This is a genomic window from Pseudomonas sp. Irchel s3b6 (assembly GCF_900187415.1).
Classification (GTDB): domain Bacteria; phylum Pseudomonadota; class Gammaproteobacteria; order Pseudomonadales; family Pseudomonadaceae; genus Aquipseudomonas.
In genome coordinates, this window is sequence record NZ_FYDM01000007.1 from 56,014 (window position 1) to 111,905 (window position 55,892).

Here is a 55,892-nt window from a genome sequence, read left to right on the forward strand (position 1 = left end):
CAGCTTAGTTGCTCTTTGTTTCCTTGCTGTCCGAGGCGGCACTTTGCAGGGCTTTTCTTGCTTGCTGCTTGCGCAGGGCTTGCCAGCGCGCCACAACGCCCTTGGGCGCCCAGATCTGTGGTTCGGAGGCTTCGAAATTGTCCGCCAGTTCGCGTTCGGCGACCGTTGCCTTGGCCAGCTTGAACGCTTGCTCCAGGTCGTCGCTTCGGTTCAGGGCCTGGGCGAACAGGGCATCGCCGAAGTAAGTGAAGTCCGCTTCCTCCGAGCAACCGAAGGACACCCGGTCGGCGCGGGAGGCGGTCATGATCAGGGTGCGTTCGTCTTTGAGCGCCGGGATAAAACCGCCGGAATAGCAGGCGGAAATCACGATGATCTTGTCGCGGTTTTTCAGCGGGGCCAGCACGCTGGCCAACTCATCGGCCGGCAGGTCGGCCAGCTCCATGCGAGGCTGGTCGAGTACCAGTTCGTGCTCTTGAGTGCCATGGCTGGTCAGGTAGATGAACAGCACGTCTTCCGGGCCGCTGCGTTCGGCCAGGGTCAGGGCGGCGCGGCGCAGGTTCTCGCGGGTGGCCATCGGCCGGTCACCGAGGTGCTCGCGATGATTGACCAGGCGGATCTGGCCGTAGGCGCCGAAGCGGCTGGCGAGCATGTTGCTGACGTAATCGGATTCGCGCAGGAACACGCTCTGCTTGCCATCGCCGCCCAGTGTCAGGCTGTACAGCTCGATCGCAGGTGATGAGGCTGGCACATTGGCCAGTGCCGCTTCGAGCAGCCGTCCTTGCGCGAGCAGCCCCAGTTCGAGGGTATCAGGCAGCAGTTTGCCATCGGCATCGCGTACGCGTTGACCGTTGATCCACTCACCGCTTTGCACCGTGCCATCGGTCAGCACCAGGGTGCCATGCCCCTGATAACTGTCATTGCCGAACTGACCGATGTAAAAACTGCCGTCGGCCAGGTTCAGGCGACCCTGCCCGGTGAAGCGCCAGTCGCTGAAGTGGCCGATATAGTGGCTGTTGTCAGCGCCGATCAACTCGCCCTTGCCATTGAGGGCGCCTTCCTTGAACTGGCCGATCCAGACATCGCCGTCGGCGTTTTCGTAGCGACCCTTGCCATGTAGCTGATTCTGTTTGAAACCGCCGGCATAGGCGTCGCCTTCAGCGCTGCTGAAGGTGCCGTTGCCGTCCAGCTGGCCATCGACGAAATGCCCACTGAACTGATTGCCGCTGGCATCGCTGCGCTGGCCTTCGCCATTGGGTTTGCCATGGGCGAATTGGCCCTGGTACTGGCTGCCATCTTCGAGCTCCAGGCGTCCGAGGCCGAAATACTGATCGGCCTTGAACTCGCCGCGGTACGTCATGCCGCTTTCCTTGAGCGTGCCCTCGCCCTCGCGTCGACCCAGTTTGAAACCGCCGGTGTAGCTGCTGTCCTGGGTGATCAGCGTGCCCTGGCCATGGAACAGGCCCTGGTGGAAGCCGCCACGATAGACCTCGCCATTGCTGCCGTGCCATTCGCCCTGACCATGCCACTGGCCCTTGTCGAACTGGCCGGCATACCAGCTGCCGTTCGGGTAGTCGATGCGACCCTCGCCTTGCAGCAAGCCATTGACCAGATCGCCCCGATACCGACCACCATCGGGCAGCCGTGCGTCAGGCGGCAACAGCGATTCGCCGTCGCCACATGCGGTGAGCAACAGGGTCAGTGCAAGAGGTGCAAGTGAGCGCATAGCAGGATCCGGGCAATTAGGCGACCGAGTATGCCGCAGCTATGTGTCTGATATATAGAGACGCGGTGCGAAACAGCTACAGCCGCCTCGCACCTGACAAGGGTTACACGAACGCCAGCGACAGCGATTCAGCGACGTATGCCGGTTTTTCCTGGCCTTCGATTTCCAGCGTGGCGATGGCCTTGAGCAGCCACTGGCCGGGTTTCTTCTCGGTCACTTCTCCCAGCTCGACCTTGAGGCGAACCCTGGAATTGACTTTCACCGGTTGGATGAAGCGCACGCTGTCCAGGCCGTAGTTGACTAACATCTTCGCGCCTTGCGGCAGGATGAGGATGTCTTCCATCAGTTTCGGAATCAGTGACAGCGACAGGAATCCGTGGGCAATCGTGCCGCCAAACGGGGTTTGTGCTGCCTTGACCGGATCAACGTGGATGAACTGAAAATCGCCTGTGGCTTCAGCGAACAGGTTGATGCGTTCCTGATCGATGGTGAGCCATTCGGAACGTCCGAGTTCCTTGCCGACATAATCATTGAGCTCTGCAACTGGAACATAGGGCATTGAGACTCTCCTTGAGTTCATCACTTTTATAATTTTTGAGTGGGGGCCGGGGCCCGAACAACCACTTTAGATCATCATGGCGGTTTGTTCCGGTCAAGCTTCCATACCTTTGGCGAATACCCATGCATAGCAGATGCCATGCTTATAATGTCCGGCCCGCTTGTGGGGGGACAAGTTTTGCTGGAGATGTCGAATGTTGCTTCGCGGCCTGACCTGGCTGGTGCTGTTTCAGTTGCTCGGTACCGCCATCAACCATCTGTTTGTGCCGGTGTTGCCGGGGCCGATCGTCGGTCTGCTGCTGTTGCTGGTGTTCTTGATCATTCGCGGTGAAGTGGGCGAGCCGTTGAGTCTGGCGGCGGGCAGTCTGCTGCGTTATCTGCCATTGCTGCTGGTGCCACCGGCAGTGGGTGTGATGGTGTATGCCGCCGATATCGCCGCCGATTTCTGGGCCATCGTCGGCGCGCTGGTCCTGTCGCTGCTGTTGTCCATGGCCTTTGCCGGTGTGTTGATGCAACGCATGGTCAAGCGTCAGGCGCAACGGGAGGACAGGCCATGATGGTGGATTGGCAAGGTGCATTGGCGGCGGTCATTCATCATCCGTTGTTCGGCATCGGGATTACCCTGGGGGCCTATCAACTGGTGCTGGCGGCATTCGAGAAAACCCGCCGGATCTTTCTGCAGCCGGTGCTGGTCTCGATGCTGCTGGTGATCGGCGTGCTGCTCGCCTGTGGGTTGACCTACGCCGAGTACCGTAAAAGTACGGAAATCCTCAGCATCCTGCTGGGACCGGCGACCGTCGCGCTGGCGGTACCGCTCTATCTCAATCTGCGGCGGATTCGCCAACTGTTCTGGCCAGTGTTTACTACGCTGGTGATAGGTGGCGTGGTCGCCACCGGCATGGGGGTGTTACTGGGCTGGTGGTTTGGCGCCGAGCACATGATCCTGATGACCATGGCGCCGAAGTCGGTGACCTCGCCGATCGCGATGCTGGTGGCCGAGCAGATTGGGGGTGTGGCGGCGTTGGCCGCGGTGTTCGTATTGATTACCGGGGTGATTGGGGCGATTTTCGGTCCGGCCCTGCTGACCCGGCTGGGTGTCCATGGACCCGAGGCGCGTGGCATGGCGTTGGGCATGACCGCCCATGCGGTAGGCACTTCGGTGGCCTTGCAGGAAAGTGAAGAGTGCGGTGCATTTGCCGCGTTGGCGATGAGCCTGATGGGCGTGGCCACGGCAGTGCTCCTGCCGTTGGCGGTGTCGATGGTGGTTTAAGGAAATCTTTATGAGTCTGGCGCTTTTCCCTCTGAACACGGTGCTGTTCCCTGGTTGCACCCTCGATTTGCAGATTTTCGAGGCGCGCTACCTGGACATGATTGGCCGCTGCATGAAACAGGGCGAAGGCTTTGGCGTGGTGTGCATCCTGGAGGGCGAGGAAGTCGGTGCTGCCGCCAGCGGCTGTGCGGTTTTCGGATGCGAGGCACGGATCACCGATTTCACCCAGCAGGACAACGGTTTGCTGGGGATTCGTGTGCAGGGCGGGCGACGCTTTCATGTGCTGGGGGCCGACATCCGTCAGGATCAGTTGATCGTCGCAGACGTCGAGTGGCTGGAAGAAGCGCCGGAACAATCGTTGCAGGATGACGATGCCGATTTGATTGCCTTGCTCAAGGCATTGGCTGAACACCCGATGGTCGAGGCCCTGAATATGGGCGGCGAGGTCTCAGGCCGGCAATCGCTGGCCAATCAGTTGGCCTATCTGCTGCCGTTCTCGGAGCTGGACAAGATTGACTTGCTGCAACTCGACGACCCGCAGCAACGCCTGGATGCGATTCAGGCATTGCTGGACAAGTTGCAGGGAGAGTTGTTTGTCTGATGTTTTGTCAGTAGGCATACCGCTCTATCGCATGGGGTAAATGCCACAACGCGAAGAATCCGAACAATGCCACCATCGTTGGCAATACCAGCCACCAGGCTTTTGCCGGCATCGCCTCCAGTGGTGCCTGGCGTTGACTCAACCACAGGCTGGCGGCGCAGACACAGGCCGCTAGCATGGCGCCAGCCAGCACATCGGTCGGCCAGTGCGCCCCCAGATAAACGCGCGACAAGGCAATCGTCAGGGCTGGCAAGCAGCCGAGCAGTAGCCAGGTCAGGCGCATCCGCTGCGGTTGGCCGCGACCGGCCAACACGGCCAGGGTCAGGAACAGCGCAAACGAGCCGGAGGCGTGGCCGCTGGGCATGCTGTAGCTGGTCAGCGGGTCGCTCAGCACTTCCGGGCGCACGCGGGCGAACAGGTGCTTGGTGCCAGTGTTGGCCAGCGCGGTGATCAGCAGGGTGGCACCGGCGAAGATCATGTGTCGCCATTGTCGAGTGACCAACAGCAGGATCGTCAGCGCTGCGCTGATCACCAGCATGTGCTTGAACTCACCGAGCTGGGTGAACATCACCGCCAGTTCATCCAGCAAAGGGCTGCGATGTTCCTGGACCAGTGTCATCAAGCCCTGGTCGAAGGCCGTGAGGTGCGAGTAGCCGATAAACAGTCCGCCCAGTATCACCAGGCTAAGGCCGGAAATCAGCAGGGTGGCCCGGCGATGGCTGCGCAAGCTGCTGTTGATGCTCAGGCCGATCAATACCGCAATGCTGCCGACCACCAGCCCGGCCTGTGGCCAGAATCCTTCGGGCAATGGCAGGCGAATGGCGGCTCCGGTGGCCCAACCCGGCAGCAGGTAAGCCACTGCCCAGCCCGCGCCAGCGAGCAGGCTCACCGCAAAAAAGCGCGGGAAGGGCATGTCGAACATTCCGGCTACCATGGGCAGCATCGGCCGTAATGGCCCGATAAAACGCCCGACCAGCAGGCTGGCGATCCCGTAGCGCTGGAAATAGGCTTCGGCGCTGCCGATCCATTCGGGGTGGTGGCGTAGCCCGGGCAGGCGTCGGATGTTCTGGTGGAAGTGCCGCCCCAGGAAGTACGACACCACGTCACCCAGCATGCCGCCGAGAAAACCCAGCAGCAGGGTTTCGCCCAATGACAGGGCGCCACTGCCGGCCAGTACCGCCACGGCAAACAGCAGCACGGTGCCGGGTACGATCAGGCCGGCAATCGCCAGGCACTCGACACAGGCGACGATGAATACCGCAGCCGCCAGCCATTGCGGGTTTGCCGTCAACCAGACGGTCAGGCTATCGAGCCAAGGGCCCATAGAGACACTCCATTATTTTTCGTTGTCCGCAGGGCGGTGGTTCAGATCAGCAAATAGTCGCGGCCTTCGACCTGGCCCCGGCGCAGAGGGTTCCGCGTGCAGTAGGGGGCATAGGCACTGTCGACGAAGCGATACATCAGGTGTTCGTCACGGCCATGGGGGATGCCCAGGCGTGTGGTCTGAATAACACGATTGGGCGGCCTGCCGATGTCTTCGACAAACAGCACTTCATGGTCGAAGCGCTTGGCATCCCAGTTCGGTACCTTCAACCCCAGTGCCTTGCACAGCAGCGTCTGGCCGGCGCAGAGCTTTTGCGATGCGCGTGGCCGGCCATTGGTATCGGGGTTGTTGAGTAGCATCTGGGCCAGGCTTGCCGGCCCGGATACGTCATCGACCCAAGGGTAGGCCGACTTGATCAGTACCGCATTGCCCGGCCCGTGCGCGCTGAAGTTCAATGAGTCACCGCCCCGGGCGTAGTACATATAGATGTGACCTCCATCCAGAAACAAAGCCTTACGCTTTTCTGTGTAGCCGAGGGAGGCGTGGCTGCCTTTTTCATCACAGTAATAGGCTTCGGTCTCGATAATGCGCGCCGAAAGCCACAGATCGCCGACCCGATGACGGATCACTTTGCCCAGCAGCTCACAGGCCAGCAGTTGGGCGTCGCGGTTGAAAAAGCTGTCGGGCAGGGCTTTTGGCAGCTTCGGAGTGCTCGGCTTGGGCATGGGGGCAGCGTTATAGAGACCAAATATGACGTTATGATAACAACGACGGCCTTAATCGAGGCTGAATGCTGTCTATTTTGACCATCCGCCCGTCACCGCTGTTAGTAGGAGAGCGCGGCAGCTATAATCTTCCGTTTCCTCTTTGCCAAGACCACACCAGACCATGACTGAGTCCGTTCTTGACTACATGACCCGATTGGGTCGCGCTGCCCGCGACGCTTCCCGCGTGATCGGCCGTGCCAGTACCGGGCAGAAAAACCGTGCCCTGCTGGCGGCTGCCAGCGCGCTGGATGCCGCTCGCGACGAGTTGACCGCCGCCAATGAACTTGACCTGGCCGCTGGCCGGGCCAATGGGCTTGAGCCGGCCATGCTCGAACGTCTGGCCCTGACCCCGGCACGCATCGATGGCATGATCGTCGGTTTGCGTCAGGTGGCGGCGTTGCCCGACCCGGTAGGCTCGATCCGCGACATGAGTTATCGGCCGTCAGGTATCCAGGTCGGCAAGATGCGCGTGCCCCTGGGTGTGGTGGGAATCATCTATGAGTCGCGGCCGAACGTGACCATCGATGCCGCGAGCCTGTGCCTGAAGTCGGGTAACGCGACCATCCTGCGCGGTGGTTCCGAGGCGATTCACTCCAACCGTGCCATTGCCGCCTGCATTCAGCGCGGCCTGGCCGAGGCCGGCTTGCCGGCGGCCGTGGTGCAAGTGGTCGAAACCACCGACCGCGCCGCCGTTGGCGCGCTGATCACCATGCCCGAGTACGTCGACGTGATCGTGCCGCGCGGCGGCAAGGGCCTGATCGAACGCGTCAGCCGCGATGCCCGCGTGCCGGTGATCAAGCACCTGGACGGCATCTGCCATGTCTACGTCAGTGCTCACGCCGAGCTGGCGAAGGCCCAGCGCATTGCGTTCAATGCCAAGACGTACCGCTACGGCATCTGCGGCGCCATGGAAACCCTGCTGGTCGACCAGGCGGTCGCCAAGGACTTCCTGCCGGCCATGGCTGCCCAGTTCCGCGAAAAAGGCGTTGAACTGCGTGGCTGCGAGCGTACCCGCGGCATCATCGACGCCGTGGCGGCGACCGAGGAAGACTGGAACACCGAATACCTGGCGCCGATTTTGTCGATCCTGGTGGTCGATGGCCTGGACCAGGCGATTGAACACATCAACCATTACGGCTCGCACCACACCGACTCGATCGTCAGCGAACACCAGGGCGAGGCCCGGCGTTTCGTGGCCGAAGTCGATTCGGCGTCGGTGATGATCAACACGCCAACCTGCTTTGCCGATGGATTCGAATACGGATTGGGTGCCGAGATTGGCATTTCTACTGATAAGCTGCACGCCCGCGGCCCGGTGGGGCTCGAAGGTCTGACCTGCGAGAAGTACATTGTGGTCGGTGATGGCCAGTTGCGCGGTCAGGAGTCGGTCTGACTTGGGCGACCTCGGCAAAAGCGCCGCTGCGACTGCCCTCGAACCTCGGCCTCGGCGCATTGGTGTCTTGGGCGGGACCTTCGATCCGGTGCACGTTGGCCATTTGCGCGGTGCGCTGGAAGTGGCCGAGTCATTGACGCTCGATGAGGTGCGCCTGACGCCCAGCGCCAGGCCGCCACATCGGGATACGCCGCAGGTATCGGCGCTTGACCGTCTGGCGATGGTCGAATGCGCGGTAGTTGGGGTTGCACCGTTGAAGGTGGACGACCGCGAGCTCAAGCGCGACAAACCGTCCTACACTATCGACACCCTGGAGCTGATGCGCGCGGAACTCGCCGCTGACGACCAGTTGTTTCTGCTTTTGGGCTGGGACGCATTTTGCGGCCTGCCCACTTGGCACCGCTGGGAAGAGTTGCTCCAGCATTGCCACATCCTGGTGCTGCAACGCCCGGATGCCGACAGCGAACCGCCGGATGCCTTGCGCAACCTGCTGGCAGCGCGCTCGGTGAGCGACCCGCTGGCCCTTGATGGGCCGAGTGGACAGATTGCATTCGTCTGGCAGACACCGCTCGCGGTATCCGCCACCCAGATCCGTCAACTGCTGGCCAGCGGTAAGTCGGTACGTTTCCTGGTGCCCGACGCGGTCCTGGCCTACATCGATGCGCACGGGCTTTACCGTGCGTCGAACTGAATAGGAGTGCTTCAAGGCACGTGGCAACAACGTGTATTGAAGCGCCCGAACATACGAGCAAAACGAGTTTTATATGACTGACAAAGACGTAACTAAAGTAAAGCGCAAAGGCACGTTCAAGAGCGCCCCGCTGCCAGTAGAGGCTGCCACCGGCCCGGCGCTTGCCGGCGAAGCGCTGGTCAAGGTCTCCGTGGCGGCCCTGGAAGACGTCAAGGCCCAGGACATCCTGGTGATCGACGTTCGTGAAAAGCAGAGCATCACTGACTACATGATCATCGCGACAGGTACTTCCAACCGTCAGATCGGCGCGATGCTGGACAAAGTCCGCGAAGCGGTCAAAGCCCAGGGCGTCAAGCCGCTGGGTGAAGAAGGCAAGGGCGACAGCGACTGGGTGCTGCTGGACATGGATGATGTCATCGTGCACATGATGACCTCCAATGCCCGCCAGTTCTACGACCTGGAGCGTCTGTGGGAAGGTGCCGAGCAGAGCCGTGCCGCCGATGGCAAGCACCACAGCCCTGAAGTCGGCCACGAGCACTTCACCAAGCTCAACAAAGACCAGCAATAAGGGCTCGCTGTGCGACTGCGACTGATCGCCGTCGGTTCACGCATGCCCAAGTGGGTGGAAGAAGGCTGGCATGAGTATGCCAAGCGTCTTCCTTCCGAGCTGGCGCTTGAACTGGTGGAAATACCGCTCAATACCCGTGGCAAGAATGCTGACGTGGCGCGTTTCATTCGCCAGGAAGGCGAAGCCATGCTGGCCAAGGTCGGCCCCAACGAGCGCATCGTCACCCTCGAAGTCCATGGCAAGCCGTGGAGCACGGAGCAGTTGGCCGTGGAACTCGATCGCTGGCGGCTGGACTCACGCACGGTCAACTTCATGGTCGGCGGCCCCGAGGGGCTGGCGCCGGAAGTGTGCGCGCGGGCGGATCAGCGCTGGTCGTTGTCGCCACTGACCTTGCCGCACCCGCTGGTGCGGATCCTGATCGGTGAACAGCTGTATCGTGCCTGGACAGTCTTGTCCGGCCACCCTTACCACAAGTAGTTCTACGCGCTCATGTCTCAGCCGATCCGCATCAAGGACCACGAAAAAGACGCCCGTCTGGTGCGTAGTCGCGTCGTGTTCGGCGCCATTGCGGTCGTGGTGCTGATCTGCGTGCTGATCGCGCGGTTGTATTACTTGCAGGTGATTCAATACGAGTACCACTCGACCCTGTCGGAAAACAACCGTGTCCACGTTCAGCCGATTCCGCCGACCCGCGGCTTGATCTTCGACCGTAATGGCGTGGTGATTGCCGATAACCGGCCCAGCTTCAGCCTGAGCATGACGCGCGAACGCTCCGGCGATTGGCAGCAAGTACTCGATGTAATCGTCGAAGTGCTGCAGCTGACACCCGAAGACCGGGCGATTTTCGAAAAGCGCATGCGCCAGGGGCGCCGGCCTTTCGAACCGGTGCCGATCCTGTTCGAACTGACGGAAGAGCAGATTGCCCGCATTGCGGTCAATCAGTTCCGCTTGCCAGGCGTTGAAGTGGTTGCGCAGTTGGTGCGTCACTACCCGCAGGGGGCGCATTTCGCGCACTCGGTCGGGTACATGGGGCGGATCAACGAAAAAGAACTCAAGACCCTCGACCCGGTGAACTACAGCGGTACCCATCACATCGGCAAAACCGGTATCGAGCGCTTCTACGAGCCTCAACTGCACGGGCAGGTCGGCTACGAAGAGGTCGAGACCAACGCCCGTGGCCGTGTGTTGCGGGTGCTCAAGCGTACCGATCCGATTCCCGGCAAGGACATCATCCTGAGCCTGGACATCAAGCTGCAGGAAGCCGCCGAGGCGGCACTGGGCGGGCGTCGTGGCGCGGTGGTGGCACTGGATCCGAACACCGGCGAAGTGCTGGCGATGGTCAGTCAGCCCAGTTTCGACCCGAACCTGTTCGTGACCGGCATCAGTTTCAAGGCCTACGCCGAGCTGCGTGATTCCATCGACCGGCCGTTGTTCAACCGCGTGCTGCGCGGCTTGTACCCACCGGGTTCGACCATCAAGCCGGCCGTGGCGATTGCCGGGCTGGACGCCGGCGTGGTGAGCGCCTCGTCCCGGGTTTACGACCCGGGCTACTACCAGCTGCCCAATTACGATCACAAGTACCGCAACTGGAACCGTTCGGGTGATGGCTATGTGGATCTGGACACGGCGATCATGCGGTCCAATGACACCTATTTCTATGACCTGGCCCACAAGCTGGGGATTGATCGGTTGTCGGCGTACATGAACAAGTTCGGTATTGGCCAGAAGGTCTCACTGGACATGTTCGAAGAGTCGCCAGGCCTGATGCCGTCCCGCGAGTGGAAGCGCGCCACCCGTCGCCAGGCCTGGTTCCCGGGCGAAACCCTGATTCTGGGGATCGGCCAGGGCTACATGCAGTCGACTCCGTTGCAACTGGCGCAAGCCACGGCACTGGTGGCGAGCAAGGGCAAATGGATCCGTCCGCACCTGGCCAAGACCATCGAGGGCGAGAAGCCGGTGGATGAAAACCCGATCCCGGACATCATCCTGCGCGATCCAGCGGACTGGACCCGGGTCAATCACGGTATGCAGCAAGTGATGCACGGCGCCCGTGGTACGGCGCGTAAAGCGGCCATCGGTTCGCAGTACCGGATCGCAGGCAAGTCGGGTACCGCCCAGGTGGTGGCGATCAAGCAAGGCGAGAAGTACGACCGCTCCAAGGTCCAGGAACGCCACCGTGACCACGCCTTGTTCGTCGGCTTTGCCCCGGCCGACAACCCGAAAATTGTGGTGTCGGTGATGGTCGAGAACGGTGAGTCCGGCTCTGGCGTCGCGGCACCGGTGGTGCGACAGGTCATGGACGCCTGGCTCCTGGACCAGGACGGCCGGCTCAAACCTGAGTTCGCCAGCCCTATCAGCGCGGAGGCTACGGCCCGTGAAGAGTAATTTTGATCGCATCCTCTCCAGTGAAGATGTGATGCGTCGTCGCGCGACACTGCTGCAACGCCTGCATATCGACGGCCCGTTGCTGATCCTGCTGTTGATCCTCGCCGCCGGCAGCCTGTTCGTGCTGTATTCGGCCAGCGGCAAGAGCTGGGACCTGCTGGCCAAGCAAGCCACGTCCTTCGGCATTGGCCTGGTGTCGATGATCGTGATCGCCCAGTTCGAGCCGCGGTTCATGGCACGCTGGGTGCCACTGGGCTATGTGGTCGGCGTTGTGTTGCTGCTGGTGGTGGACATCATGGGCCACAACGCCATGGGGGCAACGCGCTGGATCAACATTCCCGGGGTGATTCGCTTCCAGCCCTCGGAATTCATGAAAATCATCATGCCGGCGACCATTGCCTGGTACCTGGCCAAGCGCAGCTTGCCGCCGCAACTCAAGCACGTTGGTATCAGTCTGCTGCTGATCGGCGTGCCGTTCATCCTGATCGTGCGTCAGCCGGACCTCGGGACCTCGCTCCTGATCCTTGCCGGCGGTGCTTTTGTGCTGTTCATGGGCGGGCTGCGCTGGCGCTGGATTGTCAGTGTGCTGGCCGCGGCGGTACCCGTGGCGATTGCCATGTGGTTCTTCGTCATGCACGACTACCAGAAGCAGCGCGTGTTGACCTTCCTCGACCCGGAAAGCGATCCGCTGGGCACCGGCTGGAACATCATTCAGTCCAAGGCCGCCATCGGTTCCGGTGGCGTATTCGGCAAAGGCTGGCTGCTGGGCACCCAGTCGCACCTGGACTTCCTGCCGGAAAGCCACACCGACTTCATCATCGCGGTAATGGGCGAGGAGTTCGGCCTGGTGGGCATCTGTGCCTTGTTGCTGGTTTATCTGTTGTTGATTGGCCGTGGGCTGGTGATTACCGCCCAGGCGCAGACATTGTTTGGCAAATTGCTGGCCGGTGCGCTGACGATGACGTTTTTTGTTTACGTTTTCGTCAACATCGGTATGGTCAGTGGCCTGTTGCCAGTGGTGGGGGTGCCGTTGCCGTTCATTAGCTACGGCGGAACTTCGCTGGTAACGCTGCTGTCAGCGTTTGGGGTTTTGATGTCGATCCATACCCATCGTAAGTGGATCGCGCAAGTTTGAATAAGGTGAAGATTTCAATGCAAGTAATGCGTGGCTGGGCGACTCGATACGCACCCTGGGTCGGCCTGGTAAGCATCCTTGGCACGGCGCCGCAGGCGCTGGCCGGCGAATATGAAGGCTCGCCCCAGGTGGCCGAATTTGTCGGTGAAATGACCCGCGACTACGGCTTCGCCGGAGAGCAGTTGATGGGCGTGTTCCGTGAGGCGCAGCGCAAGCAGTCGATTCTCGACGCGATCTCACGGCCCGCCGAGCGGGTCAAGCAATGGAAAGAATATCGCCCGATGTTCCTCACGGATGCGCGAATTGCCCGCGGCGTGGACTTCTGGCGTCAGCATGAGGCCGTTCTGGCCCGTGCCGAGCAGGAATACGGTGTGCCGGCCCAGGTGATCGTCTCGATCATCGGTGTCGAGACCTTTTTTGGTCGTAATACCGGCAACTATCGGGTGATCGACGCCTTGTCGACCCTGGGTTTCGACTACCCTCCACGTGCCGAGTTCTTCCGCAAGGAGTTGCGTGAATTCCTGCTGCTGGCCCGGGAAGAGCAGGTCGACCCGCTGACGCTCAAGGGGTCGTACGCCGGCGCCATGGGGCTGCCACAATTCATGCCGAGCAGTTTCCGCGCCTATGCGGTGGATTTCGACGGCGATGGCCACATTAATATCTGGACCAACGCCGACGACGCCATCGGCAGCGTTGCCAGCTACTTCAAACGCCACGGCTGGGAAGCCGGGCAGCCGGTGGTCAGCCGCGCCGAAGTGCGTGGCGATCAGGTTGACGAAGGTTTGACCGTTGGCATTGAGCCGGTGAAAACCGTCGGGGAGTTGCGAGCCCTGGGCTGGTCGAGTCATGATGCGCTGCGCGACGATATGCCGGTCACCGCGTTTCGTCTGGAAGGCGACAATGGCCCGGAATACTGGATGGGCTTGAAGAATTTCTACGCGATCACGCGTTATAACCGCAGCGTGATGTACGCCATGGCCGTACATCAGTTGTCTGAGCAGTTGGTCCAAGCACGGGGCGTCAAGTAATGCTGGCATCGCCAATCCGCACACCCTTGAAGCTGGTGGCTTTTGCTGCGTTGTCGATGCTCGTGGCCAGTTGTTCGACGAGTCGCGCGCCGCAACCCAAGGCTCCGGCCGCGGCACGCCCCGCGCCGGGCCTGGACATCAACCGCGCCCACAAAGACGGCGCGCCGTGGTGGGATGTGGACGTTTCACGCATTCCCGACGCGACACCGACCCTGCACACCGGCGCCTACAAGGCCAACCCTTACACGGTACTGGGCAAGACGTACTACCCGATGCCCGAGTCCAAGCGCTATGTCGCCACGGGCACGGCGTCCTGGTACGGCACCAAGTTCCATGGCCAGAACACGGCCAACGGCGAGGTGTATGACCTGTACGGCATGAGTGCGGCCCACAAGACGCTGCCGCTGCCCGCCTATGTACGCGTCACCAACCTGGACAACCATCGTACGGTGATCCTGCGGGTCAACGATCGCGGGCCGTTCTACTCCGATCGCATCATCGACTTGTCCTATGCGGCGGCGAAGAAGCTCGGTTATGCCGAAACCGGCACGGCGCGGGTCAAGGTCGAGGGCATCGATCCTCAGGAGTGGTGGGCGGCCAAGGGCCAGCCGGCGCCGCTGATGCTCAAGGAGCCACAAATCGCGCAGAATAGCGCCCCGGTCATCACCGCTTCCGCCGGCAAGGTTGAACAATGGACGCCGCCGCCGCAGCAACACGCGGCCGCCGTGATACCGGTGCAGCTTGAAACAAAGAAAAACGCTTCGCTAGCAGCCTCTGGCCAGTATCTGCAGGTGGGCGCGTTCGCCAACCCGGACGCTGCAGAGCTCCTGAGATCGAAGTTGAGCTCGATGGTGAGCGCTCCGGTGTTCATCAGCTCCATCGTGCGTAATCAACAGACGCTGCATCGGGTTCGCCTGGGGCCAATCGCCTCCCAGGGTGAAGTTGCCCAAGTGCAAAACAGTGTGCGCCTGGCCAATCTCGGTTCGCCGAGCCTGGTGACGGCCGAGTAAGCAATGCTTGATTCAAGGTTCACTTGCGGTGTGAGGGGTGAACCTGGTTGTTGGCTCGTTGTAGAACAAGAACCCGGCAAGGGTCGCAGAGTGAACAACTGAACACGCGACAATCCTCAGGCCTTGTGCGGTGAAGGTTGTCAGATTAGTTTTGCCCGCAAGGGCAAGTTTCCATTAGCGATTTCGAGAGACGGATGAACATCACCACCTTTGCCAAACGCCTGTTCCTGCTAGTCCCGCTGCTCCTCTCACCGGCCGCCTTCGCGGTCGAGATGATGCCGTCGCCACCGCAATTGGCCGCCAAAGCCTATGTGCTGATGGACGCCAGCAGCGGCAACGTGCTTGTCGAGAACAACGGTGACCAGCGTCTGCCGCCCGCCAGCCTGACCAAGCTGATGACCGCGTACATCGCGACGCTGGAAATCCGTCGTGGCCAGATCGGTGAAAACGATCCGGTGACCGTCAGCGAAAACGCCTGGCGTACCGGCGGTTCGCGGATGTTCATCAAGGTCGGCTCCCAGGTCACTGTCAGCGACCTGCTGCACGGCATCATCATCCAGTCGGGCAACGACGCCAGTGTTGCGCTCGCCGAGCACATCGCCGGCAGCGAAGACGCCTTCGCCGACATGATGAACAAAACCGTTGGCGACCTGGGTATGACCAACAGCCACTTCATGAATCCGACCGGCCTGCCAAACCCTGAGCACTACTCGTCGGCTCACGACATGGCTACACTGGCTCGCGCGATCATTCACGAAGATCCGGCTCACTACGCGATCTACTCGCAGAAAGAGTTCTTCTGGAACGGTATCAAGCAACCGAACCGCAACCTGCTGCTGTGGCGTGACAAGACCGTCGACGGTCTGAAAACCGGTCACACCGACGAAGCGGGCTACTGCATGGTGTCCTCGGCGGTACGTGATGGCATGCGCCTGATCGCCGTGGTGTTCGGTACCAACAGTGAAACCGCTCGTGCGGCCGAAACCCAGAAGCTGCTGACCTACGGTTTCCGCTTCTTCGAAACCCAGACCTTCTACCAGAAAGGCGCCGAGCTGGCTCAGGCTCCTGTCTGGAAGGGCACCACCAACCAGGTCAAGGCCGGCCTGGCACAAGACCTGACCATGACCCTGCCAAAAGGCCAGCTGAAAAAGCTCGCTGCCAGCATGACCATGAATCCACAACTGATCGCGCCGATCGCCAAAGGCGACGTGATTGGTAAAGTCGAAGTCAAACTGGACGACAAGGTGGTGCACAGCGCTGACCTGATCGCGCTGGACGGGGTCGACGAAGGTGGTATCTTCCGCCGCATGTGGGATAGCATCCGTCTATTCTTCTACGGCTTGTTCAACTGATTAGTGTGGACCTGCATGGCCCCGCTCCCATCCGGAGCGGGGCCATGTCCGTTGCCACGGCTTACGAGGCCGTTACGCCATGACAGATACCGAAGTAAAGGCGCCAAAGATCGAATTCCCTTGCGAGGATTACCCGATTAAGGTGATCGGCGATACCGGTGTGGGCTTCAAGGACAAGATCATCGCGATCCTGGAGAAGCACGCCACCGTAGACCACAAGACCCTGGCCGAGCGCCAGAGTACCAATGGCAAGTACACCACCATCCAGTTGCACATTATCGCGACCGGCCAGGAACAGCTCTACGACATCAACAGCGAGTTGCGCGCGACCGGTTTCGTGCACATGGTGCTGTGATGTCCGAACCGCTGGGCTTTCGCGAGCTCGGCCAGCTGGCTTACGAGCCGGTCTGGCATGCCATGCAACGTTTTACCAATGAGCGTGGCAGCGAGCGGGCCGATGAAATCTGGCTGGTCGAGCACCCGCCGGTGTTCACCCAGGGGCAGGCCGGCAAGGCTGAACACCTGTTGCTGCCCGGCAATATTCCGGTGGTGCAGGTCGACCGGGGTGGCCAGGTGACCTACCACGGTCCGGGCCAACTGGTGGCTTATTTGCTGCTGGATGTACGCAAGCTGGGGTTCGGTGTGCGTGACCTGGTCAGCCGGATGGAGCAGTGCCTGATCGAACTGCTGGCCAGCTACGGCGTCACCGCCGTGGCCAAGGCCGATGCGCCGGGCGTCTACGTCAACGGTGCGAAAATCGCTTCTCTGGGACTGCGGATCCGCCACGGTTGCTCCTTTCATGGCCTGGCCCTGAACGTGGATATGGACCTTGAGCCGTTCCGACGGATTAACCCCTGTGGCTACGCTGGGCTGGCAATGACCCAGCTGCGTGACCATGCAGGGCCGATTGAATTTGCCGAGGTAAGTGCCCGGCTGCGCGCGCAGCTCGTCAAACACCTCGACTATGCTGAGCAGACGACCCTAACGGGCGGAATCGACTGATATGACTACTGATGCAGTGCAAACCATGATCCCGACGCTCGATGTCACCGAGCGTCCGGCCCCGCGTGCCAAGGTTGAAGCCGGCGTCAAGCTGCGCGGCGCCGAGAAGGTTGCACGTATCCCGGTGAAGATCATTCCGACCACGGAACTGCCGAAAAAGCCTGACTGGATTCGCGTGCGCATCCCGGTGTCCCCGGAAGTCGACCGGATCAAGGCCTTGCTGCGCAAACACAAGCTGCACAGCGTCTGCGAAGAAGCGTCCTGCCCGAACCTGGGCGAGTGCTTCTCCGGTGGTACCGCAACCTTCATGATCATGGGTGACATCTGCACCCGCCGTTGCCCGTTCTGCGACGTCGGCCACGGCCGTCCGAAGCCACTGGACGTCAACGAACCGGAAAGCCTGGCCATCGCCATTGCTGACCTGCGCCTGAAGTACGTGGTGATCACCTCGGTGGACCGCGACGACCTGCGTGACGGCGGCGCCCAGCACTTCGCCGACTGCATCCGCGAAATCCGCAAGCTGTCGCCGAACGTGCAGCTCGAGACCCTGGTGCCGGATTACCGCGGCCGCATGGACATCGCGCTGGAAATTACCGCCGCCGAGCCGCCGGATGTGTTCAACCACAACCTGGAAACCGTGCCACGCCTGTACAAGGCGGCGCGTCCGGGTTCGGACTATCAGTGGTCGCTGACCCTGCTGCAACGCTTCAAGCAGATGATGCCGCACATCCCGACCAAATCCGGGCTGATGCTGGGCCTGGGCGAGACCGACGAGGAAGTCATCGAAGTCATGAAGCGCATGCGCGAGCACGACATCGACATGCTGACCCTGGGCCAGTACCTGCAACCGTCCCGCAGCCACTTGCCGGTGCAGCGTTTCGTGCACCCTGACACCTTCGCCTGGTTCGCCGAGGAAGGGTACAAGATGGGCTTCAAGAACGTCGCGTCCGGCCCGCTGGTACGCTCTTCGTACCACGCCGACGAGCAGGCGAAGCTGGTCAAGGCCGAGCTGATGTCGTCCTGATCCGGTACGCCCGCAAGACCTGAAAAGTCTTGCGGGCGTTCTTTGTTGTGCTGCCCGCTGCCACACCAGCCTGTTCCCGCAACCTGCGGGGTGGTTGAACCTCTTCTGTTTGTCCCCGTTCCTGACTACTGTGTGTGCAAGCCGTCACGCAGGGAGAATCACGGATGACCACTCGCTCCACCCTCATCATTAGCGAACACACCCCCGTCCCGGCATTGCCGGCTGAAGGGCGCATTGGCGTCATTGCACCGGCGGGTCCGGCGGCACTGGAGGCCGAGAAGGCGCTGCAGTGGATGCGGATGCGGGGCTACTCGCTGCGGATCTTCCCCGGTGTCCTGGAAAAGGATGGTTACCTGGCCGGCAGCGATGAGGTCCGCCTGAAGGACCTGCATGACGCATTTACCGATCCGGCCATCGACGCCATCCTCTGTCTGCGTGGGGGATACGGCAGCCCTCGCTTGCTTGACCGTATCGACTATGAGCTGCTGCGGCGCCATGCCAAGCCGTTCGTCGGCTATAGCGACATAACGGCATTGCACCTGGCGATCAGCCGCTACTCGGGGTTTGTCACGTTTCACGGGCCGATGCTCAACGCGGACCTGTTGGGGGACAAGCAGCAACCGACCGAGGCATCGTTGTTCAGCCTGCTCAGAGGGCAACTGAAAGCCGGCAGTCTGTTGGCGCACCCGGTGGCCTACCCGTTGACGACTATCGAGCCTGGCATCGCTCACGGGCGTTTGCAGGGCGGGAATCTGTCGATGATCGCCGCCACCCTGGGGACGCCGTTCGAAATCGATGCCGACGGGATCATTCTGTTCATCGAGGACATCAACGAGCCGCTGTATCGCATCGACCGACTGCTGACCCACTTGCGACTGGCCGGAAAATTAAATCGGTTGCGCGGAGTGTTGGCGGGGGATGTGGCCGGCGTGGACAGCGAGGCGCTGGCGCAGTTACTCAAGCAGACCTTCGCGCCGTTCGGTATTCCGGTGCTGGCCGGCTGGCGCAGCGGGCACTGCGACCCGAACCTGACCTTGCCGATGGGAGCGTTGGTAACGCTGGATGCGGGGAGCAAGACGTTGGTGCTGGAGCAGGATGTGGTGATAAGACCTTAAGGCGGCATCGCCTGCTACCTGATTGTTCTCACGCTCTGCGTGGGAACACAGCCCGTGACGCTCTGCGTCACATCCAGAGCGGACGCTGAGCGTCCATTGAGGCATTCCCACGCCGAGCGTGGGAACGATCAAAGCCGGCTCGTACGCGATTAGCGGTTACGCAAACTATCCAGCAGCTTGCGCGTCGGATAGCCGTCCGCCGGCCAGCCAAATGACTGCTGGGCTGCGCGAATGGCTTTGCGGGTGTTGGCGCCGATGATGCCGTCGGGGTTGCCGGCGTCATACTGGTTGGCGCTGAGCAGGGTCTGCAACTCAATGCGCTCGGTGCGACTCAACGGCAGATCATCCTTGGGCCATTCGCCGTTGATCCGGCCAGCGTCGCTGAAGCGTTCCGACAACAGGTTCACCGCCAGTGCGTAGGACGACGAATTGTTGTACTTGAGCACCGCACGGAAGTTGTCGAGGATCAGGAAGGCCGGGCCGCGATAGCCGGCGGGCAGCAGCAGGGCGGCGGACAGCTGCTCGGAGCCTGCGGGTACGCTGGCGCCATTGGGCAGCTTGACGCCCAGTTGGGTCCATTCGGCGACACTTTTGCGGATGGCGCCGTCGGCCAGCGCGTAATTGAAGGTGCTCGGCACTGTGACTTCAAAGCCCCATGGCTGGCCTTTCTGCCAGCCGGAGCTTTGCAAGTAATGAGCGGTCGAGGCCAGCGCGTCGGCCGGGCTGTTCCAGATGTCGCGACGACCATCGCCATCGAAGTCCACGGCGTGCGTGTTGTAGGTGGTCGGGATGAACTGGGTCTGGCCCATGGCGCCGGCCCAGGAGCCGAGCATCTTCTCGGGGGCGATATCACCCTGTTGCAGAATCTGCAGTGCCGCCAGCAATTGCGCGTGGGCAAATCCCGGACGCCGGCCTTCGTAGGCCAGGGTCGCCAGCGAGCGAATCACCGACTTGTCGCCCTGGAAGCTGCCGAAGTTGCTTTCCATTCCCCAGACGGCCACCAGGACCTGGCGGTCGACGCCATAGCGCTGTTCGATGGCGCTCAGGGTGTCGGCATACTGGCTGAGCAGTGCCTGGCCTTTACGCACGCGCAGTGCGGATAGAGCGCCGTCGAGGTATTCCCACACCGGGCGAGCGAACTCAGGCTGGCTGCGGTCGGCACGGATAACGCTCATGTCCGGCGTGACGCCGGCAAAGGCGCGGTCGAACAGGGACGGGTTGATACCGGCGGCGAGGGCGTCCTTGCGGAACGCGGCCTGCCATTGCTCAAACGTCTGGCTGGGTTGGATCTCGAGGTTTTCTGTCGGTACGACGGGCGCAATGACGGCCGGGGCGGTTGTAACCGGGGCAGTCTGAAGCGGTTGGGCGTCGGCGGCGGTCGGTTTTTCCGCGCAGGCAACAAGCAGAACAAGGCTGGAAGCCGCAATCAGTTGGCGCAGGTGCCAACGACGGGAAATACAAAAGGGCATGCACAGGTCCAGAGAAAACGAATCAGGTGTCGACCTTATCATGACCGGAGGGCTGGAGGGGCCTCACCTTTCAAGCGGCCAGAAAGCAAGAAGCCTCCCAGCTTTTAGACTGGAAGGCTTCGCGGCGGTAGCTGCCTTTGCCCTTGGCCGGTTGTTCCTGACGGCTGCGGAACAGTGGCTGGGCGACGATGGACTTGGCCTTGTTGGGCCGCTTGTTTCTGCTCATGGGCGATACTCTCGCTGGTTGGGTTTTTGCGGGGCAAATCATCGGCCGAAGAGGCGCTTCTGTCCAGTCCCCGCGTTCAGGGGTTGAGCGCGGTCCCTGTGGCGAGCGGACTCGCCCTAATGCCGGTCAGTCAAGGAGATGAGGTCGAATGTGTAGGAGCGAGCGTGCTCGCGATGAACTCAAGAGCAACGCGTTTAATCAGAAAGCACGCGTTATCGTTAACGTCCATCGCGAGCACTCGAGCGTCGACCGGCTACTCCTACTCAGGTCGGCGTTCGTTGCCCGCGTTCGGCTGCGAAGCCGCCGCAGAGACGTTGAATGCGGTCCGTCAGAGGAAATAAAGTTGTCGGATCTGGGGTCGCTTCGCAACCCAGCGGGAGCAAGCGCCCTCGCCACAGAAGCGTTACTCGGCGGGCAAGCTCAGGCGCTGGCCGGCCATCAACAGCGACAGACGGCTGAGGCTCATCCACGGCGAGCCGGCGGCCTGGCCCTTGATCTGTGCGTCGATGCGTTGCGCTTCGAGCAGCAGTTGCGCCCAGCGCGGTGCCGAGTAGCGTTGCAGGGCCTTGCTCATCAGCGGCTTGCGCTTGTCCCAGACCGGCGGTCGGGCCTGGCTGAACGCTTTGTCCAGCGGTACGCCCTGGCTGTATTGCAGCGACAGGTTGGCCAGCAGGCGCAGTTCCCGGGCCAGGGCCCAGAGGATGACCGGCGGCTCCACGCCTTCGCCGCGCAAGCCTTCAAGCATGCGCAGTGCATGGGCGGCTTCACCGTTGAGGATCGCATCGGTGAGCCCGAATACATCGAAACGCGCACTGTCGGCCACGGCCGCCTGCACGGTTTCTACCGTGATCTGGCCACCTTCGGCCATTAACTTGAGCTTTTCGATTTCCTGGGCGGCGGCCAACAGGTTGCCTTCCACCCTGGCAGCGATCAGTTCAACGGCATCCTGGCTGGCGGACAGCCCGGCCTGGGACAGGCGCTGGCGAATCCACTGCGGCAGCTGGCTGGCATCGACCGGCCAGATTTGCACGAACTGGGTCTGCGCACCTTCGACCAGCGCCTTGCCCCATTTGGTTTTCTGCGCGCTGCCGTCAAGCTTGGGCAGGCTGATCAGCAGCAGCGTATCTTCTGCCGGTCGCGAGCAGTATTCCATCAGTGCCGCTGCGCCCTTGTCACCCGGCTTGCCGGACGGCAGGCGCAGTTCCAGCAGGCGCTTTTCGGCGAACAGGGACATGCTGGCACCTGCTTGCAGCAGGGTGCCCCAGTCGAAACTGGCGTCGGCGCTGAATACCTGGCGCTCGTCAAAACCTTGCTGGCGGGCAGCAGAGCGGATGGCGTCGGCGGCTTCCTGGCACAACAGCGGGTCATCGCCGCTGATGATGTACACCGGAGCGAGGGCACCTTGCAGGTGTTTGCCGAGTTGGGCGGGGGCGAGTTTCATAAGGCGGGGCAAACGGGGCGCAACAGCGCCCCGTAAGACTTACTCGGCAGGTACTTGCAGAGGCGACTGACGCGGGGTGTTCGCCTCGGCTTTCTGGGCCGCTTCCAGCGCCTGGGCTTCTGCCTTGGCACGTGCATCGGCGGATTGTTGCAGCTGATCCAGTTGAGCAGGGCTCAGTTGCTGCAGGCGCAACATCATGCGTTGCACCAGATCGCGGCGCATTTCCTTCTGGGCTTCATCGGCTTCCTGAACGGAACCGGTGATGTTGCTGCCATCGTGCATGACGACTTTCTGCACTTGCAGCTTGTCGCTGATCAGCGACAGGTTGTTCTGGCCAACGATTTGGTAGTCCAGCACGGTGGTCAGTTCGTTCTCTGCGGCACGGCCGGCACCGGAATAGCTCAGGACGCGCTGGGATGTCTGTTCATTGGTGAACACCAGTTTGTAAGGTGCGCCGGCAGCCACGTGGACGCCACTGCTTTGCAATACTTGACGCATCATCACCACGGTATCGCCATAGGCGTTACGGGCGCTCAGGTCGAGTTCCTTGATCGCCAGTTCGGTGGTGCCGGTGCCACGCAGCTGGAAACCGCAGGCGCTCAACAGGACCGCGAGGCCCATCACCAGCAGGTTGCGCTTGATCATCTTGTTGCTCCCCTTGAAACCGTGAGGGCCGACAGCGCGGCCCGAAAGGTTTTATACGGCGCCAGGCGAACCTGGCGCCTGATCCAATTAGCTGGCGACGATGTTGACCAGTTTCCCGGGCACCACGATCACTTTACGAATCGTCAGGCCGTCGACAAAGCGCAGCACGTTCTCGTTGGCCCGTGCGGCAGCTTCGACTTCTTCGCGCGTCGCGCTGGCCGGCATCTCGATCTGGCCACGCAGCTTGCCGTTGACCTGGATGACCAGTTGCAGGCTGTCCTGGACCAGGGCGGTCTCGTCCAGCACCGGCCAGCCGGCGTCGATCACTGGATTGGCGTGACCCAGGCGATGCCACAGCTCATGGCTGATGTGCGGCGTGATCGGAGCCAGCAGCAGAGTCACGGTTTCCAGACCTTCGTGAATCAGTGCGCGATCCTGGTCGGTGCCTTGCGCGGCTTTTTCCAGTACGTTCATCAGCGTCATCACCTGGGCGATGGCGGTGTTGAACTTGTGGTTCTGGCCGACGTCCTGGCTGGCCTGCTTGATGGCCAGGTGGATCGAGCGACGAACGGCTTTCTGCTCGTCGTTCAGGCTGGCGTCGTCCAGTTTCCCCGGCAGGCCCTGAGTGACGTGGGCTTGAGCCAGGCGCCAGACGCGCTTGAGGAAACGGTGCGAACCCTCTACGCCGGAGTCGGACCATTCCGCGCTCATGTCAGGTGGCGAAGCGAACATCATGAACAGGCGGCAGGTGTCTGCGCCGAACTGGTCGATCATCGACTGTGGGTCGACGCCGTTGTTCTTCGACTTGGCCATCTTCTCGGTGCCGCCGATTTCCACCGGCAAGCCGTCAGCTTTCAGCTTGGCGCTGATAACCTTGGCTTTGCTGTCACGCTCAAGCTCGACGTCTGCCGGGTTGAACCAGGTGTAAGCGCCATTGGCTTCGCGGCGATAGTAAGTCTCGGCGATCACCATGCCCTGGGTCAGCAGGTTTTTGAACGGCTCGTTGGAGCTCACGAGGCCTTCGTCGCGCATCAGCTTGTGGAAGAAGCGCGCGTAGAGCAGGTGAAGAATCGCGTGTTCGATACCGCCGATGTACTGATCCACCGGTAGCCAGTGGTCGGCCGCCGATTTTTCCACCAGGCCGCCTTCAAAGTGCGGCGAGGCGTAGCGGGCGTAGTACCACGAGGACTCGACGAAGGTGTCCATGGTGTCGGTTTCACGCTTGGCAGGCTGGCCACATTTAGGGCAGCTGCACTCGTAGAACTCGGGCATGCGCGCCAGTGGCGAACCGGCGCCGTCGGGTACGACGTCTTCCGGCAGCACGACAGGCAGTTGATCTTCCGGTACCGGCACGTCACCGCAGGTGTTGCAGTGGATGATCGGGATCGGGCAGCCCCAGTAACGCTGGCGGCTGATGCCCCAGTCGCGCAGGCGGAACTGGGTACGCGAGGCGCCCAGTTCTTTCTTGATCAGCGCGACTTCGATGGCGTCGAAGGCACCCGCGAAGTCGAGGCCGTCGAAGTCGCCGGAATTGATCAGCGTGCCGTGCTCGCCGTAGGCGTCTTGCCATGGCGCCGGGTTGCTGTCACCGGAGCTGGTGCGTACTACCGATTTGACCGGCAGGTTGTACTTGTGGGCGAACTCGAAATCGCGCTCGTCGTGAGCAGGCACCGCCATGACCGCGCCATCGCCGTAGTGCATCAGCACGTAGTTGGCGACCCACACCGGCAGTTTTTCACCGGTCAGCGGGTGTTCGACGAACAGCGACGTCGGCAGGCCTTTTTTCTCCTGGGTCGCCATGTCGGCTTCGGCGACGCTACCGCCCTTGCATTCAGCGATGAACGCTTGCAGCTCAGGGTTGTTCTGCGCTGCCAGGGTGGCCAGGTGGTGCTCGGCGGCCACGGCGACGTAGGTCGCGCCCATCAGGGTGTCCGGACGGGTGGTGAAGACTTTCAGTGCGCCGGTTTCGCCGATCGACTCGACGTTGTACGGGAACTGCACTTCCATGCCGCGGGATTTGCCGATCCAGTTGCGCTGCATGGTCTTGACCTGTTCAGGCCAGCCAGTCAGTTCGTCGAGGCTCTCCAGCAGCTCATCCGCGTAGGCGGTGATCTTGAAGTAGTACATTGGGATTTCGCGCTTTTCGATCAGCGCGCCGGAACGCCAGCCGCGGCCGTCGATCACTTGCTCGTTGGCCAGGACGGTCTGGTCGACCGGGTCCCAGTTCACGGTGCCGCTTTTTTTGTAAATCACACCTTTTTCGAACAGGCGGGTGAACAGCCATTGTTCCCAACGGTAGTAATCCGGCTTGCAGGTGGTCACTTCACGCGACCAGTCCACCGCCAGGCCCAGGCTGCGCAGCTGGGATTTCATGTAGGCAATGTTCTCGTAGGTCCACTTGGCGGGCGCTACGTTGTTCTTCATCGCGGCGTTTTCCGCCGGCATGCCGAAGGCGTCCCAACCCATGGGTTGCAGAACGTTCTTGCCTTGCATGCGCTGGTAGCGGGAGATCACGTCGCCAATGGTGTAGTTGCGCACGTGCCCCATGTGTAGCTTGCCGCTGGGGTAAGGGAACATCGACAGGCAATAGTAAGTTTCCTTGCCTGGCTGTTCACTGACTTCAAAGGACTTTTGCTCATCCCAGAATGACTGGGCAGCATTTTCGATTTCGCGGGGCTGATAGTGTTCGTGCATGGCTACTTTTGAACTGAATAGGGGTGGCCTAATCCTCTTCAATGCAACGCTGGACGTAGATTGCGCCAAATATGGCGTTTTCGATGCCCAGCCGAGCTGGAAGTGGAGTTACAGGAAGCGCCGTAGCATACATGACCGTGCTCGGCCTAGGGAAACTTGATTGTGCAGCGCCGCCCACGCGTGGGGCCGTTGGTCGCGGCGCACGGACGGTTTGCCCAGTGAAGCTAAGCTCTAGTTGGGGAGTGAGTCTTATCTTCAATGAGGTGAGGGATGGTTGAGTCGCAAACAAAAGTCACGAAACCCGAGTTGTACGAAAAGCTGATAGATCGTCTGGGGGTGGCCCTGGATGCAGCAAAAACAGCTGGGCGGTTGCGCGATGAGCGCCCTCTGGAACTGGAGCTTCGCGGGTTGAGCCGCGCAGAGTTCGAACTGATCAAGGCTTATCTGGACCGTAGTGAACGCGAGGCGCATGGCGTCTTGTCAGAAGTAGTGAAGCACAACGATGCCCCTCGTTCGGCCAAAGTCATATGGTTGAAAGACAAGGTGCCTGGCAGTGGCGCGGTAAAGGTCCGGTCCCTGCGAGTCAAGTAAGTGTACAGGCGCGTGTTTGTCGCCCATACGGGCACATGAAGTCACCGGTGATGGCTTTTTGATGAAAAGGCCAGCCACCTTAGTTGTCGCTTTGCTTCAACCCACTTAGGCTTCGGGCATCTTTCGGAGATGCTCGATGCCTTTTCGCTATTTTGTCAAACAACTACTGTTGCCCCCCGGCATTCTCTTGCTGTTGCTCCTGCTTGCCTGGTGGTTGCGCCGGTCAAGGCCGCGCCTGGCAGGGCTGTGCTTCGCCCTAGGGCTGGGCGGGTTCTGGTTGATGAGCTTGCCGGTAGTCGTGCAGTGGGGCGCCAGGGCACTTGAGCGCGAACCGCCCCTGGCCCGCAGCGAATGGGCGACCCTGGCCGAGCGTGCCGATGTGATTGTGGTGTTGGGCGCAGGGCGCGAGCGCGGTGACCAGGCCTGGGGCAGCGATCAGCCCACCGGGGTGGTTCTGGAACGTGAGCGTTATGCAGCGCGCCTGGCCAAGGCTTCGGGGCTGCCGGTGCTGACCAGCGGCGGTCTGCATTACGGCACTCCGCCCACCGAAGCCAAGCTCATGGCCGATTCGCTGCAGGATGATTTTGGGGTGACGGTTCGCTGGCAGGAGGGTCGCAGTCGCACGACCTGGGAGAACGCACAGTTCACTGCCGAGTTGCTGCAACCCACGGGCTTGAAGCGGGTGGTGCTGGTGACGCAGGCCTGGCATATGCCGCGCAGTGTCTGGAGCTTCGAAGCGGCGGGATTGACGGTGGTGCCGGCGCCCGTGGGCTTTATGGGGACCGGCAACGGTGAGCCCTTTGGCGGCTGGCTACCGACGGTCAAGTCGGTCTGGCGGTCGGGGCAGTTGGTGAACGAGGCGGTGGGGCAGATGGGTTATTTGGTGTTTTACCGATAGTTGAGTCGACACTGCCCTCTGTGGCGAGGGAGCAAGCTCCCTCGCCACAACAGCCTTTACACCGTCTTGGCGATCCGGCTTGCCAGCAGTGCCCAGCCAAACAGCAGTGCGCAGACAATGATCAGCGGCCATGAGCGCCATTGCAGGTAAGGCGTCAGGTTCTGCATCGGTACCACTTCACCATAGAGAATGCCGCGCTCGAATTGCGGAATCTGCACGGTGATCTTGCCAAACGGGTCAATCAGCCCGGTCACGCCGTTGTTGGTGGAGCGAATCATCCAGCGGCCGGCCTCCAGTGCCCGCATCTGCGCCATTTGCAGGTGTTGCAGGGGGCCAATGGAGGTGCCGAACCAGGTGTCGTTGCTGATGGTCAGCAGCAGGTCACTGCGCGCTGACAGACTGGCGGCAAATTCCGGATACACCACTTCGTAGCAGATGAACGGTGCAATCTGGTAACCCTTGGCTTGCAGCATCGGCTGATCGGCCGGGCCACGGGCGAAGTCCGACATCGGCAGGTCGAAGAAGGCGATCAGCCCGCGCAGCACTTCCTGCAGCGGTACGTATTCGCCAAACGGCACCAGTTTTTGCTTGAGGTAGGTGCCTTCACCCTCGCCGACTACGGTAATGCCGTTATAGAAGCGTTTCTCTTGATGTACTTGCTGACGGATCGGCACGCCGGTGATCAGGGCCGAGTTTCGATCGGCGGCGAAGTTGCCCATCATGTTCAGGTAGCCCTCGGCGGACTCCTTGAGCACGGGCACCGCGGTTTCCGGCCAGATCAGCAGGTCGACGCGCTTGGAACTCAGGCTCATGTCACGGTACAGCGCCAGCTGCGAGTTGAGCTGCGTCGGGTCCCATTTCATGCTTTGTTCGATATTGCCCTGAATCGCCGCAACGCTCAGCGGGTCGCCCGACGGGCTGGTCCAGGCATGTCCCTTGAGCGACAGTCCAACGACCCACGGCGCGGCCAGTAACAGCAGGCCGGCGACGATAAAACCTATGCGGCCGGCCTTGATCAGGCGCGGCAGGTTGTACAGCAGCGCGGCGCTGAGGGCGATACCGAAGGAGATCAGCCAGATGCCACCCAGCGGTGCCAGGCCGGTCAGCGGGCCGTCGAGTTGACTGTAGCCGGAATAGAGCCAGGGGAAGCCGGTGAGGAACCAGCCCCGGAACGCTTCCTGGCCGACCCACAACGCGGCGAAGGCCAGGGCGTCGGCCAGCGGTGCTTCGTTGCGGCGCAGCCAGCGTGCCCAGACCCAGGCGGGCAGGGCGAAGAACCAGGCAATCGCTGCGGTGAACGCCAGCATCAGCAGGCCGGCCAGCAGCATGGAAGCGCCGCCAAAGTGGTGGATGCTGTAGTAGATCCAGCTGGTGCCGGCGCCAAACAGACCAAAACCGAAGCACCAGCCGCGGCCCAAGGCCTGGCGGGGTGTCAGTTCACGCAAGCCTGCATAAAAGAACCCGACCGCCAGCAACGCCAGCGGCCAGATATCGAATGGCGCCAGCGCCAGGGTGGTGATAGCACCGGCCGCCACGGCCAGCAGGTTACCGGGCCAGCCGGGGCGGGTCATACGATGCATTTCAGTCCTTAGAATTACCGAGCGATAGGTGTCAGGCGCAGCAAGTGGATACGACGGCTATCGGCATTGAGGATGCGAAAGCGATAAGCGCCGATTTCAGTGATTTCATTGCGCTTGGGCAAGTGCCCGAACGCGCTCATCACCAGGCCGCCGACGGTGTCGAACTCATCGTCGGAGAACTCACTGTCGAAGAACTCGTTGAAGTTCTCGATCGGGGTCAGGGCCTTGATCAGGAAGTCACCACTGGGCAGCGGCTTGATGTAGCTGTCCTCTTCGACGTCGTGCTCGTCCTCGATGTCGCCGACGATCTGTTCCAGCACGTCTTCAATGGTCACCAGACCTGCGACACCGCCGTATTCGTCGATGACGATGGCCATGTGGTTATGGTTGGCGCGGAATTCGCGCAGCAGCACGTTCAGGCGCTTGGACTCGGGCACGAAGGTGGCCGGCCGCAGCAGGTCCTTGATGTTGAAGCTGTCGCCGTTCTCCTTGAGGATCAACGGCAGCAAGTCCTTGGCCAGCAGCACGCCCATCACGTCGTCGTGGCTTTCGCCAATCACTGGGTAACGGGAGTGGGCTGAGTCGAGCACGGCGGGCAGGAACTCGCGGGGTGTCTGGGTCGCCTTGATGCTGATCATCTGCGAGCGAGGGACCATGATGTCCCGTACTTGCAGGTCAGCCACCTGGATGGCGCCTTCGACGATGGCCAGCGCTTCGCTGTCCAGCAACTTGTTCTGGTGGGCATCGCGCAGGAGTTCAAGCAGCTCCTGACGGTTTTTCGGCTCATGGGCAAAAGCTTGGGTGAGTTTACCCAGCCAGGACTTTTGCCCGTTGCTCGATCGATCTTCGCTCATAGCGATTACTCTGAATCCTTTGTTGTAACGATAGGGGATGTTTCGGTTTCGTCGTCCGCATAAGGGTCCGGATGACCCAGTTCTGCAAGCAACGTTCGTTCCAGCGCTTCCATTTCTTCGGCTTCGTCATCATCTATATGGTCGTAACCCAGTAGATGCAAGCAGCCATGAATCACCAGATGTGCCCAATGGGCCTTCAATTCCTTGCCTTGCTCGGCCGCTTCGCGCTCGACCACGGCCACGCAGATCACCAGATCGCCCAGTAACGGGATGTCGAGGAACTCGTCGGGCACATCGGCCGGGAACGACAGGACGTTGGTGGCGTAATCTTTTTGACGCCAGGTGTGATTGAGTTCACGCCCTTCCGCTTCGTCGACCAGGCGAATGGTCATTTCTGAGTCGGCGCTGCGCTGGCGCAGGGCCAGCTCGCACCATTGGCGGAATTCGGCTTCGCTTGGGGCAGGCGCCTGGGTTGCCCGTTGCAGGTCAAGCTCAAGCATCGCGGTGGCTGTCCTTCGGGTTTTGTGCAGCGGCATGGTTTTCAAAGCGCTCATAGGCTTCGACGATGCGCTGAACCAGCGGATGACGCACGACGTCTTTGGGCTTGAAGTGAGTAAAGCTGATACCTGGCACGTCCTTCAGCACTTCGGTCACATGTATGAGTCCGGACTTGGTGCCTTTGGGCAGGTCGATCTGGGTGACGTCACCGGTAATGACCGCCGTCGAACCAAAGCCGATCCGGGTCAGGAACATTTTCATCTGCTCGACGGTGGTGTTCTGGCTTTCGTCGAGGATGATGAAGCTGTTGTTCAGCGTGCGGCCGCGCATGTAGGCCAGCGGCGCGACTTCGATCACCTGGCGTTCGATCAGTTTGGCCACCAGTTCAAAGCCGAGCATTTCGTACAGTGCGTCATAGAGCGGGCGCAGATACGGGTCGATCTTCTGCGACAGGTCGCCGGGCAGGAAGCCGAGTTTCTCGCCAGCCTCGACCGCCGGGCGTACCAGCAGGATGCGGCGGATCTGCTCGCGTTCCAGCGCATCGACCGCACAGGCTACGGCCAGGTAAGTCTTGCCGGTACCGGCCGGGCCGATGCCGAAGTTGATGTCGTTGGCCAAGACTTCCTTCACGTAGCGCTGCTGGTTCAAGCCACGAGGGCGAATCATGCCTTTTTTGGTGCGCAGCGCGACGGCGGGTTCGGCGGGCGAGTGATTGTTCAGCTCTTCCACGGCCGACTCCTGCAGGAACAGGTGGACCATGTCCGGCGACAGCTCGCTACCCTTGGTTTCACGGTAGAGCCGGCGCAACAGGTGTTCCGCGGAGGTGGTGTGTTTGAGCTCGCCGATCAGTTCGAACTGATTGCCGCGATTGCGGATCACGATCGCCAGGCGCTGTTCGATCAAGCGCAGATGCTCGTCGAATTGCCCGCACAGATTGGCAAAGCGATGAGCCTCAAAGGGCTCGAGTATGAAACGATGGGGTTCTATGGGTGCGTTCAAGGTTGTTTTTAGCCGCCCTTGGGCAATGGAGATGAAATCAAGGATAACGCCAGAGGGCTGGGTGCGAAAGCTCTTATACGGAGCAATGTAGCCGGCGATGATTCTGTAGGAGCGAGCTTGCTCGCGAAGGACTCGAGAGCACCACGCTCATTCAGGATGCAAGCGTCATCGTTGACGATCATCGCGAGCTCGCTCGCTCCTACAGCAGTGAACCGCGCAGCGAGTGCGGCTGTGCGGCGTCGATGTGGACGTCCGCGAACTGGCCGATCAGGGTTGGAGTGTCGCAGCGGAAGTTGACGATTCGATTATTCTCGGTGCGGCCTTGCAGCTCGCCGGGGTCTTTTTTCGAGTAATCGGTCACCAGGATTCGCTGGACCGAGCCGACCATTTGTCGGCTGATCTCGAAGCCTTGCTGGTTCAAGCGATGTTGCAGGGCATTCAAGCGCTCTTTTTTCAGTTCTTCCGGCGTTTCGTCGGCCAGATCGGCGGCCGGAGTGCCCGGGCGCTGGCTGTAGACAAAGGAGTAGGAGAAGTCGAAACCGACGTCTTCGATCAGCTTCATGGTTTGCTCGAAGTCTTTTTCGGTCTCGCCGGGGAAACCGACGATGAAGTCCGAGCTGATGCAGATGCCGGGTACGGCGGCCCGCAGCTTGCGCAGCTTGGACTTGTACTCGAGCGCGGTATGGTTGCGCTTCATGGCGGTGAGAATCCGGTCCGAACCCGATTGCACTGGCAAGTGCAGGTGCTTGACCAGCTCGGGTACTTCGGCGTGGGCCTGGATCAGGCTGTCGGAGAACTCCAGTGGGTGCGAGGTGGTGTAGCGAATGCGGTCGATACCCTCGACGGCGGCCACCACCCGGATCAGTTCGGCCAGGTCCGCCAGGCGACCATCGTGAGTGGTGCCGCGATAGCCATTGACGTTCTGCCCCAGCAGGGTGACCTCGCGCACGCCATGCTCGGCCAGGTGGATGATCTCGGCGATCACGTCGTCGAACGGCCGGCTGACTTCTTCGCCCCGGGTGTACGGCACCACGCAGAAGGTGCAGTACTTGCTGCAGCCTTCCATCACCGATACGTAGGCACTTGGGCCATCGATGCGCGGTTCGGGCAGGTGGTCGAACTTTTCGATTTCCGGGAACGAGACGTCGACTTGCGGCAATTTGGTGATGCGCGCGGCGTCGATCATTTCCGGCAAGCGGTGCAGGGTCTGCGGGCCAAAGACCACGTCGACATAGGGTGCGCGGTCGCGAATGGCCGCCCCTTCCTGGCTGGCCACGCAACCGCCGACCGCAATCACCAGGTCCGGGTTGGCGAGCTTCAGTTCGCGCCAGCGGCCCAACTGGGAGTAAACCCGGTCCTGGGCGCGCTCGCGGATCGAGCAGGTGTTGAGCAGAATCACGTCCGCATCTTCAGCGCGAGCGGTCACTTCCAAGGCCTGATGTTCGCCCAGCAGATCGACCATGCGCGAGCTGTCGTACTCGTTCATCTGGCAACCGTGGGTTTCGATGTAAAGCTTCTTGGCCATGGAGGGAGTCATCACGTGATTCAAAGAACCGCGCATTATAGGGAACAAGTCCCCAGGTTCCTACCATCGTGCGTCCAGCGGCTATGCTATAGTTCGCGCCCTCATTTTTATCCCTCGATGTGTTACCCGCCCACCATGACCAAACGTGAAGCTCCAATCTACAAGGTGATTTTCCTCAACCAGGGCCAGGTGTTCGAAATGTACGCCAAGCAGATCTATCAAAGTGATCTGTGGGGCTTCCTGGAAGTGGAAGAGTTCGTCTTTGGCGAGCGCACGCAAGTGGTCGTCGATCCGAGCGAGGAAAAGCTCAAGGCTCAGTTCGAAGGCGTGGTGCGCAGTTTTGTACCGATGCATTCGATTGTGCGCATCGACGAAGTCGAGCGCCTGGGCACCCCGAAAATCAGCGAAGCCCGTGGCTCGGTTGGCAATGTCATGCCGTTTCCGATGCCAATGCCTGAAAAGTAAGCGGGTTGCCTCTGTCAGTGATCGTTCCCACGCAGAGCGTGGGAGCTAGCGGACGGCAGGGGAAGTCAGGGCAGTGGCGCGAAAGGCGTGCGCCCATCTGCGCTTTGCAGTTCCATCAGGTATTTACGGAAAATTTGCCCCAGCACCTGGGTGGCCACTTCCAGTTCATCGCGCTGCATGTGTTCGGCGACTTCGTCGGCGGTGTCCAGCGCATCTTCCGCACCGTTGACCGCTGCCATTTTCAGCACGATATACGCCTGGATGTTATTGGCCGGTACGCCTTCGCCCCGGAAGAACATGGTGCCAAGTTTGAATTGCGCCTGGGCATGGCCTTGCAGCGAGGCCTTTTCGAAGTAGCTCAGGGCTTGATTGAGATCGCGCGGCGCGCTTTTGCCTTCGTAGTAGAACTCGCCCAACTCGTATTGCGCTTCCGCATCCCCGGCATCCGACGCTTTCTGGCAGGCATCGAGTGCCTCCTTCAGGTCTTCAGGCTGGGTATTGAGGGTGCAACGACCCATTGCCGGGATCAACAACGAGTTGCCGCCTGCTTGTGCGTGCGCGAGCAGGGGCTGAAGGAGCAACAGGCAGCCCAATGCAAGGGTGCGGCCGGTGCGGTTCATGGGAATCGACTTACCTCTGGAGGGCGCGTGGACCCGTCGAGGGATCCAATAAGCGCGCATTATGAAATAAGCAGGACCATCCTTACAAAGTCTTTACTCGTTTTTCTGCCGCGTGGGGACTATATCTACCGCATTTAAGGGCAATTGAGCCTGTCAGGTCAGAAAATAAATAGAAATGTAGGGTAAAGCTGACGTCGACAAAGGTTGTCGACGTCAGCGCACATCCCTTATTTCAGGGCGGCGAATGCGCGTTCCGCAGCGTCCAGGGTCAGTTTCAGCTCGGCTTCGCCGTGGGCGATCGAGGTGAAACCGGCTTCGAAGGCACTTGGCGCCAGGTACACGCCACCTTCGAGCATCAGGTGGAAGAAGCGCTTGAACAGGTTGGTATCGCTGGCCATCACGTCATCGAAGGTCACGATGTCATCGGCGCCACTGAAGTACAGGCCGAACATGCCGCCGGCCTGGGTGGTCACGAACGGAATGCCCGCCGCATCGGCACGCTGTTGCAGCCCGTCGAGCAGGCGGCTGGTGTAGTCGCTGAGTTCGTCGTGGAAGCCGGGGCGGCTGATCAGGCGCAGGGTAGTCAGGCCGGCGGCCATGGCCAGCGGGTTACCCGAGAGGGTGCCGGCCTGGTAGACAGGGCCCAGAGGTGCGATGTGCGACATGATTTCGCGCTTGCCGCCGAAGCAGCCAACCGGCATACCGCCGCCGATGATCTTGCCGAAGGTGCTCAGGTCCGGTGTCACGCCGTAATGCGCCTGGGCGCCGCCGAGTGCCACGCGGAAACCGGTCATCACTTCGTCGAAAATCAGCACCACGCCGTGCTTGTCACACAGGCTGCGCAGGCCTTCGAGGAAACCCGGGGCCGGCGGTACGCAGTTCATGTTGCCGGCAACCGGCTCGACGATGATGCACGCCACTTCCTGGCCGACGTCGGCGAGCATTTTTTCAACGGCATCGATGTCGTTGAACGGCAGTGTCAGGGTGTGTTTGGCAAAGGCGGCGGGTACACCGGCGGAGCTTGGCACGCCCTGGGTCAGCAGGCCGGAACCGGCCTTGACCAGCAGGCTGTCGGAGTGGCCGTGGTAGCAGCCTTCGAATTTGATGATGCTGTCGCGACCGGTGAAGCCGCGAGCCAGACGAATGGCGCTCATGGTGGCTTCGGTGCCGGAGCTGACCATGCGCACCATTTCCATCGACGGCACGATCGAGCAGACCAGGTCGGCCATCTCGGTTTCCATCGCGGTAGGGGCGCCGTAGGACAGGCCGTGTTCCAGCTGCTTGCGCACGGCGTCCAGTACGTCCGGGTGGCTATGGCCGAGAATCATCGGGCCCCAGGAACCGACGTAGTCGACATAGCGCTTGTCGTCTTCGTCCGTCACATAGGCGCCTTCGGCGTGCTTGAAGAACAGCGGCGTGCCGCCGACGCTCTTGAATGCACGAACGGGCGAGTTCACGCCGCCGGGAATGTGTTTCTGGGCGTTGGCAAACAGGGTTTCGGAACGAGACATGATTGGGCTCTCAAAAATCGGTAGTTGAATACTTAAGCTTTGAACAAGTCGTTGAAGGCGCGCGCGCGGCGCGTCACTTCCCGGGTGCTTTCGGCACCGAACAGGCCGTGCACCACCGCCAGCAGATCAACCCCGTGGGCCACCAGCGGGGCGGCGTTGTCCAGGGTGATGCCGCCGATCGCGCAGATCGGCAGGTGCAGTGTGCTGCGGGCCTGATCGAGCAGATCGAGGTTGCAGGTCGGCGCGCCGGGTTTGGTGCTCGAATTGAAGAAGCGGCCGAAGGCGACATAGCTGGCGCCTTCGGTTGCCGCTTGTTCGGCGAGTTCGAGCTGCGCGTGGCAGGTCGAACCGATGATTGCCTCGCGACCCAGCAGCGAGCGGGCCGGGGTCAACGGGCCGTCGGTTTGCCCCAGGTGTACGCCAACGCCCAGGCGCGCGGCCAGTTCGGTGTCATCGTTGATGATCAGCTGGGTCTTGTAGCGCCCGCACAGATCATGCAGTGCTTGCGCCTCGCGCAGTCGACGGGCGTCGTCGCTGCTCTTGTCGCGGTACTGCAGCAGGGTGACGCCGCCATCCAGCGCGGCCTCCACGTACTGAAGGAATTTCCCGGCCAGTAACTGGCTGTCGGTAATGGCGTACAGGCCACGTAGTTTCATCGGGCAGGCCTCATGACGTTACGAGCAGAAGTCCAGCGGCAGGCGGCGCGGCACGAATTGGCCTTTGCCTAGCTGCTCGGCGTCACGCAAGGTGCGCCAGGTGTAGTCGAGTGCCGATTTGACTGCGCTCGCCAGGTGTTCGCCTTGCGCCAGGCGACCGGCCAGGGTGCTGGCCAATGTGCAGCCGGAGCCGTGATAGCTGCCCGGCAGGCGTTGGCAGGTAAAGGTTTCACGGCGCCCGTCGCGGCTGTACAGACGATTATGCACTTCGTGTTCGTCGCCATGGCCACCGGTGATCAGCAGGTGTTTGACGTAAGGCAGGAGCTTTTCTGCGCATTCGTCGGCCGTGCCTTCAGGCAGTTCGGCAAGGATGCGCGCTTCAGGAAGGTTGGGGGTGGCGATGATCGCCAATGGCAGCAGTCGCTCGCGCATGGCGTAGCCGACCTCATCCTTGCCCAGGCGGCCACCGCCACCGGCGCGCAGCACCGGGTCGCAGACCACCGGCAGGTGCGGGTGCGCCTGGAGCAGTTCGACCACGGTGTCGACCATTTCCAGTGAGCCGAGCATGCCCAGCTTGATCGCCGCCACCTGCGAGTCGTTGAGCACGGCGTTGGCTTGTGCCAACACCCACTCACGGTCGAGGACGCGGAAATCACTGACATTGACGGTGTCTTGCACGGTCAGGGCAGTGACGGCCGGGGCCGCATGACAACCCTGTGCGAGCAGGGCTTCGATATCTGCCTGCAAGCCGGCGCCACCACTTGGGTCGTGGCCGGAGAGACAGAGGACAACGGGGCGAGAGCTGTAGATATTCATGGTGCGCGAGCTTACCACCAAACCTGTTTTTTCGGTGTGCCATGCCGAGTAATGCGCTCGCCACCTGTATCCAATGGTCGTAATGGCGCTTTGATGTCTTGGCCTGCGGAGCCTGTCCTGACGGGTGAAGTGCTCTGTAACGCCCGTTCTAGAGCCTTCAAACTAAAGGTTTTGGTGGTGTTCAAACGCCACCACCGGCTATGCTAGAGTGGATCCAAATCAATAACAGGTAATGCCGGTTTTACGTCTACTCAAAAGGAATGGGGGAGGCTTCCTGACGCAACCGGACAGGCCATGCTGGGGCTTTATGCGCTATTTGCTGATGTTGCTGTTGAGCTTGCCCTTGCTGGCGACCGCGGCTGATTTTAACGAGCTTACCCAAAGCCTCCCCTTGGGTCACAGCATGCAGGTCTACGAAGACGTCGCCGGCACTGCGACGATTACCGATGTCCTCGCGCAAGCCGCGGCCGGCCAGTTCAAGCCCCACGATAAAGCCACGCTGAACGCCGGTTACTCGCGCTCCGCATTCTGGTTGAAAATCGACCTGCATTATCGTCCAAACAATCCTGATGCCCGGCGCACCTGGTTGCTGGAGCTGGCCTATCCGCCCCTCGATCATCTCGATCTGTACCAGCCCGATGAGGCAGGCCGCTATCAACTGACTCAACGCACGGGTGACGCCTTGCCCTTTGCCAGCCGGGAGATCCGTCAGAACAATTATCTGTTCGACCTGGACTTTGCCGCGAACGAGCAAAAAACCCTGTATTTGCGCCTGCAGAGCGAGGGCTCGATACAAGCGCCGATGACGCTGTGGTCGAGTACCGCTTATCTGGAAGAGCAGCCAGTGCGCCTCTATGTGCTGGGGGTGATCTACGGTGTGCTGCTCGGAATGCTGGTCTACAACCTGTTCATCTACCTGAGTGTGCGCGACACCAGTTACCTCTATTACATCTTCTATATCGCTTCGTTCGGCCTCTATCAGCTCTCGGTCAACGGGGCGGCGGTGGAGTATTTCTGGCCGGACAACCCGTGGTGGGCCAACGCCTCGACGCCGTTCTTCATCGGCTGTGCCGGATTGTTCGGAAGCCAGTTCGCCCGCAGCTTTTTGCAGACTGCCAGACACAGTCGCTGGATGGATCGCCTGTTGCTGGTGCTGATCGCGTACGGCGCCCTGGTGGTAGGGTTGTCGTTGATGACCAGCTACGCCCTGGCCCTGCGCCTGGCCACAGCCTTGGCTTTGATCTTCACCGTGGTGATTTTCGCGGCGGGGATTTTCGTCTGGTGGCGAGGCCTGCGGGTGGCGCGTTACTTCATCATTGCCTGGTCGGCGTTCTTGCTGGGCGGCATCGTCAATACCCTGATGGTGCTGGGTTACCTGCCTAACGTGTTCCTGACCATGTACGCCAGCCAGATTGGCTCGGCGATCGAGGTGGCACTGCTGTCACTGGCGTTGGCCGACCGTATCAACGCCATGCGCGAACAGCAGGCGCAGACGCTGTTTGATGCCGGGCAGAAGCTCGAAGTGTTGAACCAGCAACTGGCTCACAGTAACCAGCTCAAGGATGAGTTCCTCGCGACCCTGACCCACGAATTGCGCACCCCGATGAACGGCGTGATCGGTTCGCTGGAGTTGATGCAGACCGTCGAGCTCGACCCGGAGCTTGAGCAGTATCAGCAGACGGCGGCTGGTTCTGCTCGCGACATGATGCGCATGGTCAACGGCATTCTGACCTTGACCGAATTGCAGGCGGGTCGACTCCAGGCCAGTCCCGAGCCGTTCAGCTTGCGCTCGGTGGTCGACAGCGTGAGGCGGCAGTTCGCAGCCAATGCCACGGGCAAGGGGTTGGATTTCAAGGTTGAGGTGGCCCCGGGTGTGCCGGACCGGCTCAACGGTGACAGTGCCAAGCTGGTGCAGTGCCTGGAGTGCCTGCTCGACAATGCGATCAAGTTCACGCGCGTGGGTGGGCTGGCCTTGCGGGTCAGCGGCAAATCCGCCGAGCCTGGACGCCAGAAACTGTCCTTCGCGGTGATCGACACGGGTATCGGTTTTACCGACCTGGGGGAAGCGACCATGTATCAGCGCTTCTTCCAGCTCGATGGATCCATGACGCGTGAATACGGCGGCCTGGGCGTTGGCCTGGCCATCTGCCGGCAATTGGTCGAGCTGATTGGCGGGCGCTTGACCCATCGCTCCGAACCCGGGCGCGGTAGTCGTTTCCAGCTGGATGTCGAGTTCGACGTGGTTACGGTGCGCCAGGTGGCGGCACCTTCCCGTCAGCCCCCGGAAACCATGAGCGTGCGTGCCCCGCAGGATTGCACGGTGTTGCTGATCGATGACAACAGCATCAATCAATTGGTGATGCGCGGCATGTTGCTCAAGCTGGGTTATCGGGTGCGCAGTGTCGACAGTGTCCCGGCGGCACTGGACAGCTTGCGCCGCGAGCGGTTTGACGGGGTGCTGCTCGACAGTCTGGTATCGCCTGTCGACGGTTCATCGGTGTGCTGCCAGATCCGCGCTTTGCCGGGGTATGCCGGGTTGCCGGTGCTGGCGGCCGTGGCCTCGATACAGGGCATTGACCTGGAGGCGGGGTGGACCGATTGCCTGAATAAGCCGGTGAAATTCGATGAGTTGCAGGTGGCACTCTACCGGCGAGTGCTGTGTCAGAATCAAGGTGAAAGCGCCGATATTTAGGCGGATATGCCACTTTGTCCACGGACAAGGCGGTGCTTAACTGAGGGTCTCAACGGACCCGAGGAGGCCCCGCCATGAACCTGCACCAGTTCGCCGAAACCCACGAAGTCACCAACCAGCCACCTTCGCTGGACGGCGCCAACCTCTATCGCATCGACCTGCCGTTGCAAGAGTGGGCCCGGCGATTCGGGGCCGGTTGGGCGGACTCGCGCATCGATGCTTATGGCGCGCTGGCCGGTGGTCCGTTGATGGAAGCCGGTTTTTTGGCCAACCAGAACAAACCGGTGTTCTCCAGCCATGATCGTTACGGTCACCGCGTCGACCTGGTGGAGTTCCACCCGGCCTACCATGAGCTGATGCGCACGGCGGTCGAGCACGGTTTGACCTCCTTGCCCTGGACGGACCCCAAGCCCGGGGCCCATGTGGCCCGCGCCGCCATGTCCTATTTGCACAGCCAGGCCGAAGCCGGCAGTGGCTGCCCGTTGACCATGACCTTCGCCAGCGTCCCGGCACTGCGCCTGCAACCGGACATCGCCAGGCTGTGGCTACCGAAAATCCTCGCCACCGAGTATGACCCGCGCAACGTAGGCATGGCCCACAAGGCGGGCGTGACCATCGGCATGGCGATGACCGAGAAGCAGGGCGGTACCGACGTGCGGGCCAACACCACCAAGGCCTATCCAGTCGGCGCGGCGGGGCCGGGGCAGGCGTATGAACTGGTGGGCCACAAGTGGTTCTGCTCGGCACCGATGTGCGATGCCTTCCTGACACTGGCACAAACCGACAAGGGCCTGACCTGTTTCCTGTTGCCCCGTCATCGAGCGGACGACACCCGCAACCAGTTCTACATCCAGCGCCTGAAAAACAAACTCGGCAATTGCTCCAATGCCTCCAGCGAAGTCGAGTTTCGCGGTGCGCTGGCGTGGATGGTGGGTGAAGAGGGGCGCGGTGTGCCGACCATCATCGAGATGGTGGCCATGACCCGTTTCGATTGCATGGTCGGCTCAAGCGCGTTGATGCGTCAGGCACTGACCCAGGCCAGCCATCACTGCGCTCACCGCAAGGTGGGGGGCAAGGTGCTCAGCGAACAGCCGCTGATGCAAAACGTACTGGCCGACCTGGCACTGGAAAGCGAGGCGGCGCTGGCCTTGAGCCTGCGCATGGGCCGGGCGCTGGATCACTTGGACGACGCGCGGGAAGACAAGTTTGCCCGGCTGGTAACAGCGGTGGGCAAGTACTGGATCTGCAAGCGTGCCCCGGCCATGATCAACGAAGCGGCCGAGTGCATGGGCGGCGCGGGGTATGTTGAAGAAAGCATCCTGCCCCGGCTGTACCGTGAGGCGCCGGTGAACTCGACGTGGGAAGGTTCCGGCAACGTGCAGTGCCTTGACGTGCTGCGTGCCTTGTCGAAGGAACCGGGCGTGCTGGATGCCTTGTTCAGCGAACTGGGCGACGGTCATGGCGACAAGCGCCTGGCCGCCCACATCAGTCAGCTGCAGGCGGCGTTCAAGGACACCGGCGACATTCAATACCGTGCCCGACAACTGACCGAAGACATTGCCTTGGGCCTGCAGGCCAAGCTATTGCTCGAAGCCGGCAATGCCGCCGTCAGTGATGCGTTCATCGCCAGCCGACTGGGCACGGCCGGCCGAGTATATGGCACCTTGCCAAGAGGGTTGGATGTGGAAGCAATCGTCGCCCGCTCGACCCCTCACGGGTTCTGACCAACGGTTGATGAACATCACGGATCCTGTGTGGGGGCGGGTAAGTCCGCTCTCGCAGGGTTCCCGTGCGCCGATGTTGCAGGCAAGATGAAGGTCTGCAAGTCAGAACACAGGAAGCTGATCGTGACCGAAGCGTTTATTGTCGTCGAAACCGCTGAACAAGCCGTGGACCGTCTTGCCGCTCTGCACGAGCGGGCCACTTCTGCGCTGAACCAAGCGCTCAAGCGTTATCTCAAGGATCGCATCGAACCCGATGCCGAGCAGCGTGCACTGTTTCGTTACCCTGAACTGCGTCTGACCTACCATTGCCAGGGCGAAGTCCCGCAAACCACGCGTGCCTACGCCAAGGTGCAGCTGCCCGGGACCTACAGTGTCACCGTCACCCACCCGGCCGCGTTCCGCAAGTACTTGCTGGAGCAACTGGAACCCTTGATGCACGACTTCACCGTGACGGTGGAAGTGGGCGTCAGCGCGCAGAACATTCCGTACCCGTACGTGGTCGAGCAAGGCGATGAACTGGCCGGCTCCGGTGTGACCGCCGCGGTGCTGGCGCGGGTTTTCCCCAGTACCGACCTGTCCGCCGCCAGCGATGGCATTGCCGATGGCCTGTACGATTGGGAAAACACCGATCCGTTGCCACTGGCGCTGTTCGATGCCGCGCGGGTGGATTTTTCCCTGCGCCGCCTGGTGCATTACACCGGCAGCGACTGGCGCCATGTGCAGCCGTGGATTTTGCTGACCAACTACCATCGCTACGTCGACCAGTTCATCGTTCATGGCCTGGAGCAACTGCGCAACGATCCGCGCTTCGTGCGCATGGTGCTGCCGGGCAACGTGATCATCGAAAAGTCCATGGACCACGGCGAAGCGTCGGCCATTGCGGCCGGCGTGGTCTGGCACCGTTATCAGATGCCGGCCTATCACCTGCAGGCGTCGGACGGCCACGGCGTGACCCTGGTGAACATCGGTGTTGGCCCCTCCAACGCCAAGAACATCACCGACCACCTGGCGGTGCTGCGCCCTCATTGCTGGCTGATGATCGGCCACTGTGGTGGTCTGCGGCAGTCGCAAACCATCGGCGACTACGTGTTGGCGCATGCCTACATGCGTCGCGACGGGATTCTCGATCGCGTGGTGCCGCCGAACATTCCGATCCCGGCGTTGGCCGAAGTCCAGTTGGCCTTGCAGCAAGCGGCCGCCAATGTCACTGGCGAGCAGGGCGAGGCGCTGAAAAAACGCCTGCGTACCGGCACTGTGCTGACTTACGACGACCGTAACTGGGAGCTGCGCTGGGCCCAGGAACGGCCGTTGATCAACCTGTCCCGAGCCGTGGCGGTGGACATGGAAAGCGGCACCATCGCCGCGCAGGGCTACCGCTTGCGGGTACCGTACGGCACCTTGCTGTGTGTGTCGGACAAACCGTTGCACAGCGAAATCAAGCTACCGGGTTCGGCCAACGCCTTCTATGAGCGCGCGGTCAGCCAACACTTGAAGATCGGCATTGCTGCCGTGGATTTACTGCGCACCGAACTCAACTCGTTGCACTCGCGCAAACTGCGCAGCTTCGACGAGCCGCCGTTCCGTTGATCGGGAGGTGGTTATTTAACGGTCAGGCCACTAGCATTGTCGGTCCTGACCGTTAGATGTTGTGTTTGCCATGTCGCGTCCCCCTCGTCCCCCTTCCCGCCGCCCGGGTGTGAAGCCTGCGCAATCTTCTTCCGCCCCTCGGCGAGTGGCCAAGGCACCGCCGGCCGAGCCGAAACTGATTCTGTTCAATAAACCCTTCGATGTGCTGACGCAGTTCAGTGACGGTGAGGGGCGGGCAACGCTCAAGGACTTCATCGAGATCCCCGGGATCTACCCGGCCGGTCGGCTGGACCGCGACAGCGAGGGTTTGTTGTTGCTGACCAACGATGGTCAACTCCAGGCGCGCATCGCTGATCCCAAGCACAAGCTGGCCAAGACCTATTGGGTGCAAGTGGAGGGTGAGCCGAACGCCGCGCAACTGCAGCGTTTGCGCGACGGTGTGGAGCTCAATGACGGCATGACCTTGCCGGCCGAGGCGCGCCAGCTGGAAGAGCCCGAGCTGTGGCCACGCAACCCGCCGGTGCGCTTTCGTAAAAGCGTGCCGACCAGTTGGCTGGAATTGGTGATCCGTGAAGGGCGCAACCGTCAGGTGCGGCGCATGACCGCCGCGGTTGGCTTGCCGACCCTGCGTCTGGTGCGCGTGCGGATTGGCGACTGGACGATCGAGGGGCTCGATCAGGGCCAGTGGAAGGAAGTGCCGGCGCGCTTATAGCGTGCCGGATTCGATCAGGCCGATGACCACGCTTTTGATGATGAACGCGGCCACGCCCAGGCCCAGCACGAAGAACAAGATGAACGAACCGAAGCGTCCGGCCTTGGACTTCTTCGCCAGATCCCAGACGATGAAACCCATGAAAATGATCAGGATGGTCACCAGGCCGGTCATCATCCACTCTTCAAATACTGCAGGATCCATCGAACATCTCCAGCGCGGGCAGGGCTAATAGGGCGGGGCGAGTATACGCCATGGGGGATTGGTGGAGTATTGGCCTGCGTCGGTGTGCCGCAGCGGTTCGTCGCCTGATCGATTGCCAACACATCCTGTGACGCGCTGAGTCACGTAGAGGAGCACCGAACACTTGATTGGGCGGCTTTACTGCCTAGGGGGTGAGTGGGCTTCAGCCACGCAGATGAGTCAACGGCAGCTCGGTGCTGTTGAGCACCTGGTTGAGCACGAAGCTTGAGCGCACGCTGGTCACGCCTTCGATGCGGGTCAGGTGCCCCAGCAGCAGTTTCTGGTAGTGGTCCATGTCCGGCACCACGACCTTGAGCTGGTAGTCGGCGTCCATCCCGGTCACCAGGCTGCATTCGAGCACTTGCGGCAGGGTGCGGATAGCGGCCTCGAAGTTTTCGAAACGCTCCGGAGTGTGGCGGTCCATGCCGATCAGGACGTAGGCGGTCAGGCTCAGGCCGAGCATTTTGCGGTCCAGCAGCGCCACCTGGCGGGAGATGTAGCCGTCGTCCTCCAGTTGCTTGACGCGTCGCGAGCAGGGCGATGGCGACAAGCCGATGCGTTCGGCCAGCTCCTGGTTGGAGATGCGAGCGTCACGCTGCAATTCAGCCAAAATGCTCAAGTCGTATCGGTCGAGTTTGCTCATGGATCAGGCCTTTGTCATAGCAATTGCGGTGGATTATCTATCCTGGGTGAAAAATTGCGCAAGTCATGTTTATTTGAGCAATCTTCGCAATCCTCTGCCGCGGGCCAAAGCCTATTCTTATCACCAGAATCACTGCCCGGACAAACAGTCCACAGCGGCCCGCCGAATCAGGCCAGCCGCGGCCACCTTCTCCCACAGGAGCTGAGTCGGCCCCCGGGCTACACACTGTCCACAAGACGGCGTGAGGTGAGCCGGCGTCAAAAGCGTCGAGCACGGACGAAGTTCTCAAAGGGAGGCCGACGGGTCTCCCTTTTTTATTGCCTGCGAAATCAGTCGTGCGGCTGATAACCTGTCGCCGAACCGGCCTGTGCTTTCCCAGTCTTACGTACAGGTCACCACCGCGCAGTGAGGAAGAGCATGAAGTCGCGCATCTGGCGTATGGCCGGTGTTGGAGTGATGTGTGTCAGTGTCAGCACACCCTTGCTGGCAGGTAATCAGGGGCCGACACAGCAGCCTCAGCCAAATCAACAAGGCAGTGACCAGCCCAGTCCCTCGAGCAACCTGCCGATTCAGGGGCGACCGGATGCCGTCCGCCAGACTCAGGAGCCACGTCCCGGCTACTATCAGGACATTCCACGGCGCCCTGCCGGTCATGGCAATGGCTGGGGACCGGGGCCGCATTATCGGCCGGGGCATGAGACCGATCGGTTTCCTGATCGCAACTACCGCGTGCCATACCGGGGCCAGGACTACTTCTACTCCGGTGGCTACTGGTATCGCCCGCAAGGTCAGCGTTATGTCGTGGTACGCCCGCCCTACGGGATTCGGGTGAGTGACCTGCCCGATTACGCGCGCGAAGTCTGGATCGGCGGTGCGCTGTTTTTCCTGGCCACTGGCGTCTATTACAGCTACGAGGCCCACACTGGGGAATACGTGGTGGTGCAGCCGCCGGCGGGATACCCCGAGCCACCGCCGCCATCGCTCGGCAACGGTTACGACGTGGTGGCGTACCCGGCTAACGGACAGTCGCGCCAGCAGGTCGACCAGGATGGTTATGACTGCTATCGCTGGGCCGTCGAACAAAGTGGTTTTGATCCACGGGCCATGACCTATCAGCCGGCGCCCCAGGTGGTGCAACGCTACCGCCAGGCCCAGGGTGATTGCCTGGGCTCACGGGGGTATCGGGTTGAGTAGCGGCCTCACGCTTCAAGCTTCAAGTTTGAAGTGTGCAGCTTAGAACTTACCCCCTGTTGCGACCGGATCGGCATGCACCAGGACTTCGGCTTGCGGGTAGACCGCACGAATGGCATCGGCCGCCTGGTCGCTGAGACCGTGGGCCACTGTCAGGGTCAACTCTCCCGGTAACTCCAGGTGCAGTTGCACGAACCAGTGATTGCCGGAGACCCGGGTGCGCAGGTCGTGGGCCCCGAGTACCCCGGGCACGCTGCAAGCCAGTTCGAGCATGCGCTGGCTGACGTCCGGGGGCAGTTCCTGATCCATCAGTACGGCAAAGCTTTCCCGGGCGATCTGGATGGCACTCCACAGGATGTAGGCGGCGATGGCCAGGCCGAACCAGGCATCGAGTTGATACCAGCCGAATCCGGCGAGCACCAGCGCGATCAGGATGCTGCCATTGAGTAGCATGTCCGAGCGGTAGTGCAGCGAGTCGGCCCGTACCGCATTGGAGCCGGTTTCGCGCACCACGCGTTGTTGCAGCACCAGCAATGCCGCGGTCAGCAGCAAGGAAAAGATAATCACGCCAATACTGAGCCAGGCCGCGCCAATCGGTTCAGGGTGTTTGATCCGTTCGACGGCTTGCAGTGCGATCAATACCGCACTGCCGGAAATGAACAGCGCCTGGGCCATGCCGGCCAGCGACTCGGCCTTGCCGTGTCCGTAACGGTGATCGTCGTCCGCCGGGCGCAGCGCGTAATGCACCGCCAGCAGGTTGAGCAGTGAGGTCACGCCATCGAGGGTCGAATCCGTCAGGCCGGCGAGCATGCTCACCGACCCGCTCATCCACCAGGCGATGGCTTTGGCGAGGATCAGGATGCTGGCCACGGCCACCGATGCGCGGGTGGCCAGGCGTAACAGGCGGGCGTGTTCCGTGCTGCTGGTCATAGGTGCATCGTTCCTTCGGTGCGGTGCCTCAAGCGGCGGGTTGCAGGCCGAGCATGGCCAGTTGCTGGGCGCTGCCCTTGTGCTGGATCAGGCGAGGGTCGTCCAGCGGCAGATGACGGCCCAACTCGCTTTCGAGAATAGCCTGCAACTTGATGTTATCGACCTTGCCATCGGCGTCGATGGCTTGTTGGAGTTTCTCCGGTGCCACCTGCGCGGTCTTGCCTGGCTCGAAGTAAATCGCGCCGGTGGCGAAGTCCACGGCAAAGGCGATCAGCCCCGGGATGATATAGAACAGCAGGCCCACGGCGTCGAGTGCGGCAATGGCCGGGTCGATCTTGCCTTCGATCTGGCCGCGGCGATCGGGATAGAGAATCGAACCGCATGCGGTGATCTGGGTCAGCAGGGTCGCGATCAGTACACCGCCCATCAGGCGAAAGGGAGCACGCATGGAAAATCTCCTGAGTAAACTTGAAACGAAACGTCGTCGGTCAACATTAGGACCGTGATTAACGTCAGGCAGTTCGCCGTTATACTCGCCGCTCTGTTTTGGAGCCAGCATGATTTCTTTGCCGATCGATGATGTTTTACCCGCGCTGCGTGACGCCCTGTCGACACGCCACGAAGCGGTGCTCGAAGCACCGCCCGGTGCCGGCAAGACCACCCGCGTGCCCTTGGCACTGCTGAATGAGCCGTGGCTGGCGGGGCAAACGATCCTCATGCTTGAACCGCGCCGGCTGGCGGCGCGGGCGGCGGCCGAGCGGCTGGCCAGCGAGTTGGGGGAAAAGGTCGGCGAAACGGTCGGCTATCGGATTCGCCTGGACAGCAAGGTCGGGCCGAACACCCGTATCGAAGTGGTGACCGAAGGCATTCTCACCCGACGCCTGCAGGAAGACCCGGCGCTCGAGGGCGTGGGCCTGCTGATCTTCGACGAGTACCACGAACGCAGCCTCGACGCCGACCTGGCCCTGGCCTTGAGCCTGAACGGTCGTGAGCTGTTTCGGGACGAACAGCCACTGAAGATCCTGCTGATGTCGGCGACCCTGGAAGGTGAACGCCTGGCCGGCTTGCTCAATGATGCGCCGATCCTGCGTAGCGAAGGCCGCATGTACCCGGTAACGATGCGCTGGGGCCGGCCGTTCCAGCCGGGCGAGTTCATCGAGCCGCGGCTGGTGCAGACCGTCTTGGAAGCGCTGAACGATGAAACCGGCAGCCTGTTGGTGTTCCTGCCGGGGCAAGCGGAAATCCGGCGTGTCCATCAACAGTTGGCGGATGCGCTGGGCGAGCGCTCTGAAGTGCTGCTGTGCCCGTTGCACGGTGAACTCGACCTGGCGGCGCAACGGGCGGCCATCGACCCGGCGCCACCCGGGCAGCGCAAAGTGGTGCTGGCCACCAACATCGCCGAGACCAGCCTGACCATCGACGGTGTACGTGTCGTGATCGATGCCGGCCTGGCGCGGGTGCCCCGTTTCGATCCCGGCAGCGGCATGACCCGTCTCGATACCCAGCGGATCTCCCGCGCCAGCGCGACCCAGCGTGCCGGTCGGGCGGGGCGCCTGGAACCGGGAGTGTGTTATCGCTTGTGGTCGCAGGATCAGCACGAACAACTGGCGGCCTATGCCAGCGCTGAAATTCTCTCCGCGGACCTCGCCGGCCTGGCCTTGCAGCTCGGTCGTTGGGGCGTTCTACCGGGGCAATTGGTCTGGCTCGATGCACCCCCGACGGCGGCGTATGCCCAGGCCCAGGACTTGCTCGAGCGCCTGGGGGCACTCGAGGGTACGTCGCCTGAAGACTGGAAACTGACCCGTCATGGTCAGGCCATGGCCGAACTGCCGGCCCATCCGCGCATTGCCCATTTGCTGCTGCGCGGTCAGGCGTTGGGGCTGGCGAACATGGCGTGCGACGTGGCGGCACTGCTCGGCGAACGGGATATCTTGCGCGGTGCCGGCGCCGACCTGCACAGCCGCCTGGTGCTGCTGTCCGGTGAAGAGCGTGCGGCGCGTGGCGCCCAGGGCGGCGTGCAGCGGGCGCGGCAATTGGCCCGGCAGTATCGCGGTTATCTGCGTGGCAAGGCCGAACAATCGGTCAGCGACCCGGAGCATCCGCGCTGGCTCGGCGCGTTGCTGGCGCTGGCCTATCCGGACCGGGTGGCGCAGCAGCGTCGCGCAGGGGGGGCGGAGTATCGACTGGCCAACGGTCGCGCGGCCTTGTTCGCCGAGGCCGATAGCCTGATGAAACAGCCCTGGCTGGTGATCGCCGACCTGGGCAGCCGGCAGGGGCAGCGTGAAGAACGGATTTATCTGGCCGCCGATTTTGATCCGGCGTTGTTCGATTCGGTATTGGCGGAGCAAGTGCGTTGCGTCGATCAGCTAGATTGGGATGAGCGTGAAGGCGTGTTGCGGGCCGAGCGCCAGCGCAAGGTGGGCGAACTGGTACTGAGCCGCGAACCGCTGACCGGCCTGGACGAAGCGGCTCGCAGCCAGGCGCTGATCAATCTGGTGCGCCGTAAAGGGCTGGAGCTGTTGCCGTGGACACCCGAGCTGCGTCAGTGGCAGGCGCGGGTGGCGTTGTTACGTCAGTTGGACCTCGGCAGTAAGGACCAGAGTGAATGGCCAGATGTCAGCGACGCCGCACTGCTTAAAAGCCTCGAACACTGGTTGATGCCGTATTTGGGCAAAGTCTCGCGGCTCAGTCACTTCGCCAACCTGGACTTGTCGAGCATCGTCCATAACTTGCTGCCATGGCCACTGCCACAACGCCTCGATGAACAGGCGCCACATCATCTGAGCGTGCCTTCCGGTTCGTCGATTCGCCTGGACTACAGCGAACAGCCGCCGATTCTCGCGGTGCGTTTGCAGGAATTGTTCGGCCTAGCCGAAACCCCGCGCATTGCCGGTGGCCGGCAGGTGGTCAAGCTGCATCTGTTGTCCCCGGCACGCCGGCCGGTACAGGTGACCCAGGACCTGGCGAACTTCTGGCGCAGCACCTATGCCGAAGTGAAGAAGGACCTGAAGGGGCGTTATCCCAAACACTACTGGCCGGATGACCCGCTGGTGGCCGAAGCGACGGCACGGGCCAAGCCGCGTAAATAGGGAGGTACGTGCGCGGCCTCACCCGGGCGATGGGTTCATCCGGTATTGCAATCGTTCAGGCCTCCCCGTAGAGGTCCTGCGAAACACTGCGTTTGTGCTTGATGCCATAACAAACCCACATCAGCGCAATCCACACCGCAATGGCATAGACCGAGATCCGAATGACGGGATCCATCAACATGACGCCCAATATGAATACCAGGAATGCCAGGCATACATAGTTGCCGTAGGGGTACCGCAGCGCCTTGAACAGCGGTTTCTGTCGGGTACGGTTCATGTGCTGGCGAAATTTGACGTGGGACAGGCTGATCATCGCCCAATTGATCACCAGCGTCGCAACCACCAGAGACAGCAGCACGACGAGCACGCCGATGTAGAAAATCAGAATACGGTAGATCACCTGGTTGATGGCTTTGGGGATCACGGTCCGAGGTTTTTCGGCCTCGGCAGCGGTGGAACCGAGCATCTCCAGACCGCCGAAGGACAGCATGATGATCGCCATGGACATCGCCAACCCGCCCACCCCATAGGGGAAAAAAACCGCCGTGTTGCCACAGGTTGCTCAGCGAGGCTTGTGGCCCTGCGTTACCGCTGACCAGAAGATAGCTGCCCATGGCAATCATGCCGATCACGGCCAGGACCTTGATGATGGCAAACCAGAATTCGACCTCGCCGAATATTTTGACGTTTGTCAGGTTGATTGCATTGATCAACACGAAGAAGACTGCGGCCGATACCCAGGTCGGAATCTCTGGCCATCAGTAGTGCACGTATTTGCCGACGGCTGCCAGTTCGGACATGCCAACCAGGATGTACAAGATCCAGCAGTTCCATCCCGACAGGAAGCCGGCGAACCCGCCCCAGTACTTGTGGGCGAAGTGGCTGAAAGAGCCGGCCACGGGCTCTTCAACGATCATTTCACCCAACTGCCGCATGATCATGAAGGCGATGAAACCGCAAATCGCGTAGCCAAGGATCATTGAGGGGACGGCAGACTTGAGTGCTCCCGCCGAGCCTGGGAACAGGCCGGTACCCACTGCCCCACCCAAGGCGATCAGTTGAATGTGTCGATTTTTCAGGCTGCGCTTCAGCTCGCCGCGCATTGGGTCCGCTCATGAGAAGGGGCTCACGTAAGGTTTGATGAGGAGTGTTGCAGGGTGCTTGAGGGCCTGCTCACGCAGTACCGATGAAACGCCTGCGCATGCAGCAGGCGATTGCGATTTTTCCACGGTCATACGGCCTCTGATTCATTAAATTATTTTTCATATATATCAATCGGTTGGGTTGTTTTTTGACGCGACCTTCGACGATGTTCCGTGCGCAGCCATAAAAAATCTAATGGAAGAAACATATTTCTATATGTTGAGTTTATAAATGGAGAATGGTATCTAATGCATCGCAGACTGAGATGCCGACGATTCCAGGGAAGTGAGGAGCGATGAATGTGAAGGGCAGTGATACAGAAGGGGCATTCGATTTCGTGGCCAGCGCATACGCTGATCCGGGCCGCTATTTTTCAGACGCCGCGGACGACATCCACAAACAGCTGCTGAATGACGGGGCCGTTGTCATTCGTGCCGCCGATCAGTGCAGGGACCCCGGCGTGTTTGAAAAGGCCATTGGCGCACAGGGCTTTCAGACCCGGGATTACGTCGGCGGGAGCTCTCCACGCTCGACTATTCAGGGGAAGGTCATGGAAGCCCTCGATGATTCGCAAGGGCTTCCAACGCAACTCAGTGAGACCTTACTCGAGGTAAAAATGAGCGAAACACTGCCTTTATTTCACGAAAAGCCGTATCTGAAGCAGCTGGAATGTCGAGTCGATCTGCTTGAACGCGACGACGCGGGTCTTCCTTTTGCGCTCCTTGGCGAGTCAGTTTTCTACCCGCAAGGAGGCGGACAGCTCGGAGATCGAGGCGTATTGAATATCCCGGGCCCTGGGAAGAATGAGGCACCGCGAGCGTTGGAGATTGTGTCGACCAAGAAAAGGGATGATCAGATCAGGCATTACTTGAGCGTTGACGATGAGGCGTTCACGCTGCTGAGAGAGTGCGCGATTGGCCAGCAGGCTACGGCAACGCTTGATTGGCCATTGCGATATCATCAGATGCGTCTTCATTCAGCCATGCATTTGATGCACTGCATGCTAGAGCAGACGCTTGGGCGGTCCATTCCACACCCGGTACGTTCTCCGTTGAGTGACGAGGGTGGGGAGAATCAATACGAGTTTATCGGAGAGTTCGACGAAGACAGTTTGAGGTGGGCGACGGATGCCTTGAACGAGTTTTGCTCTGCAAGTCATGAGATTCGTACGGAAGCGGATACGAGCAAAGGACATGGATTTCGTTGGTGGCAATGCGAAGATTGGTCAATTCCCTGTGGGGGAGTTCATGTGCGTAATACGCAGGAAATAGGCGTGGTAACTTCAAGTATGAAAATCAAGAAAAATACGACCAGAGTGGTTGTCACTCTGTCGGCAGAGGCTGAAGAGCTTGGATAGTAAACGAGCGTTTGGTGCGTTTCTCATGCAGTTGCGGATCGAAACGGGGCATCTGAAGATTTCAACGTTTCTCGATGAGGTCAATATTCCATTTTCGGCCAATTACTATCGTGACGTTGAGGCCGGAAGGAAATACCTGAGTATTGATGCCGCAGTGGAGTTGCATGACCATCTTGGTATCGACGCCTCAAGCAAAGTCAGTTTTGATTATTTTTGGCATTACTTCAGAGACTTGCTGCCCGCTAACGTCCACGAGATGCTGTTTGGCAAAGGTGTCGAAGTCACGGATCTTTCTTCCAGGCTTGAGCTGAGAGAGCATGATTCGAAAATTTTACGTCGGGCGCTGAGTTTAAGTCGGTATGAGCGTGAGTTCATCATCACCCAAGAGGTGATTGCAGCATTCGAAGAGAACTTTGAACTGCTGCCATTGATGACTTATCTCTATATGGTGGACAGTGCCTCCGTTGCTGAAATCCAGTTGGTGTGCCAGCAAATTGGCCTTGCCTACGATCAGCATACGGAAGCTTTCTTGAGCCTTGTCTCAAAAGAACGAACAGCACCTGAAGATCCCTTTGTTCGTCATGCACCAACGCTGAGGATGCCCAGAACAGTTGATGCATTGAGGCTAAAGGATCAGTTCCTGCGCTACGAAGTGGAACGGTCGCTGCTCAAGCCTGAAAAAAGTGAATACTTTGATGTTTCAGGTTCTTTCAAATACAGCTCGATGGTGACACTGAAAGACGCGGAAATAGAACAGATTCAGGACCGTCTTGTGGATCTTTTCTCTCTCATTGAAGTGCATAACAAGTCAGGGAGTCAGCTCGAGGACTCAGGCGCCCAACCTTATTTCTTCGGGTTAATTGTTTCTGGCCGTCCGGAGTACGACGGGCGTGCGGCCCGAACGGCCAAAAGAACCAAGAATTGAACATGTAGAAGGCGGATGTCACCGCCTTCTCTGTTCAATGATCTGCGACAGTCGACCGCTCACAGCGGCAATCCCCCCATTTCTAGTACTCGTCAGAAGTAGAATTTTCTCCTGATCGGATCAAGGAAATTTTGCGTGAAGACATCCCGTTTTTCGGACAGCCCAATCATTGCCATCCTCAAGCAAGCCGAGGCTGGAAGCCCGGTGCCAGAGCTGTGCCGATCGAACGCCCACAGACCCTGGACATGGTCATGGAACGCTCGCTCATCGACATGAAGCGCAAGATCTTCGGGTTACTGTATGACGAACTGGAGGAGGAACATTGATTGAGTCCTAAGGCGCTGCCGGCAACAGGAATCGGGCGATCACCGGCAAATGATCGGAGATGCGCAACGTATCGTCCTGTCGCACAGTTGCTTCAACCCGTTTGAGTCGCGGGCTGTAGAACAGGTAGTCGACGGTGCGGTCCGGGCCGTTGAGGCCGGGGTCGTTGGGGTAATGGGTCAGCCAGCGCGCACGATCGATGCCACTGGCTTCGTTGTTGGTCGGGATCATCGGGTATTTGTCCCACAGTCCATGCAGCGGGCTGTCGGCGGAGTAGGGCGTGCGCTGCTCGGGGGGCAGGCGCTGGAATTGCCCCAGCGGGAGGAGGTTGAAGTCGCCGCCGATCAGCCATGGCGTGCCGCGTGCCTCGTACTTGTCCAGCACCTTGGTGACCGCCGCGACCTTGGCTTGCAACGTCTCGTTCGGTTCGGTGGCGCGGTCGAGGTGCGTGTTGAGGACCGCCATTTGCCCGCCGTCGCGCAGCGGCAGGTAATTCACCAGCAAGGCATTCCTGGGCTGGAACTGGCGGCTGATGACGTTCGTCGTCGTATCAGGCAGTTGCAGGCGTTCGGCGTGTTCGATCTGGTAGCGGCTCAAGGTTGCCAGTTGCCGACCAACGCTGCCAAAGATATGCCGGTCGGGAACGAAGTCGGCCTTCCAGTCGAAGGCGTGGGTGCTGCAGGGGTAGAGGTCGGCGAGGCGTTCCTGGAGCAGCTTGAGCTGGTTCTGGTAGTCGCTGGCCTTGGCGCCGTCATCCAGTTCCTGCAGCAGCACCAGGTCTGGCTGCTCGTCGCGGATGACCCGCGCCACCTCATCGAGGCTGAAGGCCATGTCTTCCGGTGTCGGGTTTTCGTCACTGCCTTGGGCCAGGTCATTCCAGAACACATAACGTTTACCGGCCAGGTACTGAACGTTCCAGGTCATCACCTTCAAGGCCTGGCCGGGGACCAGGGTGGGCGCCGGGGCGCTGCAACTGACTTCCAGTGTTTCCTTGGCCTCGGGGCGCCAGGTCAAGCTGTAGAGCAACGCCAGCAGCAGGCAGGTGAGAGACAGCAGGCCCAACAGGGTGTAGCGCAGTAGACGGGTCATGGCTCGGCTTATGGCGTTACAAAGTTGATAGCGAGCATAACCGAGTGCAAGGCCGAACCCAAAGGGTAGAGCGGTCAGGCATTGCCTTCGGTGTTGTCAGGGGCTTCGCTGATCAGCATGAACAGGCGAAACAGCACCACGCTGGTGAACAGTTGCAGGAAACTGTGGATGCTTTCCAGGAGCAGCGCAATGGCCGGATTCTGTGGCTCCGGATAAATCGACAGGCTGGCGCCCTTGAGCAGCCACAAGGGGCCCATCACGCAGAGAATGCACACCAGGATCCGCAGGAAATTGCCGCGTGCCAGGCGCATGCTTTCGCGGATGGCGGCCAGTGGTTGCATATTGCGCAGCACCAGCAGGTATTCGGCAAACGCCAGCATCACCATCAGCCAGATGCCTGGCAGGAAATACAGCGACAGCCCGATCAGAATCAGCAGCGTGTTGACCGCTGTCAGCAAGGCAAAGCGCGGCCACAGGCTGGCCGACGCCGCCAACAGGTCGCGAGTGCGCGGCGATTCGCCACGGCTGCGTGCATCGAGAAACAGGATCAGAGCGGCGGTGTAGAGCGGATACACCAGCAGCCCGACCATCACGCTGTAGCCGGGAAAGGCTTGCGGCCCCTGCGAGTGATCGACCAGTTGCTGCAGCAGGGCTTCGAACACCACCAGGGGCAAGCACAGCGGCACGATCCGGCCCAGATTGCGCTGGAAGAAATAGAAGGAGTCGCGGAGTACGTCTAACGGATTCATCGGTCGCGTTCGCAGGTTGCACAATATGCAGACACTGTAACCGATGCGACTGGCACCTGAACAAAGGTAAACGTTCGGTAAAGCGCATTGAAAGCGCCGGCAACAACCCCATTACGGATGAGCACCTTTTCCATCAGGAGAAGAGCACTGATTTCCCGGCAATCTATGAGGTCGCCATGAACAGCGAAGAACAAACCCTGATCGATGGACTGTTTTCCCGGTTGCAGCAGGCCGAAACGGACGGCGCGTTGCGTGATGCCGAGGCCGAGGCACGGATCAAGGAGCACCTGGGGCGCCAGCCGACGGCGGGTTATTTCATGACCCAGGCGATCCTGGTGCAGGAGGCCGCGCTCAACAGCCTCAATGAACAAAACAAACAACTGGCCCAGCAGGTTCAGCAATTGCAGGCCCAATTGCAGCAAGCCAAGGGGCAGGTGGCTGCACCGGCAGCGACCGGCGGCTTCTTGTCGAGCATCTTCGGCGGTGCCCGTGATGCCCGGCCGGCCCCAGCCCAAGGCTCGTCCGCATTCAGCTGCAATGGATGGCGTGAGCCGGGGCGACCTTCGTCCGATACGCCGTCGCCAGCGCCACGCTTCGGTGGCTCGCAACAGCCCTATGCGGCCCCTGCGCAACAGGCTCCCGCCGCCAGCAGCTTTCTCGGCGGCGCCTTGAAAACCGCAGCGGGCGTGGCTGGTGGCGTGATGCTGGCGCAGGGCATCAGCAGCCTGTTTCACAGCAACTCGCAGCCCCAGGAAGTGGTCGAAGTCATCAAGGAGGAACCGGCCCAGGTCAACGACGACAGCAACAGCGGCTGGGGCGACGACTCGCGCGTGGCGGGCAACGCTAACGACGGCAACGACCAGGGTGGTTTTGCCGATACCGACTACGGCGATGACAGCTCATCGCTGTTTGGCGACGACGATTCTTTCGTCTGAGACGCCATTCGTCCGGGGCGCGCTGGCGCCCCGGACTGATTATTCGCTGAACGTTCGTTCCGGCTGGCATACTGGGCGACTTTTCGGGCCTTGGGTCTGATCAATCGCCTGCGCTTGTGTGCGCC

The 55,892-nt window shown here is 61.0% G+C and carries 52 protein-coding genes and 3 pseudogenes; 30 read left to right on the forward strand and 25 right to left on the reverse strand.

From position 1 onward, the window contains the following. Positions 1 to 4 precede the first annotated feature (4 nt). Both CKW07_RS13730 and CKW07_RS13735 read right to left on the reverse strand, forming a co-directional pair. Positions 5 to 1,723, reverse strand: a complete 1,719-nt coding sequence (locus tag CKW07_RS13730) for a C13 family peptidase (RefSeq protein ID WP_095145389.1) — start codon at positions 1,721 to 1,723, stop codon at positions 5 to 7. Between the two features lie 103 nt (positions 1,724 to 1,826). Next, positions 1,827 to 2,282: a MaoC family dehydratase gene (locus CKW07_RS13735; RefSeq protein WP_095080571.1), complete on the reverse strand. Its 456-nt coding sequence runs from the start codon at positions 2,280 to 2,282 to the stop codon at positions 1,827 to 1,829. A gap of 193 nt (positions 2,283 to 2,475) precedes the next feature. On the opposite strand from CKW07_RS13735, the gene CKW07_RS13740 reads away from it, so the two are divergent. The 3 genes from CKW07_RS13740 to CKW07_RS13750 are packed head-to-tail and all read left to right on the forward strand — an operon-like array spanning position 2,476 to position 4,152. Further along, positions 2,476 to 2,838 carry a CidA/LrgA family protein gene (locus tag CKW07_RS13740; protein ID WP_095145390.1) on the forward strand — a complete coding sequence of 121 codons (363 nt, stop codon included), beginning with the start codon at positions 2,476 to 2,478 and terminating at the stop codon, positions 2,836 to 2,838. Between the two features lie 2 nt (positions 2,839 to 2,840). Next, entirely contained in the window at positions 2,841 to 3,551 is a 711-nt protein-coding gene (locus CKW07_RS13745; RefSeq protein WP_176465322.1) for an LrgB family protein, read from the forward strand. A 10-nt stretch (positions 3,552 to 3,561) separates the two neighbouring features. Further along, positions 3,562 to 4,152: an LON peptidase substrate-binding domain-containing protein gene (locus CKW07_RS13750; RefSeq protein WP_095145392.1), complete on the forward strand. Its 591-nt coding sequence runs from the start codon at positions 3,562 to 3,564 to the stop codon at positions 4,150 to 4,152. Between the two features lie 7 nt (positions 4,153 to 4,159). Here the strand turns inward: CKW07_RS13750 and CKW07_RS13755 are convergent, their stop codons facing one another. After that, positions 4,160 to 5,476 (reverse strand): bifunctional DedA family/phosphatase PAP2 family protein, encoded by a 1,317-nt coding sequence (locus CKW07_RS13755; protein WP_095145393.1) that lies wholly within the window; start codon positions 5,474 to 5,476, stop codon positions 4,160 to 4,162. Positions 5,477 to 5,517: 41 nt separating this feature from the next. Then, positions 5,518 to 6,201 carry a DNA-3-methyladenine glycosylase gene (locus CKW07_RS13760; RefSeq protein WP_095145394.1) on the reverse strand — a complete coding sequence of 228 codons (684 nt, stop codon included), beginning with the start codon at positions 6,199 to 6,201 and terminating at the stop codon, positions 5,518 to 5,520. A gap of 163 nt (positions 6,202 to 6,364) precedes the next feature. On the opposite strand from CKW07_RS13760, the gene CKW07_RS13765 reads away from it, so the two are divergent. From CKW07_RS13765 to CKW07_RS13825, 13 genes are all read left to right on the forward strand, one after another. Further along, positions 6,365 to 7,636 carry a glutamate-5-semialdehyde dehydrogenase gene (locus tag CKW07_RS13765; protein ID WP_095145395.1) on the forward strand — a complete coding sequence of 424 codons (1,272 nt, stop codon included), beginning with the start codon at positions 6,365 to 6,367 and terminating at the stop codon, positions 7,634 to 7,636. Further along, the gene (gene nadD / locus CKW07_RS13770; protein ID WP_371850655.1) at positions 7,605 to 8,327 is read left to right on the forward strand and encodes a nicotinate-nucleotide adenylyltransferase; all 723 of its coding nucleotides are present in this window, start codon (positions 7,605 to 7,607) and stop codon (positions 8,325 to 8,327) included. The genes CKW07_RS13765 and nadD overlap by 32 nt, the downstream gene beginning before the upstream one ends. A gap of 73 nt (positions 8,328 to 8,400) precedes the next feature. Continuing rightward, positions 8,401 to 8,895, forward strand: coding sequence for a ribosome silencing factor (gene rsfS / locus CKW07_RS13775; protein WP_095145396.1), 495 nt, complete (start codon positions 8,401 to 8,403; stop codon positions 8,893 to 8,895). A 9-nt stretch (positions 8,896 to 8,904) separates the two neighbouring features. Beyond that, positions 8,905 to 9,372, forward strand: a complete 468-nt coding sequence (gene rlmH / locus CKW07_RS13780; RefSeq protein ID WP_003185785.1) for a 23S rRNA (pseudouridine(1915)-N(3))-methyltransferase RlmH — start codon at positions 8,905 to 8,907, stop codon at positions 9,370 to 9,372. Positions 9,373 to 9,384: 12 nt separating this feature from the next. Beyond that, positions 9,385 to 11,280, forward strand: coding sequence for a penicillin-binding protein 2 (mrdA, locus tag CKW07_RS13785; protein ID WP_095145397.1), 1,896 nt, complete (start codon positions 9,385 to 9,387; stop codon positions 11,278 to 11,280). A 31-nt stretch (positions 11,281 to 11,311) separates the two neighbouring features. Further along, entirely contained in the window at positions 11,312 to 12,415 is a 1,104-nt protein-coding gene (gene rodA, locus CKW07_RS13790; protein WP_176465323.1) for a rod shape-determining protein RodA, read from the forward strand. A 17-nt stretch (positions 12,416 to 12,432) separates the two neighbouring features. After that, a complete protein-coding gene (mltB, locus tag CKW07_RS13795) occupies positions 12,433 to 13,443 on the forward strand; it encodes a lytic murein transglycosylase B (RefSeq protein ID WP_095145399.1) in 1,011 nt (336 codons plus the stop codon). After that, complete coding sequence (locus tag CKW07_RS13800) at positions 13,443 to 14,453, forward strand: septal ring lytic transglycosylase RlpA family protein (RefSeq protein ID WP_095145400.1); 1,011 nt, start codon at positions 13,443 to 13,445, stop codon at positions 14,451 to 14,453. Before mltB ends, CKW07_RS13800 begins: the two co-directional genes overlap by 1 nt. A gap of 194 nt (positions 14,454 to 14,647) precedes the next feature. Then, the gene (locus tag CKW07_RS13805; protein WP_095145401.1) at positions 14,648 to 15,805 is read left to right on the forward strand and encodes a D-alanyl-D-alanine carboxypeptidase family protein; all 1,158 of its coding nucleotides are present in this window, start codon (positions 14,648 to 14,650) and stop codon (positions 15,803 to 15,805) included. A gap of 79 nt (positions 15,806 to 15,884) precedes the next feature. Then, a complete protein-coding gene (locus tag CKW07_RS13810; RefSeq protein ID WP_095080600.1) occupies positions 15,885 to 16,160 on the forward strand; it encodes a DUF493 domain-containing protein in 276 nt (91 codons plus the stop codon). Beyond that, positions 16,160 to 16,807: a lipoyl(octanoyl) transferase LipB gene (gene lipB, locus CKW07_RS13815; RefSeq protein WP_095145402.1), complete on the forward strand. Its 648-nt coding sequence runs from the start codon at positions 16,160 to 16,162 to the stop codon at positions 16,805 to 16,807. Before CKW07_RS13810 ends, lipB begins: the two co-directional genes overlap by 1 nt. Position 16,808: 1 nt before the next feature. Continuing rightward, the gene (gene lipA / locus CKW07_RS13820; RefSeq protein ID WP_095145403.1) at positions 16,809 to 17,831 is read left to right on the forward strand and encodes a lipoyl synthase; all 1,023 of its coding nucleotides are present in this window, start codon (positions 16,809 to 16,811) and stop codon (positions 17,829 to 17,831) included. A 164-nt stretch (positions 17,832 to 17,995) separates the two neighbouring features. Beyond that, on the forward strand, positions 17,996 to 18,946 hold the full coding sequence (locus tag CKW07_RS13825) for an LD-carboxypeptidase (RefSeq protein ID WP_095145404.1): 951 nt from the start codon (positions 17,996 to 17,998) through the stop codon (positions 18,944 to 18,946). Positions 18,947 to 19,095: 149 nt separating this feature from the next. On the opposite strand, the gene CKW07_RS13830 is transcribed toward CKW07_RS13825, so the two are convergent. From CKW07_RS13830 to leuS, 5 genes are all read right to left on the reverse strand, one after another. Next, the gene (locus tag CKW07_RS13830) at positions 19,096 to 20,415 is read right to left on the reverse strand and encodes a lytic murein transglycosylase (RefSeq protein ID WP_095145405.1); all 1,320 of its coding nucleotides are present in this window, start codon (positions 20,413 to 20,415) and stop codon (positions 19,096 to 19,098) included. A gap of 70 nt (positions 20,416 to 20,485) precedes the next feature. Further along, entirely contained in the window at positions 20,486 to 20,641 is a 156-nt protein-coding gene (gene arfA / locus CKW07_RS13835) for an alternative ribosome rescue factor ArfA (protein WP_095080609.1), read from the reverse strand. Between the two features lie 403 nt (positions 20,642 to 21,044). After that, positions 21,045 to 22,082: a DNA polymerase III subunit delta gene (gene holA / locus CKW07_RS13840; RefSeq protein WP_095145406.1), complete on the reverse strand. Its 1,038-nt coding sequence runs from the start codon at positions 22,080 to 22,082 to the stop codon at positions 21,045 to 21,047. Positions 22,083 to 22,121: 39 nt separating this feature from the next. Next, entirely contained in the window at positions 22,122 to 22,727 is a 606-nt protein-coding gene (lptE, locus tag CKW07_RS13845; protein ID WP_095145407.1) for an LPS assembly lipoprotein LptE, read from the reverse strand. A gap of 87 nt (positions 22,728 to 22,814) precedes the next feature. Continuing rightward, entirely contained in the window at positions 22,815 to 25,421 is a 2,607-nt protein-coding gene (gene leuS, locus CKW07_RS13850) for a leucine--tRNA ligase (protein WP_095145408.1), read from the reverse strand. A 270-nt stretch (positions 25,422 to 25,691) separates the two neighbouring features. On the opposite strand from leuS, the gene CKW07_RS13855 reads away from it, so the two are divergent. Together CKW07_RS13855 and CKW07_RS13860 are read left to right on the forward strand one after the other, a co-directional pair. Continuing rightward, the gene (locus tag CKW07_RS13855) at positions 25,692 to 26,012 is read left to right on the forward strand and encodes a hypothetical protein (protein ID WP_095145409.1); all 321 of its coding nucleotides are present in this window, start codon (positions 25,692 to 25,694) and stop codon (positions 26,010 to 26,012) included. Positions 26,013 to 26,148: 136 nt separating this feature from the next. Further along, positions 26,149 to 26,910, forward strand: coding sequence for a YdcF family protein (locus CKW07_RS13860; protein ID WP_095145410.1), 762 nt, complete (start codon positions 26,149 to 26,151; stop codon positions 26,908 to 26,910). 56 nt (positions 26,911 to 26,966) lie between these two features. Here CKW07_RS13860 and lnt read toward each other — a convergent pair whose 3' ends face one another. From lnt to miaB, 5 genes are all read right to left on the reverse strand, one after another. Then, on the reverse strand, positions 26,967 to 28,490 hold the full coding sequence (gene lnt / locus CKW07_RS13865; protein WP_095145411.1) for an apolipoprotein N-acyltransferase: 1,524 nt from the start codon (positions 28,488 to 28,490) through the stop codon (positions 26,967 to 26,969). 14 nt (positions 28,491 to 28,504) lie between these two features. Beyond that, positions 28,505 to 29,344, reverse strand: coding sequence for an HlyC/CorC family transporter (locus CKW07_RS13870; protein WP_003228526.1), 840 nt, complete (start codon positions 29,342 to 29,344; stop codon positions 28,505 to 28,507). A gap of 5 nt (positions 29,345 to 29,349) precedes the next feature. Continuing rightward, entirely contained in the window at positions 29,350 to 29,844 is a 495-nt protein-coding gene (ybeY, locus tag CKW07_RS13875) for an rRNA maturation RNase YbeY (protein ID WP_095145412.1), read from the reverse strand. Continuing rightward, positions 29,837 to 30,841, reverse strand: a complete 1,005-nt coding sequence (locus CKW07_RS13880) for a PhoH family protein (protein WP_095145413.1) — start codon at positions 30,839 to 30,841, stop codon at positions 29,837 to 29,839. Before CKW07_RS13880 ends, ybeY begins: the two co-directional genes overlap by 8 nt. Positions 30,842 to 31,040: 199 nt before the next feature. Further along, positions 31,041 to 32,366, reverse strand: coding sequence for a tRNA (N6-isopentenyl adenosine(37)-C2)-methylthiotransferase MiaB (miaB, locus tag CKW07_RS13885; RefSeq protein ID WP_176465317.1), 1,326 nt, complete (start codon positions 32,364 to 32,366; stop codon positions 31,041 to 31,043). 135 nt (positions 32,367 to 32,501) lie between these two features. Between miaB and CKW07_RS13890 the strand changes: the two genes are divergently transcribed. After that, entirely contained in the window at positions 32,502 to 32,831 is a 330-nt protein-coding gene (locus CKW07_RS13890) for a DUF1820 family protein (RefSeq protein WP_095080627.1), read from the forward strand. 65 nt (positions 32,832 to 32,896) lie between these two features. Here CKW07_RS13890 and CKW07_RS13895 read toward each other — a convergent pair whose 3' ends face one another. From CKW07_RS13895 to CKW07_RS13910, 4 genes are all read right to left on the reverse strand, one after another. Next, the gene (locus tag CKW07_RS13895) at positions 32,897 to 33,451 is read right to left on the reverse strand and encodes a tetratricopeptide repeat protein (protein WP_095080628.1); all 555 of its coding nucleotides are present in this window, start codon (positions 33,449 to 33,451) and stop codon (positions 32,897 to 32,899) included. 227 nt (positions 33,452 to 33,678) lie between these two features. Next, positions 33,679 to 34,962, reverse strand: coding sequence for a glutamate-1-semialdehyde 2,1-aminomutase (hemL, locus tag CKW07_RS13900; protein WP_095145415.1), 1,284 nt, complete (start codon positions 34,960 to 34,962; stop codon positions 33,679 to 33,681). Between the two features lie 32 nt (positions 34,963 to 34,994). Next, positions 34,995 to 35,618 (reverse strand): thiamine phosphate synthase, encoded by a 624-nt coding sequence (gene thiE / locus CKW07_RS13905; RefSeq protein ID WP_095145416.1) that lies wholly within the window; start codon positions 35,616 to 35,618, stop codon positions 34,995 to 34,997. A gap of 18 nt (positions 35,619 to 35,636) precedes the next feature. Next, positions 35,637 to 36,434, reverse strand: a complete 798-nt coding sequence (locus CKW07_RS13910; RefSeq protein WP_095145417.1) for a hydroxymethylpyrimidine/phosphomethylpyrimidine kinase — start codon at positions 36,432 to 36,434, stop codon at positions 35,637 to 35,639. A gap of 307 nt (positions 36,435 to 36,741) precedes the next feature. Between CKW07_RS13910 and CKW07_RS13915 the strand changes: the two genes are divergently transcribed. From CKW07_RS13915 to CKW07_RS13930, 4 genes are all read left to right on the forward strand, one after another. Further along, a complete protein-coding gene (locus CKW07_RS13915) occupies positions 36,742 to 39,126 on the forward strand; it encodes a hybrid sensor histidine kinase/response regulator (RefSeq protein ID WP_095145418.1) in 2,385 nt (794 codons plus the stop codon). A 74-nt stretch (positions 39,127 to 39,200) separates the two neighbouring features. Continuing rightward, on the forward strand, positions 39,201 to 40,850 hold the full coding sequence (locus CKW07_RS13920) for an acyl-CoA dehydrogenase family protein (protein WP_095145419.1): 1,650 nt from the start codon (positions 39,201 to 39,203) through the stop codon (positions 40,848 to 40,850). Positions 40,851 to 40,937: 87 nt separating this feature from the next. Then, on the forward strand, positions 40,938 to 42,437 hold the full coding sequence (gene amn / locus CKW07_RS13925; RefSeq protein WP_176465318.1) for an AMP nucleosidase: 1,500 nt from the start codon (positions 40,938 to 40,940) through the stop codon (positions 42,435 to 42,437). Between the two features lie 145 nt (positions 42,438 to 42,582). Beyond that, on the forward strand, positions 42,583 to 43,149 hold the full coding sequence (locus CKW07_RS13930) for a pseudouridine synthase (protein ID WP_176465324.1): 567 nt from the start codon (positions 42,583 to 42,585) through the stop codon (positions 43,147 to 43,149). Here the strand turns inward: CKW07_RS13930 and CKW07_RS13935 are convergent. Together CKW07_RS13935 and CKW07_RS13940 are read right to left on the reverse strand one after the other, a co-directional pair. Further along, the gene (locus tag CKW07_RS13935) at positions 43,144 to 43,353 is read right to left on the reverse strand and encodes a DUF2788 domain-containing protein (RefSeq protein ID WP_015096955.1); all 210 of its coding nucleotides are present in this window, start codon (positions 43,351 to 43,353) and stop codon (positions 43,144 to 43,146) included. The genes CKW07_RS13930 and CKW07_RS13935 overlap by 6 nt on opposite strands. Positions 43,354 to 43,555: 202 nt before the next feature. After that, positions 43,556 to 44,035 (reverse strand): Lrp/AsnC family transcriptional regulator, encoded by a 480-nt coding sequence (locus CKW07_RS13940; protein WP_054052470.1) that lies wholly within the window; start codon positions 44,033 to 44,035, stop codon positions 43,556 to 43,558. Positions 44,036 to 44,452: 417 nt separating this feature from the next. Here CKW07_RS13940 and CKW07_RS13945 point away from each other — a divergent pair, with 417 nt between their 5' ends. Next, entirely contained in the window at positions 44,453 to 45,229 is a 777-nt protein-coding gene (locus CKW07_RS13945) for a DUF6515 family protein (RefSeq protein WP_095145422.1), read from the forward strand. A 39-nt stretch (positions 45,230 to 45,268) separates the two neighbouring features. Here the strand turns inward: CKW07_RS13945 and CKW07_RS13950 are convergent, their stop codons facing one another. Both CKW07_RS13950 and CKW07_RS13955 read right to left on the reverse strand, forming a co-directional pair. Next, the gene (locus CKW07_RS13950) at positions 45,269 to 46,156 is read right to left on the reverse strand and encodes a cation diffusion facilitator family transporter (RefSeq protein WP_095145423.1); all 888 of its coding nucleotides are present in this window, start codon (positions 46,154 to 46,156) and stop codon (positions 45,269 to 45,271) included. A 28-nt stretch (positions 46,157 to 46,184) separates the two neighbouring features. After that, positions 46,185 to 46,604: a polyribonucleotide nucleotidyltransferase gene (locus tag CKW07_RS13955; protein WP_095080650.1), complete on the reverse strand. Its 420-nt coding sequence runs from the start codon at positions 46,602 to 46,604 to the stop codon at positions 46,185 to 46,187. Between the two features lie 109 nt (positions 46,605 to 46,713). Here CKW07_RS13955 and hrpB point away from each other — a divergent pair, with 109 nt between their 5' ends. Beyond that, a complete protein-coding gene (gene hrpB, locus CKW07_RS13960) occupies positions 46,714 to 49,245 on the forward strand; it encodes an ATP-dependent helicase HrpB (protein ID WP_095145424.1) in 2,532 nt (843 codons plus the stop codon). Between the two features lie 55 nt (positions 49,246 to 49,300). Here hrpB and CKW07_RS13965 read toward each other — a convergent pair. Then, positions 49,301 to 50,348: pseudogene (locus CKW07_RS13965) on the reverse strand (amino acid permease). A gap of 335 nt (positions 50,349 to 50,683) precedes the next feature. Here CKW07_RS13965 and CKW07_RS13970 point away from each other — a divergent pair. The 4 genes and pseudogenes from CKW07_RS13970 to CKW07_RS13980 form a co-directional block, all read left to right on the forward strand. Further along, positions 50,684 to 51,745, forward strand: a complete 1,062-nt coding sequence (locus CKW07_RS13970; RefSeq protein ID WP_256577048.1) for an alanyl-tRNA editing protein — start codon at positions 50,684 to 50,686, stop codon at positions 51,743 to 51,745. 25 nt (positions 51,746 to 51,770) lie between these two features. Then, positions 51,771 to 52,670 carry a hypothetical protein gene (locus CKW07_RS13975; protein ID WP_256577049.1) on the forward strand — a complete coding sequence of 300 codons (900 nt, stop codon included), beginning with the start codon at positions 51,771 to 51,773 and terminating at the stop codon, positions 52,668 to 52,670. A gap of 135 nt (positions 52,671 to 52,805) precedes the next feature. Further along, positions 52,806 to 52,934, forward strand: a pseudogene (locus CKW07_RS25975) (IS3 family transposase); the annotation flags it as partial. After that, positions 52,886 to 52,996: pseudogene (locus CKW07_RS13980) on the forward strand (ABC transporter ATP-binding protein); the annotation flags it as partial. The pseudogenes CKW07_RS25975 and CKW07_RS13980, both read left to right, overlap by 49 nt. A 7-nt stretch (positions 52,997 to 53,003) precedes the next feature. Here CKW07_RS13980 and CKW07_RS13985 read toward each other — a convergent pair. Both CKW07_RS13985 and CKW07_RS13990 read right to left on the reverse strand, forming a co-directional pair. Then, a complete protein-coding gene (locus CKW07_RS13985) occupies positions 53,004 to 54,083 on the reverse strand; it encodes an endonuclease/exonuclease/phosphatase family protein (RefSeq protein WP_095145426.1) in 1,080 nt (359 codons plus the stop codon). Between the two features lie 74 nt (positions 54,084 to 54,157). Next, a complete protein-coding gene (locus CKW07_RS13990; RefSeq protein WP_095145427.1) occupies positions 54,158 to 54,832 on the reverse strand; it encodes a YciC family protein in 675 nt (224 codons plus the stop codon). A gap of 176 nt (positions 54,833 to 55,008) precedes the next feature. Here CKW07_RS13990 and CKW07_RS13995 point away from each other — a divergent pair, with 176 nt between their 5' ends. Continuing rightward, a complete protein-coding gene (locus CKW07_RS13995) occupies positions 55,009 to 55,767 on the forward strand; it encodes a DUF2076 domain-containing protein (RefSeq protein ID WP_095145428.1) in 759 nt (252 codons plus the stop codon). The last annotated feature ends 125 nt before the right edge of the window (positions 55,768 to 55,892 follow it).

What these genes read in the sequence shown, in the direction of transcription:
- CKW07_RS13975 (WP_256577049.1), top strand. Translation starts at nt 51,771, where the DNA reads ATGCAGTTGCGGATCGAAACGGGGCATCTGAAGATTTCAACGTTTCTC.
- CKW07_RS13740 (WP_095145390.1), top strand. Translation starts at nt 2,476, where the DNA reads ATGTTGCTTCGCGGCCTGACCTGGCTGGTGCTGTTTCAGTTGCTCGGT.
- CKW07_RS13990 (WP_095145427.1), bottom strand. Translation starts at nt 54,832, where the DNA reads ATGAATCCGTTAGACGTACTCCGCGACTCCTTCTATTTCTTCCAGCGC.
- CKW07_RS13805 (WP_095145401.1), top strand. Translation starts at nt 14,648, where the DNA reads ATGAACATCACCACCTTTGCCAAACGCCTGTTCCTGCTAGTCCCGCTG.
- CKW07_RS13995 (WP_095145428.1), top strand. Translation starts at nt 55,009, where the DNA reads ATGAACAGCGAAGAACAAACCCTGATCGATGGACTGTTTTCCCGGTTG.
- CKW07_RS13915 (WP_095145418.1), top strand. Translation starts at nt 36,742, where the DNA reads ATGCGCTATTTGCTGATGTTGCTGTTGAGCTTGCCCTTGCTGGCGACC.
- ybeY (WP_095145412.1), bottom strand. Translation starts at nt 29,844, where the DNA reads ATGCTTGAGCTTGACCTGCAACGGGCAACCCAGGCGCCTGCCCCAAGC.
- rsfS (WP_095145396.1), top strand. Translation starts at nt 8,401, where the DNA reads ATGACTGACAAAGACGTAACTAAAGTAAAGCGCAAAGGCACGTTCAAG.
- CKW07_RS13955 (WP_095080650.1), bottom strand. Translation starts at nt 46,604, where the DNA reads ATGCGTGCTCCCTTTCGCCTGATGGGCGGTGTACTGATCGCGACCCTG.
- CKW07_RS13940 (WP_054052470.1), bottom strand. Translation starts at nt 44,035, where the DNA reads ATGAGCAAACTCGACCGATACGACTTGAGCATTTTGGCTGAATTGCAG.
- lnt (WP_095145411.1), bottom strand. Translation starts at nt 28,490, where the DNA reads ATGCATCGTATGACCCGCCCCGGCTGGCCCGGTAACCTGCTGGCCGTG.
- lipB (WP_095145402.1), top strand. Translation starts at nt 16,160, where the DNA reads ATGTCCGAACCGCTGGGCTTTCGCGAGCTCGGCCAGCTGGCTTACGAG.
- CKW07_RS13730 (WP_095145389.1), bottom strand. Translation starts at nt 1,723, where the DNA reads ATGCGCTCACTTGCACCTCTTGCACTGACCCTGTTGCTCACCGCATGT.
- CKW07_RS13985 (WP_095145426.1), bottom strand. Translation starts at nt 54,083, where the DNA reads ATGACCCGTCTACTGCGCTACACCCTGTTGGGCCTGCTGTCTCTCACC.
- hrpB (WP_095145424.1), top strand. Translation starts at nt 46,714, where the DNA reads ATGATTTCTTTGCCGATCGATGATGTTTTACCCGCGCTGCGTGACGCC.
- holA (WP_095145406.1), bottom strand. Translation starts at nt 22,082, where the DNA reads ATGAAACTCGCCCCCGCCCAACTCGGCAAACACCTGCAAGGTGCCCTC.
- CKW07_RS13920 (WP_095145419.1), top strand. Translation starts at nt 39,201, where the DNA reads ATGAACCTGCACCAGTTCGCCGAAACCCACGAAGTCACCAACCAGCCA.
- mltB (WP_095145399.1), top strand. Translation starts at nt 12,433, where the DNA reads ATGCAAGTAATGCGTGGCTGGGCGACTCGATACGCACCCTGGGTCGGC.
- CKW07_RS13825 (WP_095145404.1), top strand. Translation starts at nt 17,996, where the DNA reads ATGACCACTCGCTCCACCCTCATCATTAGCGAACACACCCCCGTCCCG.
- arfA (WP_095080609.1), bottom strand. Translation starts at nt 20,641, where the DNA reads ATGAGCAGAAACAAGCGGCCCAACAAGGCCAAGTCCATCGTCGCCCAG.
- CKW07_RS13860 (WP_095145410.1), top strand. Translation starts at nt 26,149, where the DNA reads ATGCCTTTTCGCTATTTTGTCAAACAACTACTGTTGCCCCCCGGCATT.
- CKW07_RS13755 (WP_095145393.1), bottom strand. Translation starts at nt 5,476, where the DNA reads ATGGGCCCTTGGCTCGATAGCCTGACCGTCTGGTTGACGGCAAACCCG.
- CKW07_RS13950 (WP_095145423.1), bottom strand. Translation starts at nt 46,156, where the DNA reads ATGACCAGCAGCACGGAACACGCCCGCCTGTTACGCCTGGCCACCCGC.
- hemL (WP_095145415.1), bottom strand. Translation starts at nt 34,962, where the DNA reads ATGTCTCGTTCCGAAACCCTGTTTGCCAACGCCCAGAAACACATTCCC.
- nadD (WP_371850655.1), top strand. Translation starts at nt 7,605, where the DNA reads ATGGCCAGTTGCGCGGTCAGGAGTCGGTCTGACTTGGGCGACCTCGGC.
- mrdA (WP_095145397.1), top strand. Translation starts at nt 9,385, where the DNA reads ATGTCTCAGCCGATCCGCATCAAGGACCACGAAAAAGACGCCCGTCTG.
- thiE (WP_095145416.1), bottom strand. Translation starts at nt 35,618, where the DNA reads ATGAAACTACGTGGCCTGTACGCCATTACCGACAGCCAGTTACTGGCC.
- lipA (WP_095145403.1), top strand. Translation starts at nt 16,809, where the DNA reads ATGACTACTGATGCAGTGCAAACCATGATCCCGACGCTCGATGTCACC.
- miaB (WP_176465317.1), bottom strand. Translation starts at nt 32,366, where the DNA reads ATGGCCAAGAAGCTTTACATCGAAACCCACGGTTGCCAGATGAACGAG.
- CKW07_RS13760 (WP_095145394.1), bottom strand. Translation starts at nt 6,201, where the DNA reads ATGCCCAAGCCGAGCACTCCGAAGCTGCCAAAAGCCCTGCCCGACAGC.
- CKW07_RS13830 (WP_095145405.1), bottom strand. Translation starts at nt 20,415, where the DNA reads ATGCCCTTTTGTATTTCCCGTCGTTGGCACCTGCGCCAACTGATTGCG.
- CKW07_RS13945 (WP_095145422.1), top strand. Translation starts at nt 44,453, where the DNA reads ATGAAGTCGCGCATCTGGCGTATGGCCGGTGTTGGAGTGATGTGTGTC.
- lptE (WP_095145407.1), bottom strand. Translation starts at nt 22,727, where the DNA reads ATGATCAAGCGCAACCTGCTGGTGATGGGCCTCGCGGTCCTGTTGAGC.
- CKW07_RS13750 (WP_095145392.1), top strand. Translation starts at nt 3,562, where the DNA reads ATGAGTCTGGCGCTTTTCCCTCTGAACACGGTGCTGTTCCCTGGTTGC.
- CKW07_RS13895 (WP_095080628.1), bottom strand. Translation starts at nt 33,451, where the DNA reads ATGAACCGCACCGGCCGCACCCTTGCATTGGGCTGCCTGTTGCTCCTT.
- CKW07_RS13890 (WP_095080627.1), top strand. Translation starts at nt 32,502, where the DNA reads ATGACCAAACGTGAAGCTCCAATCTACAAGGTGATTTTCCTCAACCAG.
- CKW07_RS13855 (WP_095145409.1), top strand. Translation starts at nt 25,692, where the DNA reads ATGGTTGAGTCGCAAACAAAAGTCACGAAACCCGAGTTGTACGAAAAG.
- CKW07_RS13735 (WP_095080571.1), bottom strand. Translation starts at nt 2,282, where the DNA reads ATGCCCTATGTTCCAGTTGCAGAGCTCAATGATTATGTCGGCAAGGAA.
- CKW07_RS13910 (WP_095145417.1), bottom strand. Translation starts at nt 36,434, where the DNA reads ATGAATATCTACAGCTCTCGCCCCGTTGTCCTCTGTCTCTCCGGCCAC.
- CKW07_RS13810 (WP_095080600.1), top strand. Translation starts at nt 15,885, where the DNA reads ATGACAGATACCGAAGTAAAGGCGCCAAAGATCGAATTCCCTTGCGAG.
- rodA (WP_176465323.1), top strand. Translation starts at nt 11,312, where the DNA reads ATGCGTCGTCGCGCGACACTGCTGCAACGCCTGCATATCGACGGCCCG.
- leuS (WP_095145408.1), bottom strand. Translation starts at nt 25,421, where the DNA reads ATGCACGAACACTATCAGCCCCGCGAAATCGAAAATGCTGCCCAGTCA.
- amn (WP_176465318.1), top strand. Translation starts at nt 40,938, where the DNA reads ATGAAGGTCTGCAAGTCAGAACACAGGAAGCTGATCGTGACCGAAGCG.
- CKW07_RS13800 (WP_095145400.1), top strand. Translation starts at nt 13,443, where the DNA reads ATGCTGGCATCGCCAATCCGCACACCCTTGAAGCTGGTGGCTTTTGCT.
- CKW07_RS13970 (WP_256577048.1), top strand. Translation starts at nt 50,684, where the DNA reads ATGAATGTGAAGGGCAGTGATACAGAAGGGGCATTCGATTTCGTGGCC.
- CKW07_RS13935 (WP_015096955.1), bottom strand. Translation starts at nt 43,353, where the DNA reads ATGGATCCTGCAGTATTTGAAGAGTGGATGATGACCGGCCTGGTGACC.
- CKW07_RS13870 (WP_003228526.1), bottom strand. Translation starts at nt 29,344, where the DNA reads ATGAGCGAAGATCGATCGAGCAACGGGCAAAAGTCCTGGCTGGGTAAA.
- CKW07_RS13765 (WP_095145395.1), top strand. Translation starts at nt 6,365, where the DNA reads ATGACTGAGTCCGTTCTTGACTACATGACCCGATTGGGTCGCGCTGCC.